This is a genomic window from Actinomadura harenae, assembly GCF_003696215.1.
In the GTDB taxonomy this organism is placed as follows: Bacteria; Actinomycetota; Actinomycetes; order Streptosporangiales; family Streptosporangiaceae; genus Spirillospora; species Spirillospora harenae.
Window position 1 is genome coordinate 1 of the sequence record NZ_RFFG01000064.1, and the last position, 46990, is coordinate 46990.

At 72.7% G+C, this 46990-nt stretch carries 41 protein-coding genes, 1 other RNA gene and 1 pseudogene; 28 read left to right on the top strand and 15 right to left on the bottom strand.

Annotation, left to right across the window (positions count from 1 at the left end):
- Positions 1 to 662: pseudogene (locus EBO15_RS28990) on the bottom strand (hypothetical protein); the annotation flags it as partial.
- Between the two features lie 442 nt (positions 663 to 1104).
- Here EBO15_RS28990 and EBO15_RS28995 point away from each other — a divergent pair.
- From EBO15_RS28995 to EBO15_RS29005, 3 genes are all read left to right on the top strand, one after another.
- A complete protein-coding gene (locus tag EBO15_RS28995) occupies positions 1105 to 2724 on the top strand; it encodes a serine/threonine-protein kinase (protein ID WP_122197640.1) in 1620 nt (539 codons plus the stop codon).
- Between the two features lie 378 nt (positions 2725 to 3102).
- Positions 3103 to 7953 (top strand): NAD-glutamate dehydrogenase, encoded by a 4851-nt coding sequence (locus tag EBO15_RS29000; protein WP_122197641.1) that lies wholly within the window; start codon positions 3103 to 3105, stop codon positions 7951 to 7953.
- A gap of 231 nt (positions 7954 to 8184) precedes the next feature.
- Positions 8185 to 8478 carry an ATP synthase subunit c family protein gene (locus EBO15_RS29005; RefSeq protein ID WP_122197642.1) on the top strand — a complete coding sequence of 98 codons (294 nt, stop codon included), beginning with the start codon at positions 8185 to 8187 and terminating at the stop codon, positions 8476 to 8478.
- 33 nt (positions 8479 to 8511) lie between these two features.
- Here EBO15_RS29005 and EBO15_RS29010 read toward each other — a convergent pair whose 3' ends face one another.
- Together EBO15_RS29010 and EBO15_RS29015 are read right to left on the bottom strand one after the other, a co-directional pair.
- Positions 8512 to 8706 (bottom strand): DUF397 domain-containing protein, encoded by a 195-nt coding sequence (locus tag EBO15_RS29010; protein ID WP_122197643.1) that lies wholly within the window; start codon positions 8704 to 8706, stop codon positions 8512 to 8514.
- A 9-nt stretch (positions 8707 to 8715) separates the two neighbouring features.
- Entirely contained in the window at positions 8716 to 9579 is an 864-nt protein-coding gene (locus tag EBO15_RS29015) for a helix-turn-helix domain-containing protein (protein ID WP_122197644.1), read from the bottom strand.
- A 289-nt stretch (positions 9580 to 9868) separates the two neighbouring features.
- Between EBO15_RS29015 and EBO15_RS29020 the strand changes: the two genes are divergently transcribed.
- Positions 9869 to 10333, top strand: coding sequence for an ATP-binding protein (locus EBO15_RS29020; RefSeq protein ID WP_122197645.1), 465 nt, complete (start codon positions 9869 to 9871; stop codon positions 10331 to 10333).
- A 98-nt stretch (positions 10334 to 10431) separates the two neighbouring features.
- A complete protein-coding gene (locus EBO15_RS29025) occupies positions 10432 to 11301 on the top strand; it encodes a methyltransferase domain-containing protein (protein ID WP_122197676.1) in 870 nt (289 codons plus the stop codon).
- Between the two features lie 18 nt (positions 11302 to 11319).
- On the opposite strand, the gene EBO15_RS29030 is transcribed toward EBO15_RS29025, so the two are convergent.
- The gene (locus EBO15_RS29030) at positions 11320 to 11835 is read right to left on the bottom strand and encodes a GNAT family N-acetyltransferase (protein WP_233616506.1); all 516 of its coding nucleotides are present in this window, start codon (positions 11833 to 11835) and stop codon (positions 11320 to 11322) included.
- Between the two features lie 89 nt (positions 11836 to 11924).
- Here EBO15_RS29030 and EBO15_RS29035 point away from each other — a divergent pair, with 89 nt between their 5' ends.
- Together EBO15_RS29035 and EBO15_RS29040 are read left to right on the top strand one after the other, a co-directional pair.
- The gene (locus EBO15_RS29035) at positions 11925 to 12506 is read left to right on the top strand and encodes a hypothetical protein (RefSeq protein ID WP_122197646.1); all 582 of its coding nucleotides are present in this window, start codon (positions 11925 to 11927) and stop codon (positions 12504 to 12506) included.
- Positions 12507 to 12557: 51 nt separating this feature from the next.
- Positions 12558 to 13220, top strand: a complete 663-nt coding sequence (locus EBO15_RS29040; protein WP_147481692.1) for a hypothetical protein — start codon at positions 12558 to 12560, stop codon at positions 13218 to 13220.
- 85 nt (positions 13221 to 13305) lie between these two features.
- Here EBO15_RS29040 and EBO15_RS29045 read toward each other — a convergent pair whose 3' ends face one another.
- A complete protein-coding gene (locus EBO15_RS29045) occupies positions 13306 to 14250 on the bottom strand; it encodes a hypothetical protein (protein ID WP_122197648.1) in 945 nt (314 codons plus the stop codon).
- 336 nt (positions 14251 to 14586) lie between these two features.
- The gene (prfB, locus tag EBO15_RS29050; RefSeq protein WP_122197649.1) at positions 14587 to 15708 is read right to left on the bottom strand and encodes a peptide chain release factor 2; all 1122 of its coding nucleotides are present in this window, start codon (positions 15706 to 15708) and stop codon (positions 14587 to 14589) included.
- Positions 15709 to 15825: 117 nt separating this feature from the next.
- On the opposite strand from prfB, the gene EBO15_RS29055 reads away from it, so the two are divergent.
- On the top strand, positions 15826 to 16890 hold the full coding sequence (locus EBO15_RS29055; RefSeq protein WP_122197650.1) for a hypothetical protein: 1065 nt from the start codon (positions 15826 to 15828) through the stop codon (positions 16888 to 16890).
- A gap of 21 nt (positions 16891 to 16911) precedes the next feature.
- On the opposite strand, the gene EBO15_RS29060 is transcribed toward EBO15_RS29055, so the two are convergent.
- Positions 16912 to 17097, bottom strand: coding sequence for a hypothetical protein (locus tag EBO15_RS29060; RefSeq protein ID WP_026415743.1), 186 nt, complete (start codon positions 17095 to 17097; stop codon positions 16912 to 16914).
- A 374-nt stretch (positions 17098 to 17471) separates the two neighbouring features.
- Between EBO15_RS29060 and ftsE the strand changes: the two genes are divergently transcribed.
- The 5 genes from ftsE to ssrA all read left to right on the top strand — a co-directional run bounded on the left by ftsE (position 17472) and on the right by ssrA (position 22596).
- Positions 17472 to 18161, top strand: a complete 690-nt coding sequence (gene ftsE / locus EBO15_RS29065) for a cell division ATP-binding protein FtsE (protein ID WP_122197651.1) — start codon at positions 17472 to 17474, stop codon at positions 18159 to 18161.
- A gap of 146 nt (positions 18162 to 18307) precedes the next feature.
- Entirely contained in the window at positions 18308 to 19213 is a 906-nt protein-coding gene (gene ftsX, locus EBO15_RS29070) for a permease-like cell division protein FtsX (RefSeq protein WP_122197652.1), read from the top strand.
- Positions 19214 to 19367: 154 nt separating this feature from the next.
- Positions 19368 to 19841 (top strand): SsrA-binding protein SmpB, encoded by a 474-nt coding sequence (gene smpB, locus EBO15_RS29075; protein WP_122197653.1) that lies wholly within the window; start codon positions 19368 to 19370, stop codon positions 19839 to 19841.
- A 9-nt stretch (positions 19842 to 19850) separates the two neighbouring features.
- A complete protein-coding gene (locus EBO15_RS29080) occupies positions 19851 to 21887 on the top strand; it encodes a penicillin-binding transpeptidase domain-containing protein (RefSeq protein WP_233616507.1) in 2037 nt (678 codons plus the stop codon).
- Between the two features lie 336 nt (positions 21888 to 22223).
- Positions 22224 to 22596: a transfer-messenger RNA gene (gene ssrA, locus EBO15_RS29085) on the top strand.
- Positions 22597 to 22996: 400 nt separating this feature from the next.
- Here ssrA and EBO15_RS29090 read toward each other — a convergent pair.
- Positions 22997 to 23356 carry a hypothetical protein gene (locus tag EBO15_RS29090; RefSeq protein ID WP_122197655.1) on the bottom strand — a complete coding sequence of 120 codons (360 nt, stop codon included), beginning with the start codon at positions 23354 to 23356 and terminating at the stop codon, positions 22997 to 22999.
- 621 nt (positions 23357 to 23977) lie between these two features.
- Between EBO15_RS29090 and EBO15_RS29095 the strand changes: the two genes are divergently transcribed.
- The 9 genes from EBO15_RS29095 to EBO15_RS29135 all read left to right on the top strand — a co-directional run bounded on the left by EBO15_RS29095 (position 23978) and on the right by EBO15_RS29135 (position 34343).
- Entirely contained in the window at positions 23978 to 24286 is a 309-nt protein-coding gene (locus EBO15_RS29095) for a hypothetical protein (RefSeq protein ID WP_122197656.1), read from the top strand.
- Positions 24287 to 24647: 361 nt separating this feature from the next.
- The gene (locus EBO15_RS29100) at positions 24648 to 26120 is read left to right on the top strand and encodes a sugar transferase (RefSeq protein ID WP_158628378.1); all 1473 of its coding nucleotides are present in this window, start codon (positions 24648 to 24650) and stop codon (positions 26118 to 26120) included.
- A gap of 54 nt (positions 26121 to 26174) precedes the next feature.
- A complete protein-coding gene (locus EBO15_RS29105; RefSeq protein ID WP_122197658.1) occupies positions 26175 to 27623 on the top strand; it encodes an O-antigen ligase family protein in 1449 nt (482 codons plus the stop codon).
- Complete coding sequence (locus tag EBO15_RS29110) at positions 27620 to 29293, top strand: lipid II flippase MurJ (RefSeq protein ID WP_147481693.1); 1674 nt, start codon at positions 27620 to 27622, stop codon at positions 29291 to 29293. The genes EBO15_RS29105 and EBO15_RS29110 overlap by 4 nt, the downstream gene beginning before the upstream one ends.
- Before the next feature lie 143 nt (positions 29294 to 29436).
- The gene (locus EBO15_RS29115; protein WP_122197660.1) at positions 29437 to 30129 is read left to right on the top strand and encodes a polysaccharide deacetylase family protein; all 693 of its coding nucleotides are present in this window, start codon (positions 29437 to 29439) and stop codon (positions 30127 to 30129) included.
- The gene (locus EBO15_RS29120; RefSeq protein ID WP_122197661.1) at positions 30126 to 31256 is read left to right on the top strand and encodes a glycosyltransferase; all 1131 of its coding nucleotides are present in this window, start codon (positions 30126 to 30128) and stop codon (positions 31254 to 31256) included. The genes EBO15_RS29115 and EBO15_RS29120 overlap by 4 nt, the downstream gene beginning before the upstream one ends.
- Positions 31253 to 32047 carry a YveK family protein gene (locus EBO15_RS29125; protein ID WP_122197662.1) on the top strand — a complete coding sequence of 265 codons (795 nt, stop codon included), beginning with the start codon at positions 31253 to 31255 and terminating at the stop codon, positions 32045 to 32047. Before EBO15_RS29120 ends, EBO15_RS29125 begins: the two co-directional genes overlap by 4 nt.
- A complete protein-coding gene (locus tag EBO15_RS29130) occupies positions 32044 to 33153 on the top strand; it encodes a GNAT family N-acetyltransferase (protein WP_122197663.1) in 1110 nt (369 codons plus the stop codon). The genes EBO15_RS29125 and EBO15_RS29130 overlap by 4 nt, the downstream gene beginning before the upstream one ends.
- Complete coding sequence (locus EBO15_RS29135) at positions 33150 to 34343, top strand: glycosyltransferase (RefSeq protein WP_158628379.1); 1194 nt, start codon at positions 33150 to 33152, stop codon at positions 34341 to 34343. The genes EBO15_RS29130 and EBO15_RS29135 overlap by 4 nt, the downstream gene beginning before the upstream one ends.
- Here the strand turns inward: EBO15_RS29135 and EBO15_RS29140 are convergent.
- Positions 34340 to 35947 carry a glycoside hydrolase family 26 protein gene (locus EBO15_RS29140; protein WP_199744879.1) on the bottom strand — a complete coding sequence of 536 codons (1608 nt, stop codon included), beginning with the start codon at positions 35945 to 35947 and terminating at the stop codon, positions 34340 to 34342. The genes EBO15_RS29135 and EBO15_RS29140 overlap by 4 nt on opposite strands.
- 202 nt (positions 35948 to 36149) lie before the next feature.
- Here EBO15_RS29140 and EBO15_RS29145 point away from each other — a divergent pair, with 202 nt between their 5' ends.
- Positions 36150 to 37517 (top strand): carboxylate--amine ligase, encoded by a 1368-nt coding sequence (locus tag EBO15_RS29145; protein ID WP_147481694.1) that lies wholly within the window; start codon positions 36150 to 36152, stop codon positions 37515 to 37517.
- A gap of 13 nt (positions 37518 to 37530) precedes the next feature.
- The gene (locus tag EBO15_RS29150; protein ID WP_122197666.1) at positions 37531 to 38718 is read left to right on the top strand and encodes an NAD(P)-binding domain-containing protein; all 1188 of its coding nucleotides are present in this window, start codon (positions 37531 to 37533) and stop codon (positions 38716 to 38718) included.
- Between the two features lie 67 nt (positions 38719 to 38785).
- On the opposite strand, the gene EBO15_RS29155 is transcribed toward EBO15_RS29150, so the two are convergent.
- The 5 genes from EBO15_RS29155 to EBO15_RS29175 form a co-directional block, all read right to left on the bottom strand.
- A complete protein-coding gene (locus tag EBO15_RS29155; RefSeq protein WP_122197667.1) occupies positions 38786 to 39172 on the bottom strand; it encodes a hypothetical protein in 387 nt (128 codons plus the stop codon).
- 210 nt (positions 39173 to 39382) lie between these two features.
- Positions 39383 to 40048 carry a hypothetical protein gene (locus EBO15_RS29160; protein ID WP_122197668.1) on the bottom strand — a complete coding sequence of 222 codons (666 nt, stop codon included), beginning with the start codon at positions 40046 to 40048 and terminating at the stop codon, positions 39383 to 39385.
- 93 nt (positions 40049 to 40141) lie between these two features.
- A complete protein-coding gene (locus EBO15_RS29165; protein WP_122197669.1) occupies positions 40142 to 40630 on the bottom strand; it encodes a hypothetical protein in 489 nt (162 codons plus the stop codon).
- 426 nt (positions 40631 to 41056) lie between these two features.
- Positions 41057 to 41287 (bottom strand): hypothetical protein, encoded by a 231-nt coding sequence (locus EBO15_RS29170; protein WP_122197670.1) that lies wholly within the window; start codon positions 41285 to 41287, stop codon positions 41057 to 41059.
- Positions 41288 to 41534: 247 nt separating this feature from the next.
- Positions 41535 to 41783: a hypothetical protein gene (locus EBO15_RS29175; protein ID WP_122197671.1), complete on the bottom strand. Its 249-nt coding sequence runs from the start codon at positions 41781 to 41783 to the stop codon at positions 41535 to 41537.
- A 634-nt stretch (positions 41784 to 42417) separates the two neighbouring features.
- Here EBO15_RS29175 and EBO15_RS29180 point away from each other — a divergent pair.
- The 3 genes from EBO15_RS29180 (at position 42418) to EBO15_RS29190 (ending at position 43946) form a co-directional block, all read left to right on the top strand.
- Complete coding sequence (locus tag EBO15_RS29180; RefSeq protein WP_122197672.1) at positions 42418 to 42765, top strand: hypothetical protein; 348 nt, start codon at positions 42418 to 42420, stop codon at positions 42763 to 42765.
- A gap of 182 nt (positions 42766 to 42947) precedes the next feature.
- On the top strand, positions 42948 to 43496 hold the full coding sequence (locus EBO15_RS29185) for a class E sortase (RefSeq protein ID WP_122197673.1): 549 nt from the start codon (positions 42948 to 42950) through the stop codon (positions 43494 to 43496).
- Positions 43497 to 43613: 117 nt separating this feature from the next.
- Positions 43614 to 43946 (top strand): hypothetical protein, encoded by a 333-nt coding sequence (locus EBO15_RS29190; RefSeq protein WP_147481695.1) that lies wholly within the window; start codon positions 43614 to 43616, stop codon positions 43944 to 43946.
- Here EBO15_RS29190 and EBO15_RS29195 read toward each other — a convergent pair.
- A complete protein-coding gene (locus EBO15_RS29195; protein WP_122197675.1) occupies positions 43943 to 45424 on the bottom strand; it encodes a hypothetical protein in 1482 nt (493 codons plus the stop codon). The two genes, EBO15_RS29190 and EBO15_RS29195, sit on opposite strands and share 4 nt — an antisense overlap.
- A 383-nt stretch (positions 45425 to 45807) precedes the next feature.
- Here EBO15_RS29195 and EBO15_RS29200 point away from each other — a divergent pair.
- A partial coding sequence (locus EBO15_RS29200; RefSeq protein ID WP_147481696.1) for an AAA family ATPase occupies positions 45808 to 46990 on the top strand: 1183 nt, incomplete at its 3' end.

The following is a 46990-nucleotide window of genomic DNA, read 5'->3' on the forward strand; positions in this document are numbered from 1 at the left end:
CAGCGCCGCGCCAGTAGCGCGCGCTGCCTGAGGGCGGCCTGCCGCCGCACGGCGGCCTGGGGTGCGCCGGGCTCGGCCCGCCCCAGGCGGGTGCGCGGGGCCCGTGCCCGCCCTGCCGCCGTTGCCTGTCCTTTCTGCGCCGCCTCCGCGTCCCGGATGGGCCGCCGGGCCTGCGCACTCTGCTCTGGACGCGTGGCCGCCTCGGAATGTGCGGCCTGGTCGGCCTGGGTGACCTCCTCGGCCCGGACGTCCTGGTCGGGACGCGCGGCCTGGTCGGATCGCACGGCCTGCGCCGCGCTCGCGATCTGTCGGGTGCGGGCGGCGTTGAACGCCGCCGCCATCTCGGGCAGGAGCCCTGCCTCATCGGCCGGCGCCGGGTCCTCGTCCGGGTCCGCGTCGAACGCGGGGTCCGCGACATGCGCGAAAGGTCCTGGAAAGGATGGTTCCGGTGCGGATCGCTCCGGCGCGGACCGCTCCCGGACCGGCTCCTCGGCCGGACGCTGCGGAGCGGGCCGCATCGGTGCGGACTGCTCGGGAGTCGCGGTCGCCTCGCCGTTCCCTGCCGGGACGGGCCTGGCCTCCGCCACCCCGGTCCCCAGCGCGAGCGTCAGGGACACGGTGAGCGGGACCGCGCCGGTCACGGCCTTTAAGGGGATGGACATGCCTGTCGTACCTCCTTGCAAGATCGTCAGGCGTTCCGATACCCCGGCCGCGTCGCTCACACTCGCGAAATTCTTCGAAAACAGGGTTCTCACCAGGGGGAATGTGGGTGCATGGCGGGAATGTGTGGTATCGCTCGGCGCCCCTTCCCACTAGGCTTGAGCCGACCGAACCCGTCCGATGCGGCGTGTCGGGTCAGATCGCGTCGTAAGGTCGCAGGGACGGGTGAACCTCCCCGCGCACCGGGGCGTCCCACTGGGACCGGGACCGCACCGCGCGGTCGTGGCCCGTGATCGCCTGGCCGGTGAGGGGCCGGGACGCGGGTGGCGGCGTGACGGGGACGCCGCGCGGTCTCCCGGACGGTCCGGTCCGACGACAGCCCGGTCCGACAACCCGGTCCGACGACAACCCGGTCCGACAACACGAGAGGGACGGTCTCGCGACATGGAGGTTGGGGCGCTGCGGTCCGGAGATCCGGAGCGGCTGGGACGGTACGCCCTGATCGGCCGGCTCGGTGAGGGCGGGCAGGGCACGGTCTTCCTGGCCACCGCCGAGGACGGACGCCGGGTCGCGGTCAAGCTGCTGCACTCCGACCTCACCGCCGACGACCGGGCCCGCGCCCGGTTCCTGCGCGAGCTCGACGTCGCCAAGCGGGTCGCGCCGTTCTGCACGGCCCAGGTCATCGACGCCGACGCGACGGGCGACCGGCCCTACATCGTCAGCGAGTACGTGCCCGGCCCGTCGCTGAACCAGCTCGTCCTGGACGAGGGCCCGCTGGAGGGTGCTGCGCTGGAGCGGCTCGCCGTCGGCACCGCGACCGCGCTGGCCGCCATCCACCAGGGCGACATCGTCCACCGCGACTTCAAGCCGCACAACGTGCTGATCGGCCCGGACGGCCCGCGCGTCATCGACTTCGGCGTGGCCCGCGCGATCAGCGGCTCCACCACGCTCACCAGCAAGGTCATCGGCACCCCGTCCTACATGGCACCCGAGCAGATCCGGGCCGAGGGCGCGGGCACCCCGGCCGACGTGTTCTGCTGGGCCGCGACCGTCGCGTTCGCCGCGACCGGCGCGCCGCCCTTCGGGCAGGACACCATCCCCGCCGTGATCAACCGGATCCTGCACGAGGAGCCGGAGCTCGGCGCCCTCGAGGGCCCGCTGCGCGACCTGGTCGTCGACTGCCTTACCAAGGACCCGTCGGCCCGCCCGCACGCCCGCCAGGTGCTCATGCGCCTGCTCGGCCACGAGGACTACAGCACCCAGGCCACGCCCGTCCCGGCCGTGCCCGAGCCGTCCGACGCGACGTCGATCCTCGCCGCCGGCAGCGTCGTCGCCGCCGACTTCGCCGAGGAGAACGAGCGCAGCCGCCGCCGCTTCGGACGCCGCCGCACGGCCCCGAACCCGGTGCGCGCGGCCGCCGCCGAGGAGATCCCCTCCCAGGAGGCCCCGGGCCAGGAGGGGCCGGGCCGCCTCCCGACCCCGGCCGAGTTCGCCGCCCAGGAGCGCGCCGCCGTCGCCGACGTCGGGCGGACGCAGGGCGTCGGGGGCTCCGGCGCGCACGTCACGCAGCCGAAGGGCGCCGCCTTCCGGCGGTCCCCCTTCGTCGGACGGTTCGGCACCGGCCGCGCCGCCGCGATCGCGGGCGCGGCCGCCGCGCTGATCGCCGTGGTCATCGTGTCCGCCGTCCTGGCGCTGGCGCCCGGCCACAAGGGCGCGGCGACGCAGCGGGCCGGCGACAACGACCCGCAGCCGGTCACGACCAACACCGGCGGCGGTGGCGGGCCGTCGCTGCCGGACACGCTGCCGACCAGGCACCGCCCGTCCTCGACGTCCTCGGAGACCGAGGCCCCGACCGACCACCCGACCGGCACCTCGTCGCCGACGCCGACCGGGCCGTCCAGCCCGCCGGCGTCGCCCACCGACACCCCGACGCACACGCCGAGCCACACCTCCACGCCGACGACGCCGGAGACCCCGCCTCCGACGACCACGGAGCCGCCGACCAAGCCGTCCACCCCGCCGGTCACCGGCGGGCAGGGGCAGCAGCCCGCGCCGGCCGGCTGATCGCCCGGTCGGTCCGCCCCAAACGTGATCTTCGTCACAGGGTGGACGTCCGGACCCCGCCATGCGCTGGGACGATCTTGTTCCCGACCCTCCCGGAAGGCCCGCCGGGCACCGGCGTGTTGGCGTGTGTCCCCGGCGAGCCGGGACCCCGCGCCGTAGGCTGGAAGCCGCTGGAGACGGTGTCCGCGACGACCTCGCGGACGCTCCCAGTCGGCCGAAAGCGGCCGGAAACCACCAAGACCTTCGCCACGGAACCGCCACGTGACCGGCGCGTCGAACGGCGCTGCCCAAGTCGGCTTTTTGGTCATTCCTGGCTACGCTGACGCGGTGAGCAGCGCCACAACGGAGTGGCGAGGTCTCTTCTTCGGGAGTTGTTTGATGGGCGGCAAGCTCGACCAGGCCAAAGACGACCTGTTGAGGAGGGCGGCGGAGACCTGTCTCCAAGGCTCCGGTTCGCGGGGGGACGATCTCGACGACGCGATCGCCTACCTCCGCCTCTACTACCGGCACGTGGCGCCGGAGGACCTCCTCGACCGCGACCCGTCCGACATCTGCGGGCCCGCGATGGCGCACCGGACGCTCGGCGAGGAGCGGCCGCAGGGCCGGGCCAAGGTCCGCGTGTTCACCCCCACGCTGGACGAGCACGGCTGGGACCCCGGGCACACCGTCGTGCAGGTGGTCACCGACGACATGCCGTTCCTGGTGGACTCGGTCGCCGTGGAGCTGAACCGGCACCAGTACACCACCCACATGATCGTCCACCCGCAGCTCGGGGTGGACCGCGACGTCGCCGGGCACCTGCACGGGTTCCGCTCCAACCTGGAGAGCCCCACCGACGTCGACGAGTCCTGGATCCACATCGAGATCGACCGGACCTCCGACCACGCCCGGCTGGAGGAGCTCGAGAACGACCTCCAGCGCGTCCTGCAGGACGTCCGCGTCTCGGTCGAGGACGAGCCGAAGATGCGGGCCCGGGCCAACGAGATCGCCGAGCTCATCGCGCGGACCCCGCCGCCCGTCCCGGAGGGCGAGCGCGCCGAGACCGTCGAGCTGCTCGACTGGCTCGCCGACGGCCACTTCACCTTCCTCGGCTACCGCGACTACACGCTGACCGACGACGGCACCGCGCTGCGCCCCGTCCCGGGCACCGGCCTCGGCATCCTGCGCAACGACAAGCCCGAGTCCGGCGGCTTCGCCGCGCTGCCCCCCGAGGTGCGCGAGAAGGCCACCGAGAAGAAGCTGCTGATCGTCACCAAGGCGAACTCGCGCTCGACCGTCCACCGCCCCCTGTACCTGGACTACGTCGGCGTCAAGAAGTTCGACGAGAACGGCGTGGTCATCGGCGAGCGCCGGTTCCTCGGCCTGTTCACGCACGTCGCCTACAGCGAGTCCATCGCGCACATCCCCGTCCTGAAGCGCAAGCTCGACCAGGTGCTGGAGCTCGGCGGCTTCACCCCCGGAAGCTACGACGGCCAGGACCTCGTCGAGATCCTGGAGACCTACCCCCGGGACGAGCTGTTCCAGATCTCCGCCGACGAGCTGCTCCCGATCGCGCTCGGCGTGCTGCGGCTGCGCGAGCGCCGCCAGCTCAAGCTGTTCCTGCGCAAGGACCCCTACGGCCGGTTCATGTCCTGCATGGTGTACCTCCCGCGGGACCGCTACACCACCCGGATCCGGCTGCGCATCCAGGAGATCCTGCGCCGCGCCTTCGACGGCGTCGCGGTCGACTACAGCGCCAACGTCACCGAGTCGATGCTCGCCCGCCTGCACGTCGTCGTGCGCGGCGAGCGCGGCCGCCCCCTCCCGGACGTCGACGTCGACGAGCTGGAGTACCGCCTCGCGGCGGCCACCCGCTCCTGGGCGGACGACCTGGCCGACGCGATCGTCGAGCAGTGCGGCGAGGAGAAGACGGGCGAGCTGACCCGCCGCTACGCCGACGCGTTCCCCGAGGGCTACAAGGCCGACTTCCCGGCCCGCACCGCCGTGTACGACCTGCGCCGTCTGGACGCGCTCGACGCCGACCCGTCCGTGGCCGACCCGTCCGTGGCCGACGGCACCTCAATCGACCTGTACGAGCCGTTCCAGGCCGCGCCGGGCGAGCGGCGCCTGAAGATCTACCGCCTCGGCGAGCCGATCTCGCTGACGCGGGTGCTCCCGCTGCTGTCCAACATGGGCGTCGAGGTGGTGGACGAGCGGCCGTACGAGATCAACACCCTCGAGGGCCGCCGCTACTGGATCTACGACCTCGGCCTGCGCTACGAGCCCGCCTCCGACGTCGCCGAGGACGACGTGAAGGCCCTGTTCCAGGAGGCCTTCGAGGCGCTGTGGCGCGGCGACATCGAGAACGACGGGTTCAACGCGCTCGTCCTCCACACCGGGCTGAACTGGCGGCAGGCGATGATCCTGCGCGCCTACGCGATGTACCTGCGCCAGACCGGGACGTCCTTCTCCAAGCGCTACATCGAGGGCGTGCTGCTGCGGAACCCGGGCATCACCCGGCTGCTCGTCCGGCTGTGGGAGTCGCGGCTCGACCCGGCCCTCGCCGGCGGCGAGTCCGAGCGCTCCGCGGGCATCACCGAGGAGCTCACCGGCCGCCTGGACGAGGTCGCCAGCCTCGACGAGGACCGCATCCTGCGCGCCTACCTCGCGATGATCCAGGCGACCCTGCGCACCAACCACTACCAGCGCAAGCCGTACCTGGCGCTGAAGTTCGACCCCGAGGGCATCCCGGACCTGCCGCTCCCGCGGCCCAAGTTCGAGATCTTCGTGTACTCGCCGCGGGTCGAGGGCGTCCACCTGCGGTTCGGGTCCGTCGCGCGCGGCGGCCTGCGCTGGTCCGACCGGCGCGAGGACTTCCGCACCGAGATCCTCGGCCTGGTCAAGGCGCAGGCGGTGAAGAACACCGTGATCGTCCCGGCCGGGGCGAAGGGCGGCTTCGTCGGCAAGCAGCTGCCGGACTCCTCCGACCGCGAGGCGTTCATGAACGCCGGCATCGCCTGCTACAAGGAGTTCATCTCCGGCCTGCTCGACCTCACCGACAACCTGGTGGACGGCAAGGTCGTCCCGCCGGCGGACGTCGTCCGGCACGACGGCGACGACACCTACCTGGTCGTCGCGGCCGACAAGGGCACCGCGACGTTCTCCGACATCGCCAACGGCGTCGCCGCCGAGTACGGCTTCTGGCTCGGCGACGCGTTCGCGTCCGGCGGGTCGGTCGGCTACGACCACAAGGCCATGGGCATCACCGCGCGCGGCGCGTGGGAGTCGGTCAAGTACCACTTCCGCTCGCTGGGCAAGGACGTCCAGAACGAGGACTTCACCGCCGTCGGCGTCGGCGACATGTCCGGCGACGTGTTCGGCAACGGCATGCTGCTGAGCGAGCACACCCGGCTCGTCGCGGCGTTCGACCACCGGCACGTCTTCGTCGACCCCGACCCGGACGCCGCCCGCTCGTTCGCCGAGCGGCAGCGGCTGTTCGCGCTGCCGCGCAGCTCGTGGGCCGACTACGACGCGTCCCTGATCTCCCGGGGCGGCGGTGTGTTCCCGCGCACCGCCAAGTCCATCAAGATCACCCCGGAGATGCGGCGGGCGCTCGGCATCGACGAGGGCGTGCTGTCCATGACGCCGTTCGAGCTGATCCGCGCCGCGCTGCGCGCGCCGGTGGACCTGCTCTGGAACGGCGGCATCGGCACCTACGTCAAGGCGTCCACCGAGAACAACGCCGACGTCGGCGACAAGGCCAACGACCCCGTCCGCGTGGACGGCGCCGACCTGCGCTGCAAGGTCGTCGGCGAGGGCGGCAACCTCGGCCTCACCCAGCTCGGCCGGATCGAGTACGCCCGCGCCGGGGGCCTGGTCAACACCGACTTCATCGACAACTCGGCCGGTGTGGACACCTCGGACCACGAGGTCAACATCAAGATCCTGCTCGACCAGGTCGTGCGGGACGGCGAGCTCACCCGCAAGCAGCGCGACGCCCTGCTGTACGAGATGACCGACGAGGTCGGCACGCTGGTGCTGCGCGACAACTACGCGCAGAACGTGGTGCTCGCGGCGTCCCGCGCGCAGGCCCCGGCCATGCTCCACGTCCACGCCCGCTACCTGCGCAAGCTGGAGCGGGGCGGCAAGCTCAAGCGCCGCCTGGAGTTCCTCCCGGACGACAAGGCCCTGGCCGAGCGCCGCCAGGCCGGGCTCGGCCTGACCGGCCCCGAGTTCTCGGTGCTGCTCGCCTACGCCAAGCTCACCCTGGACGACGAGCTGATCGCCAACGGCCTGCCGGACGACCCCTACCTGGCGGACTGGCTGGTCGAGTACTTCCCGACCGCGCTGCGCGAGCGGTTCCGCGAGCACATGGACCGGCACCCGCTGCGCCGCGAGATCATCACCACCGCCGTGGTGAACGACGTGATCAACAACTCCGGCACCACGTTCGTGTTCCGGCTGAACGAGGAGACGGGCGCGTCGTCGTCCGACATCGCCCGCGCGTACCTGGTGGCCCGCGAGGTCTTCGACATGCCGCGCTTCTGGCGCTCGGTCGACGCCCTCGACTACCAGGTGGACGAGTCGACGCAGATCGCGATGCTGCTGGAGGCCCGCAAGCTCACCGAGCGCGGCGCCCGCTGGCTGCTGCACAACCGGCGTCCCCCGTTCGACATCCAGGAGACGATCGACTACTTCGCCGGCGGCGCGGTCGCCCTGTCGGCGCAGTTCCCCAAGCTGCTCGCGGGCCCCGACCTGACCGCGTTCGAGCAGCGCCGCGACTCGTTCGCCGAGCGCGGCGTCCCGGACGAGCTCGCCGAGAAGGCCGCGATGTTCGTCCCGGCCTTCTCGACGTTCGACCTGGTCACGATCGCCAGGGAGTCGGGCCGTCCGGTCGAGGAGGTCGCCGAGGTCTACTTCGACCTGGCCGACCGCCTCGACATCACCCGGCTGCGCGAGCGGATCATCGCCCTGCCGCGCGACGACCGCTGGCGCTCCATGGCGCGCTCCGCGCTGCGGGACGACCTGTACTCCGCCCACGCCGCGCTCACCCGTGACGTCCTGGTCACCTCGGCGTCCGGCACGCGGCCGGAGGAGCGGCTCGCGGCCTGGGCCGAGAAGAACCGCACGGCCGTCACGCGGGCCCAGCAGACGCTGACCGAGATCTGGGAGAGCGACAGCTTCGACCTGGCGACCCTGTCGGTCGCCCTCGGCGCGATCCGCACCCTGGCCAGCACCAGCGCCCTCTAACCCCAGGGCACCCCCGCGGCCCCCGCCCCACCAGGCGGGGGCCGCGGCGTTCCCGGCCCTGCGCGTGGCCGGTGTTGGACGGTCCAAAGGATCGTCGGAGGGGTGCGGAGCGGGAATGTCTCTCACGAAGGAACAAATCGGAAAAGAGGTTCTTGTGTTTGTTCGTCATCCGCCGTAGCGGGAGCGCCCGGCGACCACGAGAACCTCGCGACCACGTGAGGGGATCCACGCATGACCCACGCGCCACCGATCGACGCGCCACCGATCCACGCGCCACCGATCCACGCACCACTGCCCGTCGTCGCCGAGGTCAAGGGGCACATCGCCGCGGTGGCCTTCGGCATCGCGACCATCGGCCCCGGCATCGCGATCGGCCTGATCTTCGGCCTCGGGTGCCTGGCCATCGCCCGGCAGCCGCAGCTCACCACGGTGATCCGCCAGAACATGATCCTGGGGTTCGCGCTGGCCGAGGCCCTGTCCCTCATCGCGTTCGTCGTGCCGTTCGTGTACGCGAACCTGAACTGAACGACGGCGTCGCCGCCCGGGCCGGCCCGGCTCCTAGCGGGCCCTGATCGCCGAGCTCAAGGCGTCCCAGGCCGCCGCGGGAAGGACGAGCCGGGGGCCGCCCGGGTCCTTGCTGTCGCGGACCGCGAGGCCGCCGACGAGCCCGGCGACCTCGACGCACTGGCCCTCCGGGCTGCTGTGACCGGACGTCCTCCAGCGGAGGACGGACGGCTCGTGGGGTGCGCGCATGACGTCCCTTCAGGCTCGGGAATCCCTGGCGACCTCCGCGATCAGGGCCGTCGAGGCCCGCGGGCTGAGCGCCGCTCCGCGGAGGTGCTCGAACGCCAGGCTATAGCGCTGGACCTCGGCCTCCTCCTCGAGGAAGAGGTCGCCGACCTGGCCGTCGAGATAGGCGACGCGGACGCCGACGTCCTCGGGGAAGTCCATGACGACGAACGGCCCCATCATCCCCGGGTGCGCCCCGGCCGCGAACGGCACGACCTGGACGGTGACGTTGTGCAGCGCCGCCGCGTCGAGCAGGTGCTCCGCCTGACGGGCCATCAGCCCGATCCCGCCGACCCGGCGCCGGAGGGCGGCCTCGTCGAGGATGGCCCGCAGCTCCGGCGGGCCGTCCGACGTGAGGAGCTCCTGGCGCCGGATCCTCGCCTCGACGCGGTGGTTGACCTCGTCCTCGGTCATGCCCGGCCGGCCGCCCTCGATCGTCGCCCGCGCGTACTCCTCGGTCTGGAGGAGTCCGGGGATGAAGGCGCACTCGAAGTTCGAGATCCGGGTGGCCGAACCCTCGAACTCGATGTAGGCGGCGTAACGCTCGGGGAGCTCCCGGGCGATGATGTGGGCCCGTCCGCGCACGGCCGACTCGCGGAGGAGGACGGTCAGCTCGGCGCGCTGGTCGTCGGAGGCGTCGTAGAGGTCGAGCAGGGTCTTGAGGGTCCGGGCCTGGGGGCGGGTCTTGGCGGTCTCGATGCGCCAGAGCGTGGCCGGGTTCAGCGCGGTGCGTCCGGTGACCTCGTCCCGGGTCAGGCCGGCGTCCTTCCTGAGCCGGCGCAGCTCGGCCGCGAGGCGGCGGAGGCGGATGGTGAGGACGGGTTTGCGACTCGACATGTTCGCTCCTTCCGGCCGGGCGGAGGGTGGCCTGCCGGTGACACTCTGATCACTGAGTGCACTCAATGCCTTTGCATTACTTGCATGTTGCGCTTCGTATAAGCAGTCTTTGCACAGCGTGCCATCGATCACCGACGGTGCGCAGGCGAATGCGAAGAGTCCGACTGTCGGAGGAAAGTGAATCGGGGATGGGCGGGCAGTGGTGCTTTCGAGGGGATGGCGATCAGCGGGCCGCGGCGGTCGAGGGGGACACGTCCTGCGCTGCGGAAAGCGTCGCGGCGGTGCGGCGATGACCGGCGGCTTCCTCGTGCCGAGGCCGGTGGGCGGCCCGGACGGCGGCTACCCGGCGCTCCGCCTTGCGGGCGGGACGGGCGAGCCGCTGGACATCGGGGAGGCACGGCGCGCGCTACGCGGCGTCGCCGAGGCGCACGCCTGGGGCGTCGACCTGGACGACCTGGAGCTCCTGGTGTCCGAGGTGCTCACGAACGCCGTCCGGTACACCGCGTCCGGACGCCGCGGCGGGGGCGTCGACGTGCGGATCCTCGTCCGGGACGAGTGCCTGCGGGTCGAGGTGACCGACGACGGGGGAGCGCGGACCATCCCGCACCTGGTCGAGTCGTCCGACTGGCAGGAGTCGGGTCGAGGGCTCCTCATGGTCGCGGTCCTGGCCGCCGACTGGGGTTGGACAGCGGAACGGTCCAGAACGACCGTCTGGTTCGAACTCCATCGGAAGGGGGCGGAGAGGGGAGTCTGATCCCCGGCGCTCACGCTCGGTAACGAAAGTGATCGAGGGTGGGTAGGACCAGGGGAAGGTTCCGGAGGGGCGGGCGACGGCGACAGGGTGTGGAGGGCATGCGTCCTCGGCGAACGGTGGATCCCGGCGACGCGATCACGGCGGTCCGGCGGGAGGACTTCATCCCCGACGAGATCTTCGTGCTCGGCGAGCACGGGACGCTCGTCCCGCTGAACAGGCACGACGCCCCCGAGCGGTGGCGTGAGCAGGTTCGGCGGGACGAGCCGGTCGTCATCCAGGTCCGCCCCGACCCCACACTGCCGCCCGGCCTGTGCGATCCGGCCACGGGACGGGGCATGGAGTCCACGAGCTCCAGCAGCCAGCCGTCGCTCATGGTCGAGATGATCGACATGCTCGAGCTGGAGCCCGGGATGCGCGTCCTGGAGATCGGGACGGGCACCGGCTACAACGCCGCCCTGCTGGCGTACCTGCTGGGCGGCGACCATGTCGTGAGCGTCGAGATCGACCCGGACGTGGCCGGCCACGCGCGGGCCGCCCTGCGCCGGGCCGGATACCCGGTGCGGGTGATCACGGCGAACGGAAAGGACGGATATCCACCCGCGGCCCCCTATGACGGAGTCATCGTCACGGCGGCCGCGCACACCGTCCCTTACGCGTGGGTCGAGCAGACGCGTCCGGGTGGGGTGATCCTCGTTCCCTGGGCGGAAACGGTCCACCCGGACGGACGGCTGGCACGGTTCGTCGTGAATCCGGACGGCACCGCGGAGGGACGCCTCATCGCCCAGGCGTTCTTCATGCCCCTCCGCGACCAGCGCCTTCTGCCGCGCGTCGGATTCGACGCGGTGGAACGCTGGATCAAGGCCGGAGGCCCCGACTTCACCCGCTACGGCATCACGGTGACCCCGGAGGGCCAGACCATCTGGCTCGATTTCCCCGACAACGTCATAGCCGCCACGGAATTCGAGTGAGGTCCCCGATCGGCCGGACTAAAGGGGCTGGACGAGAACCTGCCCGTGCCAAGGCCCTCGAGGATGGTCGGCCACGACGAATTCGGTGTCCCGGGTAAAGCCCTGGCTCTCGTAATAGCGGACGAGTTCGCCCTCGGCCCCAGCCCAGCAGTCCACCCGAAGCCGGGAGACGCCCTGGGCGATGCCCTCCTCCCGGCCGGTGCGCAGCAGGGCGGTTCCGATGCCCGCGCCCTTGTGCCGACGGTCGGTGACCAGGGCCTCGACATAGAGCTCCGAGACGGTGGCGGGCGCGACGTAGTCCGGGGCGACTCCCAGGCTGACGGCGCCCACGACCTTCCCGTCCATGACGGCGACGCGCAGGCCGCCGGAGGCGGCCAGACGCTCGACGAGGGCCTCGCGCTTCGCGTTGCCCGTCCACGGCTCGTCGCCCCACTGGCCTGTCTGCCCGCGCGCGACGAGCCACTCCACGGCGCGGTCGAACAGGCCGAGGACGGCCGTGATGTCTCCGGAGTCTCCGGGCCTGATGGTGATCATGGGATTCAGGGTCGTGGATCGGGGCAAAACAGGTCAAGCGGAACCGGCGTCGGGGACGTCGCGTCCGACGGGGGACGGGAGGGAGCCGCATGGCCGGACTGGTGATACTCGGAGTCCTGCTCGTCGCCGCGGTCACGCTGGTCGCCGTCGGCGCGTCCCGCGAGAAGCGCGTGGACGAGGACGAGCGCGTCCGCGGCCTGCGGACTTGGGCGGCCGAACACCGGTGGTCCTTCGCCGAGGGCGATCTCGGGGTCCCCTGGCGGGCGCGGGTCGGACGCGACGGGCTGCGCGTCCGCGAACTGCTCACCGGTCAGGTCGGAAGCCTGCCCGCCTCCCTGGGGCACGGCACCTACCCGACCCGGCGCGTCATCACGGACGCCGAGGGCCGCAAGCGCACCGAGACCGTCACGAACCACCTCACCGTCCTCGTCGTCCACCTGGACGAACGACCCGGCGCGCCCCTCCAGGCCGAGTCGGACCTTCCCGACGCGACACGCGACCGGCTCTCGTCCGACCTCATCCGCGCCCACCTGGACGACGAGCCGCCGCTGTGGAGCCTCCGGCGGGGCGAGCTGATGGTCGTCCGGTACAGCCCCCTCCACCCGTCCGACCTGGACGAGCACCTCGGCACGATCCGCCGCCTCGCCGGACTTCTGGGCGATCCCCCCTGACCGGAACTGGACTCGCCCCTTCCTCGTCCCACAAGGTAAAGGGGAGGACAAGTGTCTGGTACCCAGATGGTCCTTTGGGCGGCCGCGGCGGCCGCGATCCTCGCGGTCGCGGGCCGTGTGGCGTACAGGCGGAACCAGGGCGAGAAGGCCCGGCTGCGCGAGGTACGGGAATGGGCGGACACGCACGGCTGGGCGTTCACCGGTGAGAACCCCCGACCACCCTGGCAGGACCGCTCCCCCCACGAGAACGTCACCCTCGGCTACCTGCTCGAAGGGCGGGTGGCCGACCGGGACGCCACGATCGGCAGCGGCGCCTACGTCGTCCCGAAGACGATCGCCGCTGGCGACGGGTCGAAGCGCGGCGAGACCGCCACCTACCACCTGACCGTGCTGACCGTCCGGGCCGGCGACGGGACGCCCGACATGGAGATCCAGGCGCGCGGCCTCGGCGCGAAGCTGATGGGGTCGCTCGCCCAGAACGCCACCGACGCGGACGCGTTCGACGCGCGCTTCGAGGTGCGGCCGCCCGAGGCGCGCGGACGGCTGTCCGGGGCCGGCGTCCAGGCCCTCCTGGACAGCGAGGTCCCCGCGTGGAGCGTCCGCGACGGCGAGATCATGGCCGTCCTGCCGGGGACGACACGGGCCGAGGACCTCGACGGGCACGTCGCCGTCCTGAGCCGCCTCACCGAGATCGTCCGGACGCCGCGGCACTAGGACGAGATCGATGGGACCGTCGGGAGCCGGTGCGGGACCGCTGCAGCGGTCAGGAAGAGCGGAGCGCACCGGCCCCGACGGGGTCTCAGTGGCCGGATGCGGCCACGGCCTTCCGGTACATCCCGGTCACACCGGCCCCGCCGTGGGCCGGGACGGTCGCGAGGTACTGGATCAGCACGGTGGTGTCCATGCGGGTCGAGACGGACGACGGCGGGGCGAGCCCGACAAGGTCGCCCGTAACGGTGAGCTTCCCCTTCTTCGTCGCGGAATACGCCTCGTTCTGCTTGAGGACGTACCAGACCAGAGCGCCGCCGTCCCGGGTGCGCAGCGCGTGGACGGGCGCGGGAGCGGGCGAGAACCGCGACTCCAGGGTGATGCCGTTCCTCCGCAGGCCCGCCTCGGCGTGCCGCAGGGCCGTGAACGCCTCGGTCGTCTTCGGGCCGGGGGCCAGCCGGTCGGCCCCGGCGGCCCGCGGACCGCCGTTGAGCAGCGCGGCGTGGGCGGCGGCCAGCCGGTCCGGGGCGATCGCGAGCCCGCTCGCGGACGGGGCGACCGCCTCCGCGTAGCCGTCGTGGTCGAGGGCGACGCGGGAGAACGCGGTGTCGGTGGGGAACGGGTCGGCGCTCAGCAGCCAGGGCGCGCCCGCCTTCGCCTGGGTGAACAGCATCGCGTGGCGCAGGGCGTCCTTCCCGGACCCGCTGACCCCCTCGGCCGCGAACCAGCGCGGGTAGGCGGACTGCCGGGGCACGGCGACGCGGACGTGCGAGAGCTTCAGGGTGCCCGTCCTGGCCTTGACGATGCGGCGCAGCTTCACGGCGGCCGTGTCCATGGTGAGCTGCGGGTCGGCCTCGGCCTTCGGCAGGAGCGACGCGTCCAGCCTGTCGCCCGCCTGCCCGACGGCGGCGGCGTACGCCATCACGGCCTGTTGCGCCTGGTCGCGCAGCAGGGCGGGGGCTCCGGTGGCGCCCGCGTTCGACCCGCCGCACCCGGCGGCCGGCGGCACCCCGGCCAGCAGCGCCAGGACGAGCACACCGGAGCGTCCGTGGATCGTGAGGGCTCCGTGGATCGCGAGGGCGGCGCGCCCGCGCGGGGCCGCCGAGCCGGAAGGCGTTGCGGAAGGGTGGCGCCTGGACGAAACGGGACGGATCTGGCCAGCGAGCATGGCGGCCCCCGAGGGGAGAGGCGACTCTTTCTGATCGACATCATCGCAGAGTCACGACTCCATCACGCTCTGAATGCGTTATGAGAGAGATGTCCGCTTTGCCGCGCGGTGTGCCGAGGGCCTGCGCCCACGAAGAAGCCCGCGGTCCCTCTCGGGGAACCGCGGGCCGGAAACTTCAAGGACGCCGGAGCAGCGTCAGGGACGTCAGGACGAGGCGGACTCGGACTCCTGCTGGCGCATCCAGCGGATCTCGGCCTCGATGAAGTCGTCGATGTCGCCGTCCAGCACGGCCGTCGGGTTGCCGGCCTCGACGCCCGTCCGCAGGTCCTTCACGATCTGGTACGGGTGCAGGACGTAGTTGCGGATCTGGGTGCCCCACGAGCTGGTGCCCTCGCCGCGCAGCGAGGCCATCTGCTCGGCCTCCTCCTGGCGCTTGCGCTCCAGCAGCTTGGCCTGCAGGACGTTCATCGCGGTCGCCTTGTTCTGCAGCTGCGAGCGCTCGTTCTGGCAGGACACCACGATGCCGGTCGGCAGGTGCGTGATGCGGACCGCCGAGTCGGTGGTGTTGACGCCCTGGCCGCCCGGACCGGACGACCGGTACACGTCGATGCGCAGGTCGCTCTCGTCGATGTCGACGTGGTCGCTCTGCTCCACGACCGGGACGACGTCCAGCCCCGCGAACGAGGTCTGGCGGCGGCCCTGGTTGTCGAAGGGCGAGATGCGGACGAGCCGGTGCGTGCCGTGCTCGCCGCGCAGGGTGCCGTACGCGTAGGGCGCCTTCACCACGAACGTGGTCGACTTGATGCCCGCCTCTTCGGCGAAGGACGTCTCGTAGATCTCGGTCGGGTAGTTGTGACGCTCGGCCCACCGCATGTACATGCGCTGGAGCTGCTGGGCCCAGTCGGCCGCGTCCACCCCGCCCGCCTGGGCGTTGATGGTGACCAGGGCCTCGCGGGCGTCGTACTCGCCGGACATCAGGGTGCGGACCTCGAGCTGCTGGACCGCCTTGTGGACGGAGGCGAGCTCGGCGTCGGCCTCGTCCCGGGTGTCGGCGTCGTCCATCTCGCCGGCGAGCTCGTACAGCGTCACGACGTCCTCGAGGCGCTGGCGCAGGGCGGTGACCCGGTTGTGCTCGGCCTCCAGGTGGGACAGCTTGCGCGTCACCACCTGGGCGCGCTCCTGGTCGTTCCAGAGCTCGGGGTCGGCCGACTGCTCGCGCAGCTCGGCGATGTTCCGCTCCATGGAGGGGATGTCCAGCACCTGCTCGATGCCGGACAACGTCGCGTCGAGCTCCTTGAGTTGATCCTGAGGATCGATGGCAGCCACGTAACAGAGCTTATCTCCGTCCGGCCAGTGCCCGAGCGATCGCCCAATACCCTAGTGAATGGCACAATCACGATGGGGTCGGCCAGGAAGGCCGGTCGGGGGTGGCGAGGGGGCGCGGTGCCGAGGAAGTACCGGGCGGCGACGGCCGTCCTCGCGGCGCTCGCGCTGACCGCCTCCGCGTGCGGTGGCGGCTCCAAGGCCAGGACGAAGGTGACTCCCGCCCCGCCGCGTCCGACTCCGACGCCCGTGGCGCTGACGCCGCAGCTCGCGGCCGACCGCTTCAAGTCCTGGACGGTCAACGACGACGTCGCCCGCGCGTCCGGCGACGAGCGGCTCGCCCTGAGCTGGGTCGTGGACGGGCAGTACACCCTGACCGCCGCCGAGTTCCGCAAGGCCGCCCACGACGGCGACCCGGTCCCGCGCTTCGGCTTCGGCAAGCCGATCTTCTATGTGCCGAAGTTCCAGGAGGTCAAGACGTTCCCGCAGTGGTTCGTCGCGGCCGTCCCGCGCACCGAGCAGGGCAAGCCCAAGAGCACCCGGACGGCCCTCATGGCCTTCATCCTGCGGTCGCCGGGGGACCAGTGGAAGCTCAGCGTCGAGACCGACCTCGACCCGAAGGCCAAGCTCCCCAAGGTCGTCCTGGACGCCCAGGGGTACGCGACCGCCCTGGAGACCGCCGACACCTCGGTCCTGATCAGGCCGCGCGACCTGCCCGGCATCCAGGCGACGATCGCCGCCGAGGGACCGTCCAGCGTGGCGTCCAAGGTGATGGCGTCCGGGCCGGTCACGACGGGCATGAACGCCGACATCCAGGCGGCCAGGAAGAAGGCCCGCAAGCAGGGGCTCGGGTTCTCCAGCGTGGTGGTCGCCACCCCGTACCCGATCTTCGCGCTCCGCTCCGACAAGGGCGGCGCGCTGGTGCTGTACTCCCTGTTCCGCAACAACCAGCTCTCGGTGAAGTCGAAGGACCGGCCGAAGCGCAAGCCGCCGATCCCGCCGGAGACCGCCCATCTGCTGGACGGCACCGTCCCCGGCTATGAGATCGACTACACCGAGACGCTCCAGCTCGCCGCGGCCGACCCGGCGAACCCCAAGAGCGACGCGAACCTGCCGAAGGCCGACGTCATCGGCTACTTCGGGACGATCAGCAAGGCGACCACGCCCCTCCCCAAGCCCAGCTAGGGGCGGGCCGGGCGGCCGGGGTCAGCCGTAGAGGCGCTGGAGCAGGAGCGCGACGAACAGCAGCGCGACCAGTCCGGCCAGGACCAGCGCGGGCGGGACGGACGGGCCGTGCCGGTGGACCTCGGCGCGGGCGGCCCGGCAGGTCGGGCACCGGCCCTCGACGACCGGCCCCGAGCAGTTCGCGCAGACCAGATGTTCGCAGCTCATCCGGCTGCCCCTCTCGATCGGGAACTATCTGTCACTGAGAACTTTAGGCGCGATTCCCCGGCAATCGTCGCGTCCCGGTTGTAAAGTCCTGGTGCCTGCCAGGGGTCCGTGCGGTCGAGGCGGCCCGACCTCGCCTCTACACTGCACGGGGCCACGCGGCCCGTCGAGCCGATCCGGCTCCGGCGGGGTGCGCGGCCGGACTCGTCGCAGGTGGGACGGGGTCTGAGGGCGGCCGGTTACCGGTTCCTCGGATTCAGCCCCTAAGGTCGAGTGTTCCGAGCCCGATGTAGGTCCGAGGGCTACGCTGAGTGGTCCGTCCCCTGGGGCCGCGCGGGTCCTTCGCAAGAATGGTGCTGAACCGCCGTGATGCAGCCGTGATTCACTTCGACAACGTCACCAAGGGCTACAAGAACCAGAACCGGCCCGCCCTCCAGCACGTGAACGTCGCCATCGAGAAGGGCGAGTTCCTGTTCCTGGTCGGTCCCTCCGGCTCCGGTAAGTCCACCTTCCTGCGACTGATCCTCAAGGAGGAGCGGCCGTCCCAGGGCCACGTCCACGTGGCCGGGAAGGACCTGAGCAAGCTGAGCAACTGGAAGGTCCCGCACCTGCGCCGCCGCATCGGGTGCGTGTTCCAGGACTTCCGGCTCCTCCCCAACAAGAACGTGTTCGAGAACGTCGCGTTCGCCCTCGAGGTGATCGGCAAGCCCCGCCGGTTCATCAACAAGGTCGTCCCCGAGGTCATCGACCTCGTCGGCCTGGAGGGCAAGGCGCACCGCATGCCGGACGAGCTGTCCGGCGGCGAGCAGCAGCGTGTCGCGATCGCCCGCGCGTTCGTGAACCGGCCGATGATCCTGCTGGCGGACGAGCCGACCGGGAACATCGACCCCGCCACGTCCATCGGCATCATGAAGGTGCTCGACCGGATCAACCGGACCGGCACCACCGTCGTCATGGCCACGCACGACGCCGCCATCGTCGACGCGTTCCGCAAGCGGGTCGTCGAGCTCGAGGACGGCCGCGTCGTCCGCGACCAGTCCCGCGGCGTCTACGGCCAGGCGTACTAAGCGCCCCCAACCCGACGCCGGGACGGCGCGCGACCGGGGCGACGCCCCGGGACACGCCGCCCGCGCGGCCCAGCGGTCGCAGAGCGGTAGCCTGCACCGGCACTCGAAGCTCCCACCGGGGCACAGGCGATCAAGGACAGCGAGGCATGCGCGCACAGTTCGTTCTCCAGGAGATCTGGATCGGTCTCCGCCGGAACCTGACGATGACGATCTCCCTCGTCATCACCGTCGCCATCGCCATGGCGCTCTTCGGCACCGGTCTGCTGCTGCACAACCAGGCCAACTCCTCGAAGAACTACTGGTACGACAAGATCGAGGTCTCGATCTTCCTCTGCGCGAAGACCTCCTCCAATCCATCCTGCGCGGGCAAGGAGGCGCAGCAGAGCGAGAAGGACGCGCTCAAGAGCAAGCTCCAGGCGCTGCCGCAGGTCTCCAAGGTGGAGTACGAGAGTAAGAACGATGCCTACTCTCGCTTCAAGGACCGCTTCTCGACCACGCCGGGGTTCGTTCAGAGCGTCCGCGAGGGCGACATCCCCGACTCCTTCCGCGTCCGGCTGAAGGATCCCAAGCAGTACAAGGCGGTCTCGCAGTCCGTGCTCGGCCAGCCGGGTGTCGACCAGGTCGTCAACGAGCAGGAGATCCTGAAGAAGTTCTTCCGGATCCTCGGCGGCCTGCAGAGCGCGGCGCTGATCATCGCGGCCATCCAGGTGGTCGCGGCGGTCCTGCTGGTCGGCAACACCGTCCGGCTGTCGGCGTTCAACCGGCGCCGGGAGACGGGGATCATGCGCCTGGTCGGTGCGTCCAACACCTATATCCAGCTGCCCTTCATCCTGGAGGGCGCGATCGCCGGCCTGATCGGCGGCGTGCTCGCCGCGGTGCTGCTGGTGTTCTCCAAGATGCTGCTGGTCGACCGGCTCGCGAGCAACATCCAGATGGCCTCGAAGCTGGGCTGGGGTTCGGTGTCGCTGGTCATCATCGTGGCCATCTGCTTCGGCGTCCTGCTGTGCGCGGTGGCGTCCTTCCTCACCCTGCGCCGATACCTGCGCATCTGATCACCCGCCTACACTGGGCCGAGGTCCGGCGCAGCGATGCCGCCCCGTCCGCCTTCCGGACGAGGGCGGCTCCGCGTTGGGCCGACGTTCCCGTTCCGGCGCCCCCGACCGGCGCCGGGCCGGTGTGACCCGACCAGAACCGAGGCTGATTCCCGTGCCACGTGAGCAGGGGCGAAAGATGATCGCCCAGAACAAGCGCGCCCGGTACGACTACGAGATCGTCGACACCTGGGAGGCCGGCCTGGTGCTCATGGGCACCGAGGTCAAGGCGCTGCGCGCCGGACGGGCCTCGCTGGCCGACGGCTACGCGCACGTCATGGACCACGAGGTCTGGCTGGAGAACGTCCACATCCCGGAGTACACCGAGGGCACGTGGACCAACCATGCCCCGCGGCGCCGGCGCAAGCTCCTGCTGAACCGCCGGGAGATCTCGAAGATCGAGCAGAAGACCGACGAACCGGGGTGGACGCTGGTCCCGCTGGCGCTCTATTTCAAGGACGGCCGAGCGAAAATCGAGATCGGGCTGGGCCGTGGTAAGAAGGCGTACGACAAGCGCCAGGCCATCGCCAAGCGCGAGGCCGACCGCGAGATGCAGAAGGCGGCCGCGGCCCGGCTCAGGAGACGGTGAAGGGTGTCGATGAATCTCCGAGGCCGCAGCATGGCGCGCCGGACGATCTCGGCGGGGGCCTGCGTCGTCCTCGTCGGTGGCTCGGCGTCGGCGTGCTTCGCCGAGCAGTCCGCGATGCCCGCCGTCCGGGACTTCCTGGTCGCCTGGGAGGTCGGCAACTACCCCGCCGCAGCCGGGCACACCATGGGGGCGGACCAGGGGCAGGTGGCCGCGGCCCTCGGAGGGGTCCGCAGCCAGCTGGACGCGGCCTCGCTGAAGCTCGACATGCTGAAGATCGTCAAGAAGGGCGACACCGCGACCGCGCAGTTCGCCGTCAAGATCGATCTAGGTGAGAACGGCGAGCCCTGGACCTACAACAGCTCGATGAACCTGCGGCGCGCGGGTTCCGGCTGGAAGATCGAGTGGGATCCGTCGATCATCCACCCGAGCCTGAAGCAGGGCCAGCGGCTCGCGGTCGTCACACGGGTCCCCTCGCGCTCCCCGATCCAGGACCAGAACGCCAAGACGGTGCTGAGGTCGGTCCCGGCCGACCTGGTCGGGGTCGTTCCCGGCGAGCTGAAGGACCCGAAGGCCACCATCGACCAGATGGTGAAGACCACCAAGATCGAGGGCGGCCGGCGGCTGGACGGCGAGCGGCTGCTCGGCCGCGTCCGGTCCGCGCCCCCGCAGAAGTTCCTCCCCCTGCTCACCCTCGAGCGGTCCAGCGGCGACAAGCTGATCGAACGGCTCAAGCAGGTGGACGGTCTCCGGTTCCAGGTCGTCAGGATCCCGATCCAGCCGCAGTTCGCCCCCGAGGTCGTCGGCAGGCTCGGCGCGGCCACCGCCGACCGGCTGCAGCAGGTCGGCGCCCCCTACCAGCCGGGCGACACGATCGGCGTCAGCGGCCTCCAGCTGCTGCTCCAGCGCCGCCTCGCGGGCACCCCGGCGATCGATGTCGTCGCGCAGGACCCCGAGGGCAGGCAGGTCACGAAGCTGCGTTCGTGGGAGGGGCACGACCCGGCCCCGATCGTCACCACGCTCGACCGCAGGATCCAGCCGCGCGCCGACCGGGCGCTGGCGAAGGTGAAGTACCCGGCGTCCCTGGTGGCGGTCCGGCCGGGCACGGGCGACGTGCTCGCCGTGTCCAACCACGACACCGGCGGGCGCGACGAGGCCATGGAGGGCCACTACCCGCCCGGCATGGCGTTCTCCTTCATCACGGCGGACGCGCTGCTCCAGAACGGCGTCCCGAAGAGCACCCAGGTCGAGTGCCCCGCCACGGCGGACGTGGGCGGGCAGACGGTGTCCAACCCGTCCGGCAAGGCGGCCCGCACCGGCATCCTGGAGCGCGCCTTCTCGGTGAACTGCGCCACATCCCTGGCGCAGCTCGCCACCAAGCTTCCGCCGCAGGCGCTGAGCCAGTCGGCGGCCCGGTTCGGCCTCGGCAAGGACTGGGGCGGCATCTTCCCGTCCTACGCCGGGACGATCCCCGCCACCGCCAACGACGGGCAGAAGGCGCTCGTCGCGACCGGGCAGGGCGGCGTCACCACCTCGCCGCTGGCGATGGCCGCGGCGGCCGCCGCCGTCTCGTCCGGCGTGTGGCGTCCGCCGTTCATCACCAAGGACCCGGTGGACACCCCGTCCGCGCAGGCCAAGGTGCTCGACGCGGTCGCGACCGGCGACCTGAAGCGGATGGTGCGCCGGTCCGTCCAGTCCGGTGCGGCGAAGGACGCCAACGTCGACAGCGGCGGGCAGGTCTCCGGCGTGAGCGCGGTCGTGAACTACCAGGAGGGCGGCCAGGCCAAGACCGTCTCCTGGTTCGTCGGGTTCCGCGACGACATGGCGTTCGCGATCGCGGTCGAGGGCAAGGTGAACGCTGCGAAGATCGCCTCGACGTTCCTGAACGGCGCGCAGCCGAGCGCGCCGTCCACCACCAAGCCCCCGCAGGGGACGACCCCGGGCACCGGCGGCCAGCGTCCGCCGAACGGCACCGGCGGCGGCCAGACGCCGGGTCACACACCCGGGAACGGGACGAACCCGACGATGCAGCCCACCCGCAAGCCCTGACACAAGCGGTGAGACCTCCGCCACCATTTGGTGATCTCTTGACGTGACGGAGGCAACCCTCCGGCCCGTTCCGGACGTCTTCACAGGTGACTGAGGTGCCGCTCGGGGGGTTGCGGCCCCAGTCGCCGTGATGAGACCAGAGCCTCGTCTCGGGGGAGGCTCTGCCGTCCGGACCGGCCTGACCCTGCCGGTCGGCCCCGGTGGGCGCGACATGTTCGCCGCCCACCGGGGCGTCACTTTTCTCCCACCCCGGGAATCCCGTTGGCATCCACGACGTTGACCTACTAGTGTCTGGTGTTGGACGCCCAGGCGTCCGACTTCTTGACAAGTCAACATGGGGGTGACCGGTCTCGACTTCGGTAGGTCGAGCCAGGGGAAGCGGGTCGAGGGTTGCTGTTGTGACCTCGTAAATCCTGTGACAGCAAACCTATAACTGCCAACAAGAAGCAGTCCGAGTTCGCTCTCGCCGCCTGAGGCGAGTAGCGACTCTGCCGGCCCGGGTACGTCTCCGCCCCGGGATCCGGCATCATCAGGAGACTCCACTCTGCCGCCCGGTCGCGGGGCAGTAGAGAACACCTAACAGCGACTGAGCCCGTCGGCGACTCGCCTGCGAGAGCGCCGGGGCTGAGAAAGCGTCAAGCAGGCTGCGCCCGGAGAAGCCCTGGCCCATCATCGAAGGACGCGGGTTCGATTCCCGCCACCTCCACTACCGCCACAAGGCCCCGGAGGCCGGAAGCTCAGCTTCCAGCCTCCGGGGCCTTCGTGTTTCCCGCCCCCCTCGGTGCCGCGCCGTCCTCCTCTCGCCCGCGCGGGCGAGGTGTGGCCCTGTGGCGTGTGGAGACGCCGCAGTGCACTGGCGGGGGATCGGGGGCCTTCGAGGGACGTCAGTGAGGCTGAGGCGGCTTGTCGCTCGTCCTGCTGTGCTCGTCGCGCTGTACGGCGGGGCGCGGTCGTCGTCGGGGCCGCAGCGGACCGGGGCGGGGAAGGGCCTGCGGGGGCGTTCGGTCTTGGGCGTGGGACCGGGCGTGGGACCGGGCGGGGGAGGACGTGGTCCTCCGGCCGCCCGGTCGAGTCCGGAACTCAAGGTTGGAGCTCCGGGTGTCCGCGGCTCAGCAGAAGTGCTCGCGGTGCAGGTACCGCCGGAAGACCCAGTGGTGCCGCAGGTCGTCCCGGACGCCGCCGCGCAGCCTCACCCAGCCGCGCGGGTTGCGGCACTTCTTGGCGTACACGTGGTGGTTGTGCTTGAGGGCTCCGATGATCCAGCTGTTGGGCCATACCCGGACGTGGAGTCCGATGCGCGGGGCCACCCTGTAGCGGCAGACCGGGCTGCTCCAGCCCGTCACCGCCGTCGCCTTCGACGCGGCGGCGGGCGTCGCCGCCTCGGCCGCGCCGGAGGAGAGCAGGGTCACGCCGCTCAGGCCGACGCCGGCGATGGCAAGGGCGATGCTCCGTCGAGTCGTCGCTCCCATGTGTGCTCCTTCTGATCCGGGCAGTCGCAGATGCGACATGCTTCCGACCTGAGAGTGAATTCCCGGCATATGGCATGACAACTACCTGATCAGGCCAAGAAAGCGGAACGCCCGTGCTGTCGCGAGAAGTGCGATATGCGAAAAGTGCCGGGTGGGGTGCGTTCCTGCGCTGTTCCGTTGCGCGGCCGGGGGTGGAGTGTTGGACGTCGGGAGCCGGTGCCTTGACGGACGGGGGCGTAACGCCATGTATTCCGGTCTCTAGGGCAAAAGGGAGAGGGTGATCTCCGGAGGCGTCGGGAACGATCGCGGCACGGAACGGAAGAAGTGCGAAGATAGTTGAGCGTTTTCGCACCTCAGGCGGGTTGTGGTGGATTGTCGAGGGGTGGCGTGCCGAGCGGCGGGGAGCGCCTCGGGATGTCGTGTCGTGTGGGTTGGTGGGGAGAAAGAGAGATTTGCGTCCGGGGCGTTCGTCATTGGGAAGTCAAGAAATGGTGAGCGACCTGCTAATCGTTCTGATGATGGTGGAAGTCGGCGGGCTCAACGTGTTGAGTGTCCGTGGTGCCCAGCCTGCAAGAACGGGCACTAGGTCGAAATTCCACTGTGCACAGAAGGGGCTTCGGTATGAAGCGACTGGTGGCGACAGGGTTCATGGCCCTGGCGGCGGGTGGCGTGCTGATGAGCGCCTCCCCGGCTATGGCGTGGGACGAGCCGGTCCCGAACATCCACTCGTCCCACTCGTCGGACGCCCAGGGGATCGGCGTCCAGACCTGCCGCTCGGTTGAGGTCGGCGCCGTCATCGGTGTCATCCTCCACAACGTCCTCGCTCAGGACAACGAGGCCGGCAACTGCAACAACGGCTCTACGGCCGACAGCCACCACGGCCACCACGGCCACGGCTTCGGTGAGGGTTGGGGCGGCTACCGCCACTGATCCAGGCCTTGACCGGGCCGGGGGCGAGTTCGGCTCGTCCCCGGCCCGGTTTTCGCTTTGTCCGGGATGATTCCCCGTCGGTCAACGCTGTTCCATCGTCCCTGCGGCATTCGTCAAAGGACCCGTGGCGGGCGCGTGTCGTCCCCGGCCTCCGTGTGAGGCTCGCCAGCGGATCGTGAAGCCGGGCGAGGGAACTCCCGGAGGAAATCGGGCGTCCCCGCGGTCGTCCGCCCGTACCGCCCGGGACGCCTCGTTCAGGCCGAAGTCCGAAAGGTGGCGCGACGGCGAGCCGTTCACCCCGCCGCCGTGTGCGGACGGCTCGCAGGTCCAGGCTTTTCCGTTCCCGGAAAGGACGTCGATTTTGGGAGCTCAAGGGCTTGCGGCGCTCGGCACAGCCGAGGGGACCACGACTCGCCCGCCGGTCCTCCAGGACCATGTGCTCGGGACCGAGCACCGCCCTCCGGCCCACCGGCGCACCCCCCGCCTCACGCTGCGACTGCCCGCGGCCGGCTATCGCCTGACGCTCTCGCTGCTGGACTTCACGGTCGCGGCGGGCCTCTCCCTCACGCGGACCGGAGATCCGGTACGCGCCGTCCTCACGGGGACGGTGCTCGTGGCTTTGCAGGTCGCGGCCGGGGGATACCGTCCGCGCCGGAGCCTCAGCCTCGTCGACGAGGTCGTGCCGACCGTGACCCGCGTGCTCCTGGCCGATCTGGCCGTCGGCCGCGTCCTGCTGCCGCCCGCGCCGGCGACGCTTCCCCTCGCGACACTGCGGATGCTGGAGTTCGTCCTGGTGGCGTCGGTGCTGGCCCTCGCGGGACGGTTCCCGGTGTTCAACGCGGCGCGGCGGTTCCGGCGCAGGCCGGCGCGGCTGCGCGCGACGGTCGTCATCGGCGGGGGCGCGGTCGCGGACCGCATCGCCGAGCATCTCGACCGGCGTCCCGAGCTGGGGCTGGCCGTGACGGCGCGGCTGGATCCGGGCCAGGTCGACAACGCCGCCCTTCCGGCCGCCGCCGCGGGGGACTGGCCGCACCTCACACGGACGCTGCACGCGACGCGCGCCCGGGTCGCCGTGCTGGTCTGCGAGGGCGTCCACCCCGTCCAGCTGGACGCCACGGCGCGGACGGCGGCGCGGGCCACCGGCGAGGTCTGGGCCGTGGTGACCGCGCCGGGCCTGGTCCCGGCGGGGGCGCGCGGACGCGAAGACCTGGCCGGGATCCCGGTCGCCCGCGTGCTGGACGCCGGGCGCGTCACGCTCGGACGGCGCGGCAAGCGGATGTTCGACGTCGTCGTGGCGTCGGGGATGCTCGTGCTGCTGAGCTGGCCGATGGCGCTGTGCGCGATCGCCGTGCGGCTCGAGGGCGGGCCCGGCGTGCTGTTCAGGCAGCGCCGCGTCGGACTGCTCGGACGCGAGTTCACGCTGGTGAAGTTCCGGACGGTCCGTCCGACCGCCGAGCATCACGCCGACACGAGCTGGTCGGTGGACCACGAGCGGCTCGTCGGCCCGGTGGGGCGGTTCCTGCGGAAGACCTCGCTGGACGAGCTGCCGCAGCTGTGGAACGTCCTGCGCGGGGACATGAGCCTGGTCGGGCCGCGTCCCGAGCGCCCGCACTTCGTGGCGACGTTCGGCGGGACCGTCCCGAACTACGGGCTGCGTCATCGCATGCCGGTCGGGATGACCGGATGGGCGCAGGTCAACGGGCTGCGGGGCGACACCTCGATCGAGGACCGGGTGCGCTACGACAACTACTACATCGACCACTGGTCGTTCGCGGCGGACCTGCGGATCCTGCTGATGACCGTCCGGGCCGTGATGGTCCGGGAGGGCCGGTGACCGGGCGATGACCCCGCAGGCCCGGACCGGCCCCGACCCCCGGCCCCTCGCCGCATGACCGGCACGCGGTCCGCGCCGGGGGGACGGCGTCGGCTCACACGGTCCTCCAGCCCCTCCTGGCAGGCCCTTCCCGCGCGGGACGGCGAACCGCACTCGTGGGGCTCCGCCTGGTGGCGGCGTCCGTCGTGGCTGGTCGCGGCCACGGTGCTGAGCGTGGCGATCCCGCTGGGGGACGACTCGGTCGCCTCCGGGACGACGCACGCCTCACCGGGGGACGCGGTCAGTCTGGTTCTGGTCGTGATCGCGGGGGCGTTGTGGATGCGCGGTCGCGTGCGCGTTCCCGTGGCCGTGACGCTCGTGATCGCGGGGGTCGTCGTCGCGGCGGCGCTCTCGACGGAGTTCTCCCCGGAACCGGCGACGAGCCTGGTGGGGTGGGTGCGGCAGACGCAGGTCTTCGTCCTGGTGCCGCTCGCCGTCATGGTGGCGGTCCGCGACCGGCGGGACGTGTCGGTCGTCGTGGGCTCGGTCGTGGCGCTGGGCACGGTCGAGGCCCTGGTGGGGGTCTGGCAGACCGTCACGCACGACGGCGCCTCGTACGCGGGGAAGCTGATCCGCGCGGTCGGGACGTTCGGCGCGCTGGACGTCATGGCCATGGCGACCGTCTGCGGGATGGCGCTGGTCATGGCCGTCTCGCTCGCGCTCACCGCCCGGGACGGACGGCGGCGGGCGCTGCTCCTCGGCGTCGTGGCCGTCCTCGCCGCCGGGCTGGCGTGCTCGCTGAGCCGGGGGAGCTGGATCGCGGCGCTGGCCGGCCTGCTGGTCGTCCTCGTCCGGTTCGACGTGAAGCTCGCCTTCCGGCTCGGACTGTGCGCGCTGGCGCTGGCGACCGTCGTGGTCGGCGGGTTCGGGATCGGCTCGGGGACGATCGGGACCCGCACGCGGTCGATCCTCGACTCCGTCAACGACCCGGACCGTTCGGTCGGGGACCGGTACGCCCTGTGGGGGACCGCCGAGGGAATGTGGCAGGACCACCCCGTGACCGGCGTCGGCATCAAGAACTTCCCGGTCTTCCGGGACGCGTACGCGCCGCCGCGGCTGTCGGGGGCCAGCGACACGGCCGACTCGGTGACCGGGTTCGTCCGGGAGCCGCTGCTGTCGCCGCACGACCAGTACCTGCTGATGCTCTCCGAGCAGGGTCTGCTCGGGGCGGGGGCGTTCGTGCTGGCCCTGGGCGCGGTGCAGGTCGGACTGTGGCGCCGGAGCAGGGCCGTGGACGGGCACTGGCTGCTATGCGTGGGCACCACGACCTCGATCACGGTCAACTTCCTGTACTCGGACATGGGCGGGCCCACGACCGTCCTGGTGGGGATCGTGCTGGGGCTGGCGGCCCGCCACACCTGGCCCGTGGCCTCTGGCCCGGCCTCCGCCTCCGATTCCGCCCCCGCCCCCGCCCCCGCCCCCGCCCCCGCCTCCGGCTCGGCCTCGGTTGAGGGCGCGTGGTGACCGCCGCCGACGCTCGGGTGAGGCCCGAGGTCCAGGCCGGGAAGCGGCTCTCGGTCGGACGTGCGGCGACGCTCTCGGCGGTGCTGGTGTGCGCGGGGACGGGGATGGGGTTCGTCCGGGACCTGCTGCTCGCCGACCACTTCGGCGCCGGGCCGCGCACGGACGCGTTCCTGGTGTCCTGGACGGTCCCGGAGACGGTGTCGCCGCTGCTCATCGAGGACGCGATGGCGCTCGTCATGGTCCCGGTCGTCACGCGGGCGATGCTCCGGCCGCACGGGGTGCCGCGGCTGGTGCGGCGGGTCGCGCCCCGGCTGATCCTCGTGCTGACGGTGCTGGCGGTGGCCGTGATGCTGCTCGCGCCGTGGCTGGTGCGGATCGCCGCGCCCGGCGTCACGGACCGGGCCGAGGCGGTCGTCTGCCTGCGGCTGACCGCGGTGACCGTCCTGACGTTCGGCGTCGCGGGGTTCATCAGCGCGATCCTGCGTCCGCACCACCGGTTCGGGCCGCCCGCCGCGATCTACCTCGCCTACAACGTCGGCATCCTCGCGATGCTGGTCACGCTCGCGAACGCGTGGGGGATCACCAGCGCGGCGCTCGGGGTCGCGTGCGGCAGCCTGTTCATGGTCCTCGTCCAGGTGCCCGCGTTCGTCCGGGTGCTGCGCGGGGGGAGCGGACCGGCGGCCGAAGCCGCCGACGTCCCCGCCGTCCCCGAGGCGGAACCGGCGCCGGGGACGGCGGCGCGCCAGGTGTGGTTCGCGGCGGTGGCGCCGGTCGTCGCGTTCACGGTCGCGCGGCAGGCGCAGGTGCTGGTCGAACGGTTCTTCGGATCGAGCCTGCCCGAGGGGACGATCTCCCACCTGAACTACGCGCAGAAGGTCGCGCAGGTGCCGATGGTCCTCGCGCTGCTGGTCGCGACCGTGACGTTCCCCCGGCTCGTCCGGGCCCACCTGGACGACGACGCCGGACGGCTCCGGCGGCGCGTCGAGGGCGACCTCACGGTGGTGGGGCTGCTGATCCTCGTCGCGATCACCTACCTGTGGACGTTCGCGCCGCTGATCACGCGGGTGATGTTCGAGCACGGCGCGTTCACCCGCGCCGACTCCCTGAGCACGGCGCACATCCTGCGGATCTACGCGCTCGGGCTGCTCGCCCAGTGCGTCCTGGGGGTGAGCGTCCGCGCGCTGTCGGCGGGACGGCGGGGAGGCTGGCGGACGCCGCTGGCGATGCTCGCCGGTCTCGCGGTCACGTTCGGCGTCGCGGCGCTGTTCGGCGCGAGCCACGGCGCGGGGGCGCTGGCGGCGGGGAACGCGGCCGGGATCAGTGTCGCCGCCGTCCTGCAACTGGTGACCGTGCGGCGGAGGGTCGCGCCGATCCGGTTCGTCCTGCTGGGACGGCGTCTGGTGGTCGGCGCGGGATGCGCGCTCGCCGCCGGGTTCGGCGCCGAGCGGGTGACGTGGCTGGTGGCCGGGGAGGCCGCGCCGCTCGTCCGGCTGGTGGTCGGGGGCGTGGCGGTGCCGCTGGTCATGACGGTGATGCTCGCCCTGGTCATCGGGGCCGCGGAGCTTCTGCGGGGACGGGACGAGCCCGAGACCGGAACGGGGGGAGCCGGCGAGGCCGGATCGGCTCCGCCCGCGGAACGACCGCCGGCCATGCGAAGGGTGATCGGCTGATGGGCATCGAGTGGACGACCAGGGACCAGCCGCCCGGCGGCCCGGGTCCGCGCCCGGCGGACTCGCCCGGTCCGTGCGCGGCCGATTCGCCGGGTCCGCACGCGGCCGATTCGCCTGGTCCGCACACGGACAGGGCGGGGCGGATGCCGCCGGTGCTCATGTACCACTCGGTGGACCACTACCTCGAGGACCCGCATCTGATCACGGTCACGCCGAGCCGGTTCGAGCGGCAGATGCGCTGGCTGAAGGCGAGCCGCCTGCGCGGGGTCGGCGTCGCGGAGCTGCTGGCCGCGCGGGCCGCCGGACGGCACCGGCGGATGGTCGGCCTCACCTTCGACGACGGCTACGCCGACTTCGTCCGGCATGTCGTCCCGGTGCTGCGGGGGCTGGGGTTCACCGCGACGGTGTTCATGGTGTCCGGGGAGATCGGCGGCGCCAACTCCTGGGACGACGGCCCGCGCAAGCGCCTGATGGACGCCGGGCAGCTGCGCGCGGTGGCCGACGCGGGCATGGAGGTCGCGTCCCACGGCGTCCGGCACCTCTCGCTTCCCGACGCCGACGACGACGACCTGGCCGGCGAGCTGCGGGAGAGCCGCGCGCACTTGGAGGAACTGCTCCGGAGGCCGGTCGCCGGCTTCGCCTACCCCTATGGGAACGTCACGCCGCGCGTGGTGGACGCCGTCCGGGACGCGGGCTACGACTACGGGTGCGCGATCTGGGGATCGGGGGCCGACCGGCACGCCCTCGCCCGCACCTACATCGGCGAACGCGACGACCCGCTGCGCATGCGGCTCAAGTTCGCCCGCCACCGGTTCCGGCAGAGGAAGCCGGAATGACGCGCGTCCTGCACCTCATCACCGGGCTGGGCCTGGGCGGCGCGGAACACCAGCTCGTTCTGCTCGCGCGGCACCTTCCCGTGCAGTGCGAGGTGGCGACGCTGGCCGGGCCGACCACGCTCGCGGGCGAGCTGCGCGGTCTCGGCGTCCCCGTGCACGACCTGGGGATGGTCCACAACCGCGACCTGACCGTCCTGCCCCGGCTCGTGTCGCTGATGCGGCGCGGACGCTACGACGCCGTCCACACGCACCTCTACCGGGCGTGCCTGTACGGACGCGTCGCCGCGCGGATCGCGGGGGTGCGGCGCATCATCGCGACCGAGCACTCCCTCGGTGACCGCCACATCGAGGGCCGGGACACCACCTGGCCCGTGCGGATGCTGTACCGCGCGAGCGAGCAGCTCGGCTCGGCGACCGTCGCGGTGTCGCCGACGGTCGAGCGGCGGCTGCGCGACTGGGGCGTTCCGGCGCGGCGGGTCGTCACGATCCCGAACGGGCTGGACCCGGTGGCCTTCGCCTTCGACCCCCGGGCGCGGGAACGCGTCCGGCACGGGCTCGGGCTGGCGTCCGGGGACTTCGTCGTCGGGACGGTCGGACGCCTCGTCCCGACCAAGCGCGTGGACGTCCTGATCGACGCCGTCGCGCGGGTGCCGGGCGCGAAGCTGCTGGTCGTCGGGGACGGTCCCGACGCGTTGCGGCTGCACGCGATGGCGTCCGCGCCGGGGGCCCGCGTCCTCTTCGTGGGCGCGCGGCAGGACGTCGGCGCGTACCTGTCCGCCATGGACGTGTTCGCCTCGCCCTCCGAGCAGGAGACCTTCGGGCTCAGCGTCCTGGAGGCCCTGGCGAACGGGCTTCCCACGATCTACACCACCTGCCCGGCCCTCCAGGACCTCGCCGGGCGCCCGCCCGGTCCGGAGGGCGACGAGCCGCCCGTCCGGCGGGTGCCCGGCACGGCCGAGGCCTACGCCGCGGCGCTCCGCGAGCTCGGGGACCTGCCGGTCACGGCGCGTTCCTGCGCCGCCGCCGCGCGCGCCTACGCGATCGACGGCCTCGTCGCCCGGCTGGTCGCGCTCTACCAGGTCGACCGGCCCGGCCGCATGACGACTTCCGAGGAGGCACATCGATGACCACGGCCAAGACCCGGACGGCGGACGGCGGCCCGGACACCGGCCCCCCGCCACCGGGCGGGCGGGCGCGCGGGCCCGCGGACCCGATGCGCGGCGCGGCGCTCCCGATGGCCGTGATCGTGCTCGGCGCGGTGGCCGGGACCCTGTACGGGCTGCTCACCCCGCCCGCGTTCGAGGCGTCCGCGAACGTGCTGGTCGCGCCGGACAAGCACAGCTCCGGCGCGGACGCGGTCAACTACGCGCAGGCGTACGGGCGGCTCGCGAACCTGCCCGAGACGCTCACCTGGGCACCCGTCCCGGCACCGTGGGGGACGTCGGTGGAGTCGGCCGCCAAGCGGCTGCGCACGTCGACCTCGCCGGACACGCCGCTCATCCGGCTGACCGCGACCGCGCCGGAGCCGCGCCGGGCCGCGACCCTGGCCAACGCCGCCGCCGCCGCGCTCGTCCGCTACGGCACGGGTCACCAGGCGGACACCGGCGTCCGGGTCATCCTGATGAGCAACGCGCTCGCCCCGACCACCGCCAGCTCGCCCAAGCTCCTCCTCGACATCGCCGTCGGAGCGGCGTCCGGGGGGCTGCTGGCGGCGCTGGCCGCGCTCGCGGGGCTCCGCTGGCCGCCCGCGTCGGCGGGCCGCCGGAGGCAGGGGCGCGCCTGGGACACCGAGGCGGTTCCGGACGCGCCGTCCGAGACCGGCGGACGGGCCCAGACGCGGCGGAGCGGGGCGTCGCGCTCGTCCCGTTCGTCCCGCCGGAACCGGGTCGAGCGACCCGCCGCGGAGGACGAGAAGTGAACCTCCACCCGTCCCTCTCCCGGGTGGACACCGCCCGCTGGCGCACCGAGGTGCACCGCGACGACACCGCGTGGGACGTCCTGGGCGAGGGCTGGAACGACCTGTACGACCGCAGCCGCGCCACGCCGTTCCAGGCCCTGGCCTGGAACGCCGCGTGGTGGCGGCACTACGGCCGTCCGGGCGGGCTGCGCCTCGTCGCGGTCTGGCGGGACGACCGGCTGATCGCGCTGGCCCCGCTGATGGTGCGGCGGCGCCACGGGCACCGCGTCCTGGCGCCGCTGGCCGCGGCGCAGAGCGACCACACCGACGTGCTCGTCGACACCGAGCACGCGTCCGCGGCGGTCGGGCGCCTGGTGGAGGCGCTGCTGGACGAGCCGGGCTGGAGCGTCCTGGACTTCCCCGAGGTGATGCCGAACGGGTCGGCCGGGGCGCTGGCCGAGCACTGGCCGCGGCCGGGCCGGCGCGTGCCGTCCTCGGTGTGCCTGCGGCTCCCGGCGTGCGAGCCCGAGGAGTTCTGCGCCCGGTTCCCGCGCCGCGCGGCGGGCAAGATCCGCGCGCGGCTCCGGAAGATCGAGGCGCTGGGACTGGACGTCCGGCAGGCGGCCCCCGCCGACGCCCGGCGGGGCGTCGCGGACCTGCTGGGGCTGCACCGGCGGCAGTGGCAGGGACGCGGCATCAACCCCGAGCACCTGCGTCCGCGCTTCGCCGCGATGCTCGGCGACGCGGCGGCCGCGATGATCGCGTCCGGGCAGGCGGCGCTCACCGAGTACCGGCGCGAGGGACGGCTGGTCGCCGCCGACCTCGCGGTGATCGGCCCCGACTGGGTCGGCGCGTACCTGTACGGCGCCGTGCCCGACCTGCGCACCGGCGGCATGGACGTGGCGCTGATGCTGCTCGGCAACGACCTGCGCCTGGCGTGCCGGGGCGGCCTGCCGTTCCTGAGCCTGCTGCGCGGCCAGGAGGACTACAAGCTCAAATGGCGGCCCGACCTGATCCAGAACGAGCGGATCGTCCTGTGCCGTTCGGCCCGGTCGGCCGGATATCTGGGCCTCGTGTCCGCCCGCGCGGAGCTGACGCGGCTGAGGCACCGGGCCCGCACCTCATGATCGGGGAAGACGCGGCGGCGGGGGCCGGGATCGGGCCTCAGGACCGTCCGCTGCGGGTGCTCCATGTCTCCCAGCCGACGACCGGCGGGGTCGCCGGGTACCTCGTCCAGACCGTCGCCGCGCAGCGACGGCGCGGATGGGAGGTCTTCGTGGCCAGCCCGCAGGACGGCACGCTCGCGTCCGACCTGCGGGGCGAGGGCGTCCCGCACCACGTGTGGGAGGCGGGACGCTCACCCGGGCCGGGCATGCTGGGCGAGGCGCGCAGGCTGCGCCGCATCATCGGCGCCGTGGGCCCGGACGTGGTCCATCTGCACTCGTCCAAGGCGGGACTGGCCGGGCGGCTGCCCGGGGTCGCCCCGGGACGTCCCGTGATCTTCCAGCCGCACGGCTGGTCGTGGCTGTCCGGCGGCGGCGTCCTCGCCCACGCGAGCGCGTGGTGGGAGCGGAGGGCCGCGCACCGCGCGGACGCGATCGTCTGCGTCGGGGACGGCGAGCGGCGGCAGGGCGTCGAGAAGCGGATCCGCGAACGGCTGTGGACGATCCGCAACGGCGTCGACCTCACCCGGTTCCCCCCTGCCGACCAGCGGGAACGCGAGCTGGCACGGGAGCGGCTGCGGTTCCCCCGGGACGCGCCGCTCGTGGTCTGCCTCGGCCGCGTCACCCGCCAGAAGGGCCAGGACCTCCTGCTCTCCGCCTGGGACCGGGTGGCCGCGGCCTGCCCGGACGCCGAGCTCGCGATCGTCGGCTCGGGCGACGCCCTGGACGAGCTGCGGCGGCGCGGCGGCGACCGGGTGCGGTTCCTCCCGGACGTCACGGGCCCGCGCGACTGGCTCGCGGCGGCGCACGTGGTCGCGCTGCCGTCGCGCTGGGAGGGGCTTCCGCTGGTCGCGCTGGAGGCGCTGGCGGTCGGGCGCAGCGTCGTCGCGTCGCGGATCCCGGGCCTGGCCGAGGTCGTGACGTCCGAGGTCGGTGCCCTGGTGACCTGCGGCGACGTGGACGCGCTGGCGCAGGCCATCATCCGTCGCCTTCGCGATCCGGGCCTGCTGGCCGACGAGGCGGAGGCGGCCGGCGTCCTCGTCCGCGACTTCGACATGGTCGAGACGCAGTCGCGGCTGTGCGCGCTCACCCTGGCCGTGGCCATGGGGACGGCCGACGCGCCGGCGCTGAGCAGCCCCGTTCCGGTCAGCTAGCAGGTCCGCCTGAACCGCGCCGCCCCCGCAGTGGTGGTGGCGGCGGTGGCGGCGGTGCTGGGCGGCACCGGCGGTGTGAGGGCTTGGGGTGACGGCGTGGCGGCCGCCGGCTGCTGGACGAGCGGGGCCGGAACGGGGGCCGCGTCCGGCGCGAGCGGCTTCGGCGCCGGGACCGTGACCACAGGAGGCACGGTCGGACGCGTCTGCTCCGTCCCTGGCGGACGTACCGGGCAAGCCGTGCCGCCCGAGCTCCCCGGTACCGTCGCCGACGCGTTCTCGATGGCCTTGACCAGCGGTTTCGCGTCAGGCGCGACCGGCTTGACGGGTGCCTTCGAAGTCGCGTGCGTCGCCGGTGTGGACGCCTTGGGAAGCTCCTTCAGGTGCGGAGGCAGGAACGGCACCTGCGTCGACGGCCCCGGAACCGTCTGGGCCGGGACGACCGGCGGCGCCGCGGGCGTCGCCGGAGCCGTCACCGGCGGGACGACGCCCGTCGGCGGGACGACGGGTGGCGTCGCCGGGGGAGTCTGCACCCCGGGCACGGCCGGTGTCGGAACCGTCGTCGCCGGATCGGTCGGAGACACCGAAGGCGAAGGCGATGGCGTCGAAGGCGTGGGCGTGGGCGTGGGCGTCGGTGTGGGTGTGAGGCCGCGTCCGCCGAACAGCTTCCGGTACTCCCTCGACGAGCGCGGGTTCTGCCCGCAGCCCCACACCCCGTGCGGGCAGTAGTCGGTGATGGTCTCGTAGACCACCGGGTGGGTGGAGATCCAGTCGTACATGCCCTTCACGAAGCCGGGGTCGTCGGAATTGCGGAACATCCCCCATTCCGGGAAGGACATGGGCTTCTTGTGGTCGGTGGCGAAGCGCGCCTGCTCGGCCAGGCCGTAGGGCTCCTGGATGAATTGGTCGAAGTCGGCGCCCGCGGGCTGGTCGTAGTTGTCGGAGCCGATGATGTCGACGACATCGTCGCCGGGATAGCAGGTCGGCCACGGAATGGTGTCGCGTCCGCGCGTGGCGGTGAAGTCGAAACGGAAGCGGGCGTTCGGGACCGCGCGCATCGTCGTGACGATCCGCCGCCAGTAGGAACGCCATTTATTCGGATTCGGCGCACATCTGCTGGTATAGGTGTCGCCGTTCATCTCCCAGCCCGGCACGATGATCGCGTCGGCCGCGCCGCCCGAGACCATCCGCGTCGCCAGTTCCTGGAAGTGCCGGTCGAAGGCGCCGTCCGCGCCGCGGTCGAGGCCCCGGGAGACGTTCTCGTCGTCCACGCCGTCCTCGTTGTGGGGCAGCATCGGGACGTTCAGGACCAGGAGCTTCGCGGGGTTGGCGCGTTTCCATTCCAGCCAGGGCCGCAGCACCCCGGGTGAGCCCTCGATGTCGCTCCAGGTGTTGCCGGGCAGATAGGTGTGGCCGACGTCCACCGGCGAGTCGAGCCAGCGCTGGAAGCGTCCGATGGCCCGGACGCCCTCGCTCCCCGACCCCAGGAACGCGCCGAGCGGAACGGCGTGCGGCGTCTGGTCGGCGGAGCGCCTCGTCTCATGAAAGGACGTGCCGACGCCAAGGGCGAGGAAAACGGTGACCGAGGTCAGTGAGATCGCCCCCAAAATCTTGGGGGACCTGGGTCTCGGTGGGGCGAAACGCGGGCCGTCTGCACGCGCGGAGCCGTTCCTCATGCCTAGAATATGCCCGGCGACTTTGGTTGACGAACCGTGGGTTCCGTCGAATGGAAAACTCTTTACCAACCTCGAATCGGGGTGAATCTTGGCGGAAGCGGCATACCGGTCCACGCTTCTCGGCACTCGTTCGGTGCCCGAATTCGATACCGGGCTTCCGGTGCTTCTCTTCCGCACCAACCATTATCCGCTGCACCACGGGACGCTCGCGGCCGTCCGGTCCCTCGGGCGCGCCGGGATCGAGGTCCACGCGCTGCTGGAGGGCCGCGCCAGCCCCGTGAGCCGGTCCCGCTACCTGAGCGGGGCGCACGCGTTCGGGCCGCACCCGGCCGACGCGCCCGGGCTGATCGGCCACCTCGCCCGGGTCGCCGGCCACATCGGACGGCCACCGCTCCTGATCCCGATGGACGACGCCGCCGCGCTCTTCTCCGCCGACCACCGGAACACGCTCGCGGGCCTCTTCCGGCTTCCGGGAATGAGCCGCGCCCCCGCCGACGTGGCGGACAAGTCCGCGCTGCTGGAATGCTGCCGCCGCGTCGGCGTCCCCGTCCCGTCCAGTCATGTCCCGGCCGGGCCGCACGTCTCCCCGGACGACCTGGACGCGCTCGGCTACCCGGTGATCGCCAAGTGGTCCCGCCCGTGGATGCTCCCGCGCGGCGCCCGCAGCACCACCCTGGCGCATGATCTCCGCGAGGCCCGCGCGCTGCTCCGGCTCTCCTTCACCCCGGACCACCGCGCCGCGGGCCCGGTCATCTTCCAGCAGATCGTCGGCGACACCCGGCACGACTGGTTCTTCCAGGGCTACTTCGACGACGAGTCGAACCTGCTCTTCGGCGGCGTCGGGAAGAAGCGCCTCGCCTACCCGCGCCGGACGGGCGCGACCGTCGTGGGGGAGTGGCTGCCCAACCCGCGCCTCGAACGCCACGTCCGCGCGCTCGCCAGGCGGCTCGGCTACACCGGCCCCGCCGACCTCGACTTCCGCTACGACCAGCGGGACGACACCTACAGCCTGCTCGACTACAACCCGCGGCTCGGCGCCCAGTTCCGGCTGTTCACCGACCGCGGGGGGAAGGACCTCGTCCGCGTCCTGCACCTGCTGGCGTCCGGACGGCCCGTCCCGCCGGTCCGCCCGGTGTACGGCCGGAAGATCCTCGTCGAGAACCACTACCTGCCGCTGATGGCCGCCACCCGGCCCCACGGGCTCGCCGCGCTGCGCGACTGCGAGCTGGCCTGGCTCGCGGCGGACGACCTCGCCCCGATGACGACGCTCGTCCGGCAGAGCCTGCGGGTCGCGGCGCGCAAGGCCGTCCGCGGACTGCCCACCGCCGGCGGCATCGCCCGCCGCCTCACCCGCCGATCGTCCGACGAGCCGGACATGCCCGACACATCCGCCACGCCCGCCACGCATGACGCGCCCGGCACGCCCGGCACGCCCGACGCGTCCGCCGTGTCCGCCGTGGCGGGGCCGGACCGCCGCGACCAGCGCACCCCGCCTCAGTGAACGGAGTCCAGGAATGAGCACGTCCAAGGTGGAGACCGTCGTCGTCGGCGCGGGCCCCTACGGTCTCTCCGTGGCGGCGCACCTCCGGAGCGCGGGCATGGAGTGCCGGATCATCGGCACGCCCATGCACTACTGGAACTCCAACATGCCCGAGGGGATGTTCCTGAAGTCCGAGCCCTTCGCGTCCAGCCTCAGCTCACCGGACGCCGGGACGGGCTTCCTGGACTTCCGCCCGGGCTGGCGCACCGGTGAGCCCATCCCGCTCGACACGTTCACCGCGTACGGCGAGTGGTTCACCGGCGAGGCCGGGCTGCCCGTCGAGCCGACGCTCGTCGCCGACGTCAGCCGCACCGGCGACCGGTTCGAGGTCGCCCTGGAGACGGGCGAGGTGATCTCCGCCGCCAACGTCGTCCTCGGCATCGGGGTCGGGGCGTTCGCCGACATGCCGCCCGAGCTGCGGGGCCTTCCCGGCGAGGTGTGCAGCCACAGCGGCGACCACCGCGACCTGTCGGTCTTCAAGGGACGGCAGGTCGCCGTGGTCGGCGCGGGCCAGTCGGCGCTGGAGACCGCCGTCCTGCTCGCCGAGCACGGCGCGGAGCCCCATCTGATCACCCGCACCACCAGGCTGAGGTGGAACGCGACGCCGGGCGGCGGCGGGTCCCCGCTGACGCGCCTGCTGCGCGGTCCCCGGTCGGGGCTCGGACGCGGCTGGCGCACCTGGGTGTGGTCCGAGCGCCCGCAGTACACGCGGCTGCTCTCGGACGCGGCCCGCGCCAAGATCGTCAAGAACACGCTCGGACCCGCGGGCGCGTGGTGGCTGCGCGACCGCTTCGAGGGCGGCGTCGCGGTCCGGCCGGGGCAGCGGCTCTCCGGGGCCGACCTCGTCGCCGGCCGGGTGACGCTCTCCACGGTCGACCACACCGGGATGCCCTGGCTCCTCCACGCCGACCACGTCCTCGCCGCGACCGGCTTCGTCCCGGACGTCGACCGGGTCGGGATCCTCTCGCCCGGCCTCCGCCGCGAGATCACGCGCATCGGCCTCTCGCCCAAGCTGGACGCCGGGTTCGAGTCGTCCGTCCCGGGCCTGTTCTTCACCGGCCTGGCCGCCGCCGCGAGCTTCGGCCCCGTCATGCGCTTCGTCCACGGAACCGGCTTCTGCGCCCGCCGGATCGCCCGCCGGCTCTGCCCCCCACGCCACTGACCCGCTCCGTCCAGGCCCACCCGCGCCCCTCACGAGGCGCCGGTGGGCCGGGGCGTGCCGGCGAGGGTCAGTGCTTCACGCGGCGGACCCAGCGGAGGGCGTCGCGGTCCCAGCGCGCCTCGGTCCGGAGCCGGTCGAGGTCCGGGACGGCGCCGGGGGTGCCCGCGGGGACCTGGACCCAGCCCTGCCCCTGGTAGTCCCAGCCGCGCTCGGGGCCGGGACCGTCCCAGCAGGCCCACCAGCCGAACTCCTCGGCCTCGGCCTCGCCGGGCCACTGCCCCGTCCAGGTGTCCCGGCCGCAGGCGTGGTCCAGCTCGAGGTCGGCCCGGTGATGGCTTCCGCAGGCGAGCCGCCGTCCGCCGTGGTAGAGGCAGCGGGCGATCGCGCACCCGTCGGTGTGCGGCCGTGCGACGGCGGCCCCGCAGTCCGGGCAGTAGGGGTCCAGCGAGCTCACATGTCCTCCTCGGGCGGGAGACGCGAAACACCGGCGCCTGGGCCGCGCGGCGCCGGATCCTCGGCGGTCGCGCGCGGCGTACACCGAATACTGGCCTGCGTCGCGCCCGCCACGCCCGAACGCGGCCGCCCTCGGAGGACGCTTCCGGCGAGATGTATCCGCGCTGGTAGGTGGCTCTTTCCCCTGCGTCAGCAGGGTCTCGCGGCCCGGTCAGTTGCCAGGGACGGGCGGCAGGTCGGCGTGCGTGACGGTGAAGCCGCCCCTGGTCACCGGGGCGAACGGAGCGGGCGCCATCGCCGTCCCGACCGGCGTCTCGTCGCTCCAGGAGCCGTCGGCGCCCTTCGCCAGGTTCACGAACTCCCACGAGTAGCCGAGCCGGTCGTGGGAACGGCCCGGGGCGTCCTTGCCCGCGTCGTAGACGCTGAACCCGAGCCGCTTGCCGACCCACGGCGGGCCGCCCGGGCTCGTCCAGGTGACGACCGCCGTGAGGGACGCGTACCCGGGCGCGGTCACGAGCGAGTCGACGGCGGCCCTCGCCGTGAAGGTGACCTTCCGGCCCTGGACGACGCTCGTGTGCGCCACCGTCACCGTGCCGGTGGCGTCGTTCGGCGCGCCCGGCAGCCCCGGCCCGCCGTCCGGGCGGGGGAGCGGGCGGGTGTACGGCGCGGCGTGCGCGTCGATCGTGAAGGCGCGGACGTCGTCGTCGCGCTGGTAGGTGCGGCGGATCTCCGCCGACCCGACCACGCTCGCGACCTCGGCCCGGGGACGCGCGGACGGTTCGCGCGGGGTGGCGGCCGAGGCCGAGGTGGTGACGGCGGCGGTGCCGGCCGCGGCGGCGGCGGCGAGGGCGAGCACGGCGATCTTCTTGGCGTTCATAGGTGTGGTCCGTTCTGTGCACCGGTCGGCGATCTCGAACAGGGACCACCCTGCCGACTCGCCCCGCCCCGCCGACTCCCCCGGCGGAGGGGATCAGCGCAGGGCCGGTCCCCCGGACGGGTGAGACGCCGTCATGCCGGCGATGACGAGGATCGCCGCCTCGAAGACCTCGTACGCGGGCGCGATGCGCCCCGCCTCCCAGACGAACCCGCACGAGGTGTCGACGGACGCGTCGGTGCAGCAGACGGCCGTCCCGTCGGGCGGGACGGCGGGCGGCAGCGTCGCGGGTTCGCACCACACGGTCTGCCGCATCCGGACGGCCTCGGCCCGGCACACGCTGAGGAACGGCGGCCCGTCGTCGGGGACCTGGAGGCTGCAGCGGAGCCCGGACAGCTTCAGGACGACGACCTGTAGTTCCTCGAGGTGGCGGGTGCCGCCCTCCATCGTCGTCCGGTCGGCGCCGGGCCCCAGGCGGAGCCGGGGCAGGTCGGGCGCGACGGTCCCCGGAGGCCCGCCGACACGGCTCGGCACCGGGTCCGCGACGAGCGCCGGACGATGGAACCAGTCGGAAATCCAGGACATAGATCGGCCCCCCGGACGACCTGAGCTGCGGACCGCCCGGCCGCGAACGGCGGCGGGCGCTGACGGTGGAAACACGGACTGGACGCGAGGCCCGGAACCGGGGAAGGGAGGGCTGGAATTCGCCGCGAAGGCGGAAACACGCCCTTGGTCCGTTTCTCGAAGATCTGTGTCGGCGGCCGGACGGCGATATGCCGGACGGCCCTTATACCGATCGCTGGCGGGTCGCGTGGAATTCCGCGTGGAGACGTTGACCGTGTGGTACCCACCCCCCTGTGGGTCAGCACGCGCCTTCGCATCGTAGGTGAATCGGCCGAGTGGCGAGCGGCGATTCAAGAAAAGGGAGGGTTCCGGCCACCCCTTCGTTCTTCACGGCGCCGTGAGCCCCGTGCGGACAGGGGATTCCGGCGTTGTCGGGGGTGTGCGGCCTCAACGGGGCTTGCGGCGGACGGTTCCGGTGGCCGAGGCGATTCCGCCGAGCAGGGCGGTGGCGATGACGGCGAGCCAGCGTTCGGCCGCGGTCGGGGGCGGGACGGGAATGAGGTACCAGAAGGAGAGCGCGAGCAGGGCGGCGAGCAGCCCGCCGAGGGCCCCCTCGCCTATCGCGCACCAAAGCGTCCTGCCTTGGTCGCTTTCGCCCGGCTGTTCCGGGCCGCCCATGGGTTGACTCATCCTCGCCTTGCCCAAAGAGGGGGAGTCCGGGTTCTGATGGTGACCGAGGGCGAATGAAGAGGGCTGCGGCGCCGAGCACGAGGGACGTCAGGTGGAGGGCTCGGCGCGCCTCACGTGTGCGCGGGTCCGGTGGTCCCGGTGGCGGGTACCGGACAAATCGGATGTCGGACAGACGGCGAGGGTGCGGAGGAGGCCCGGGCGGCCCCGTCCGCACCCTCGCCTCGGACGGGCCGGGTCAGCGACCCTTGATGACCTTGACCTTCTGAAGGTTTCCGCCGTTCACGCAGTCGCCGTGCTCGTCCTCGATGCCGAGGAGGTTGTGGATGGCGGCACCGATGCCGGCGACGTCGACACTGCGGCAGGTCTGGATGCCGATGATCTGCAGGTTGCGCGGCGGCTTGTCGCCCGCCATGGCCGGCCCGGACATCAGCGCGATCAAACCCACGCCGCCGAGGAGGGCCACAGCAGCCTGTCGCTTGCGCATGAGTTCTCCATTCAACTGTTGTTGCGTTGCCGCCGACGCGAACCGCGCCACAGCGTCCGACCATCGCACCCCACAGCCTCACCTCAGGGCAGGATGGACAAACGCGTTTTGCGAAACCGTTGCCTTGAGCAGGAGTGCTCTTCAGGCGGCTCGGGCATTTCCGGTCGGAACGCAAAAGTCGCGACAGTAGAACAATCGGTCGCACGCGCCTGGGTAACCTCTGGTCTTGATCAAGTCGGCTTGGTTTCCGGGGGTCGGTGAAACTCGGTCCATTTCCGGCAGAAGTGGCACTCACGGGACCGCTTCGATTGTCTCCTCAATGCGGCGCGTTGTCCGTCCGGACCATGCTTCGAGTGGCACACTGTGCTGTCATGGCTGCGGGTTCCGGCAACGGTTCTCGGCGCCGGACGAGTGACGGTGTGAAAGCGGGGCTCCGGCCGCCGCATTCCTTCGAATGCGCGGTCCAAGGCACATGCCCCGGCCCGCCGCCGCACGGTCCGCACGCGGTCGTCCCCAGGGATCGGGCGTGCGCAGCCACCGAAAACTCGAACAGGCGATGGTCGGCCTCGAACGCCCGGGTCCCCGAACAGACGGGCGTGGACGACGTTCCGCCGAACCTCCGAAGGAGCAGATCATGCGCAACTGGGCCAAGAACGTGAGCCGCGCCGCGCTCGTGGCGGGCGGCCTGACCGTCGTCGGGATGGGCCTGTCCACCGGCTCCGCCTTCGCCGACGCCGCCTCCGGGACGTCCGCCCACCAGGGCACGGCCGTCCACCAGGGCATCGCCAACCCGCCCGGCGGAGGGTCCGGCTCGGACGGGATGCCGCCGGTGGCCAAGTCCGTCCGCAAGCTGGTCCGCAGCGTCGGGATCCCGGTGCCCGGGTCGGACTCCGGCCCGAACGACCCGCAGGTCCCGCCGCGGCTCCCGATCGAGGGCCTGCCGTTCAGCGTCGGCGGCAAGGCGATCCCGGGCCTCTCGTGACCTGAGCGGGCCGGGCGCGCGAGCGCCCCGGCCCCTCGCCGTCCCGTGACAGCGCACCGTCCGGCCGGGTCCGATCCTCTCGGAGCCCGGCGCGGCGGTGCGCTGTCGCTGTGGCCGGGCCCGTCCGGCCGCGGGGTCCGCGCCCCGGTGGCTAAAGCCCCACGCAACAGCAGGAGGAGTACGTGCAGCTCAGACAGCTTCTCGCCGGCGCGGCGGCCGGTGTCCTCGGCTGGGCCGGCCTCGCCGCGCCCGTGGACGCCGCGGCGGCTCCCGCCTTGGCCGCGTCGGTCACCGCACGCCCCGGACCGGGCGCGCGGGCGCGGCAGCGCGTCGAGTTGATCATTCCGAGGCTGCGCCTCGACGGCCGGGTGCGCGAGGGGGTCTCGGAGTCGAACCTCAAGCGCGGCGTCGGCCACTACCCGGGGACGGCGCGGCCGGGGCAGGTCGGCAACGCCGTGTTCCTCGGACACCGGACGACCGGCGCCGCGCCCTTCGGCGACCTGGAGGAGCTGACGCGGGACGACCCGGTCGTCCTGGTCTCCGGGAACCGCCGGTACGTCTACCGGGTCACCGGGACGAAGATCATCCTGCCGGGCGACCGCCGGGTGCTCGCGCCCGTCCCGATGGAGCCGGGACGCGCGGCGACCGAGGGCTGGGTGACGCTCGTGACCTGCTATCCACGCGGGTTCGACAGCCACCGGTTCGTGGTGTTCGCCCACCTCGACCACTAGCCGCCACCAGCCGTTCGGGCCGCGGCGCATCTCTCCCCGACGGCAGCGTCGTCGCACGGGGCTGCCTCACACGAACCGCGGGCGGTGCCTTCCGCCTGCCTGGAAAGAGGAGAACGCATGACAACGACGGGCAGGACCATGAAGGTGCTGACGGGTGCACTGGCGCTCGGCTGCGCGGCGGGTGTCGCGCTGGGCACCGCGACGGCGGCGTCCGCGTCGGTCGGGGACTTCACGTACCGGTCGGGACAGAAGGACTTCCGCCTGCACAACGAGGCGGACGGGCCGTGCCACTCCCTGGCGGAGATGGGCTCGCGGTTCAAGAACCTCACCGGCACGACCGTGGAGCTGTTCAGCGACAAGGACTGCCACGGCCGGCACGCCTACATGGAGCCGCACGCGGGCGCGGCCGGGGCGCCCGAGTGGGCGTGGAGCTTCCGCTTCCTGCCCTAGCCGGCCGCCCGGAGGCGGTCGGGACGCTCGTCGCCCGGCCGCCCGCCGTCGGCGCGTTCCCCCTCCCCGGCGACCCAGGGGAGGACGGCGGCCAGGGACAGCAGCGGGACGGCCGGGATCAGGTAGCGGTGGTCGAAGTCGGCGGTGGCCGCCGGGACGACGATCAGCGCGACACCGGCCAGGAGCGGCAGGAGCGCCGGGCTCCGGGGACGCCGGACGATCCCGGCGAGGGCGGCGAGCAGCAGGGCGGCGAGCAGCGGCCCGGGGAGGAAGACCAGGTCCTGGTAGGCGCGGATCCAGCGCGCGAACGGCTGGACCACGCGGGGCCGGGCGGTCACGCCGCCGTACCGCCTGGACGGCTTCACGGTGGTGCCGTGCCGCCGGTAGTGGGCCGGGAAGCGGTACTCGGCCACGGTGTTCGCGGTCGGACGGTTCGCGCGCCGCGGTGCGAAGCCGCGCACGGCGTCCTCCAGGACCGTCCAGGTGTAGTCGAGGGGCTGGGCGAGGACGGCGCGCTGGGCGAAGTCGGCGGCGAGGGAGTTGGCGTCCGGGTCGTAGGCGCCGCCGGGGAAGGTCTGGAACGGCGTGTGGACGCCCCACATCGCGGCGAACGCGGCGTCCATGCCGGGGGTGTCGTGCGTCCAGTCGCGGCAGAAGATCCGTTCGCCGACGGGCGGGCGGATCCGGGCGCAGTCGGCGAACGCGGCGACGCGTCCGAACAGGAAGAGTCCGCCGGTGCCGCTGAGGCCCCAGCGTCCGTTCTCGGCGTGGTACCAGGTGGCGTACGAGCCGACGACCAGGGCGAACGCGGCGGCGAGGGAGCCGACGGTCCGCCAGCCCACCCGGCGGACGATCAGGAGGAGCAGCGCGAGGGCGACGAGCGGCAGTCCGACCGTCCGGGTGACGGCGGCGCCGCCGAGGAGCAGTCCGGCGGCCAGGGCCAGGGGCCAGGACGGGGCGGAGCGCCACAGCAGGGCCGCGATCGCCGCGGCGATCAGGACCTCGAAGAGCACGTCCGACAGGACGATGTGCTCCAGTTGGATCTGGTAGGCGTCCAGTAGTACGGGTGCGGCGGCGAGGCAGCCGAGGAGTCCGGGCAGGACGGTCCGGTGCGGCCGGGCGGCGCTCGCCACGCGGTAGACCACCAGGTAGGGCAGGACGCCGACGATGAGCCCGAAGAAATGCTGGGTGAACGCGACCGCGCCGAAGTCGTGCAGCGGCCGGAGCGTCCACAGCAGGAGCGAGTAGCCGCTCGGGCGCAGCACCGACGGGGCCGGATCCAGGGCGCCGCGCAGGTACGCGCCCGAGTCCCCGAACCACAGCGTCGACGGATAACCGGCCATGGCGACCAGGCGTGCCAGGACGGCGACGGCGAGCAGCAGCGCGAACGGCCCGTGCCGACGCGCCGTCGCCCCCGGCTCGATCTTTCCCGCCGCGCGCCCGCTTCCGGGCGGACGCGCCGACGCGTCCACCTTCACGCTGTCTCCCCCGCTGTCTCCCCCGATGTTCCCCCCGCGATCCCCCGACGGGCCCTACCCGGTTGCGGCGCCGGGACACCGGCCGTGCCCGCGCTTGCGAAACGGCCGGAACCGGACGGGGCGGGAAGGGACGCGGCGGCGGCCGGGCGCTCGCGGGCGGGGGAGGCGGGCCGCGCGCCGGGCGGGCCGATCCGCCCCTGTCCGGCGCACCCGACCCCGGTGGGATCGTTCTGCTGCGGTTACGGCACGATATCCACCAAAATGACACCCCCGACCGGGGAGCGGGTGACGGCTGACTTCTCCGTTGACCATGGTCGGCGGGAGGAGTAGTTTCGCGGCGCGGAACTCGTGCCTGGCCATGAGCAACCGGAGGACCCGCCCAGATGGACCGTGCGGCAGGGCCAACCGGGGGATACGCCAAGGACGCCGAACGGGCGGCGACCGAGGCGCTCGTGGTCGTGGAACCGGTCGTTCCCGGCCGCACCCGGCGCGGCGCCGGCATCGTGGGGATGTCGGGCCTGCTCAGCGAGGCGCGGGAGCACCTGGCCCGCGACGACGGGACGGTCGTCCTGACCGGTCCGCCCGGCATCGGGAAGTCGACGCTGCTCGAGCGGCTCGCCGGCGACCACACCGGCCACACCGTCCTGCGCTGCGCGCCCGCCGAGTCCGAGAGCCAGCTGCCGTTCCTCGGGCTGATCGACCTGCTGTCCACGACCGGCGACGACGTGCTGGACCTGCTTCCCGGGCACCAGCGGGCCGTCCTGCGGTCGGCGCTGCTGCGCGGGGGCGACCCGCCGCCCGAGCGCGGACCGCTGCCGCTGCGGCTGGCCGTCCTGGACCTGTTCCGGGTGCTGTGCGCGCGGTCGCCGGTCCTGCTGGTGATCGACGACGCGCAGTGGCTGGACGGCCCGAGCGCCGAGCTGCTGGCGTTCGTGGCGCGCCGCGCGGCCGGGCTGCCGCTGCGCGCGCTCGTGGCCGTCCGGGTGGACCAGCGCGGACGGTACGACGCGAGTTTCTGCCCGGGCCCCGTCCACGCGATCAACGTGCCGGGGCTGACGGTGGCCGAGGTGTCGCAGCTGCTCGGCGACCGCTGGCCGCGTCCGGTCGCGGCGCGCGTGCACGAGGTCAGCGGCGGGAACCCGTTCTTCGCGCTGGAGCTCGGGCGCGCGCTCGCCGAGTCGCCGCCGGAGTCGACCGACGACGACCTCCCGCTGCCCGACAGCCTGCGCGACCTCATGCTCGACCGGCTCGGCACGCTGCCCGAGGACGCGCGCCGGACGCTGCTGACCGCGAGCGCGGCGGCCCGCCCGACGCTGCGGCTCCTGCGCGCGGCCGGGCGCGACGGCGCGGACGAGGACGTCGCGGCGGCCGTCCGGGACGGGATCGTGGAGATCGGGTCGGGCGAGGTCGTCCGGTTCACCCATCCGCTGCTCGCGGCCGTCGTCTACGCCGAGGCCGACCCGGGGGAGCGGCACGCGGCGCACGCGGCGCTCGCCGGGGCGGTGACCGACCCGGTGGAGCGCGCCCGGCACCGCGCGCTCATCGCCCCCGGCCCGGACGCCGAGC

Bases quoted from the DNA above. Each gene is read 5' to 3' on its own strand.
- EBO15_RS29010 (WP_122197643.1), bottom strand. From the start codon at position 8,706: ATGCGCGCACCCCACGAGCCGTCCGTCCTCCGCTGGAGGACGTCCGGT.
- EBO15_RS29170 (WP_122197670.1), bottom strand. From the start codon at position 41,287: ATGGGCGGCCCGGAACAGCCGGGCGAAAGCGACCAAGGCAGGACGCTT.
- EBO15_RS29015 (WP_122197644.1), bottom strand. From the start codon at position 9,579: ATGTCGAGTCGCAAACCCGTCCTCACCATCCGCCTCCGCCGCCTCGCG.
- EBO15_RS29035 (WP_122197646.1), top strand. From the start codon at position 11,925: ATGGCCGGACTGGTGATACTCGGAGTCCTGCTCGTCGCCGCGGTCACG.
- EBO15_RS29005 (WP_122197642.1), top strand. From the start codon at position 8,185: ATGACCCACGCGCCACCGATCGACGCGCCACCGATCCACGCGCCACCG.
- EBO15_RS29060 (WP_026415743.1), bottom strand. From the start codon at position 17,097: ATGAGCTGCGAACATCTGGTCTGCGCGAACTGCTCGGGGCCGGTCGTC.
- EBO15_RS29135 (WP_158628379.1), top strand. From the start codon at position 33,150: ATGATCGGGGAAGACGCGGCGGCGGGGGCCGGGATCGGGCCTCAGGAC.
- EBO15_RS29000 (WP_122197641.1), top strand. From the start codon at position 3,103: ATGGGCGGCAAGCTCGACCAGGCCAAAGACGACCTGTTGAGGAGGGCG.
- EBO15_RS29090 (WP_122197655.1), bottom strand. From the start codon at position 23,356: ATGGGAGCGACGACTCGACGGAGCATCGCCCTTGCCATCGCCGGCGTC.
- EBO15_RS29125 (WP_122197662.1), top strand. From the start codon at position 31,253: ATGACCACGGCCAAGACCCGGACGGCGGACGGCGGCCCGGACACCGGC.
- EBO15_RS29190 (WP_147481695.1), top strand. From the start codon at position 43,614: ATGACAACGACGGGCAGGACCATGAAGGTGCTGACGGGTGCACTGGCG.
- EBO15_RS29180 (WP_122197672.1), top strand. From the start codon at position 42,418: ATGCGCAACTGGGCCAAGAACGTGAGCCGCGCCGCGCTCGTGGCGGGC.
- EBO15_RS29120 (WP_122197661.1), top strand. From the start codon at position 30,126: ATGACGCGCGTCCTGCACCTCATCACCGGGCTGGGCCTGGGCGGCGCG.
- EBO15_RS29105 (WP_122197658.1), top strand. From the start codon at position 26,175: ATGACCGGCACGCGGTCCGCGCCGGGGGGACGGCGTCGGCTCACACGG.
- EBO15_RS29160 (WP_122197668.1), bottom strand. From the start codon at position 40,048: ATGAACGCCAAGAAGATCGCCGTGCTCGCCCTCGCCGCCGCCGCCGCG.
- EBO15_RS29095 (WP_122197656.1), top strand. From the start codon at position 23,978: ATGAAGCGACTGGTGGCGACAGGGTTCATGGCCCTGGCGGCGGGTGGC.
- EBO15_RS28995 (WP_122197640.1), top strand. From the start codon at position 1,105: ATGGAGGTTGGGGCGCTGCGGTCCGGAGATCCGGAGCGGCTGGGACGG.
- EBO15_RS29150 (WP_122197666.1), top strand. From the start codon at position 37,531: ATGAGCACGTCCAAGGTGGAGACCGTCGTCGTCGGCGCGGGCCCCTAC.
- EBO15_RS29165 (WP_122197669.1), bottom strand. From the start codon at position 40,630: ATGTCCTGGATTTCCGACTGGTTCCATCGTCCGGCGCTCGTCGCGGAC.
- ftsX (WP_122197652.1), top strand. From the start codon at position 18,308: ATGCGCGCACAGTTCGTTCTCCAGGAGATCTGGATCGGTCTCCGCCGG.
- EBO15_RS29025 (WP_122197676.1), top strand. From the start codon at position 10,432: ATGCGTCCTCGGCGAACGGTGGATCCCGGCGACGCGATCACGGCGGTC.
- EBO15_RS29030 (WP_233616506.1), bottom strand. From the start codon at position 11,835: ATGATCACCATCAGGCCCGGAGACTCCGGAGACATCACGGCCGTCCTC.
- EBO15_RS29020 (WP_122197645.1), top strand. From the start codon at position 9,869: ATGACCGGCGGCTTCCTCGTGCCGAGGCCGGTGGGCGGCCCGGACGGC.
- EBO15_RS29115 (WP_122197660.1), top strand. From the start codon at position 29,437: ATGCCGCCGGTGCTCATGTACCACTCGGTGGACCACTACCTCGAGGAC.
- EBO15_RS29175 (WP_122197671.1), bottom strand. From the start codon at position 41,783: ATGCGCAAGCGACAGGCTGCTGTGGCCCTCCTCGGCGGCGTGGGTTTG.
- EBO15_RS29080 (WP_233616507.1), top strand. From the start codon at position 19,851: ATGAATCTCCGAGGCCGCAGCATGGCGCGCCGGACGATCTCGGCGGGG.